The sequence below is a fragment of the Syntrophales bacterium genome (genome assembly GCA_030018935.1).
Lineage (GTDB): Bacteria > Desulfobacterota > Syntrophia > Syntrophales > CG2-30-49-12 > CG2-30-49-12.
Map to the genome: position 1 here is coordinate 1 of JASEGZ010000005.1, position 57,671 is coordinate 57,671.

At 48.8% G+C, this 57,671-nt stretch carries 58 protein-coding genes and 2 pseudogenes (1 of these 60 running past the window's edge); 43 read left to right on the forward strand and 17 right to left on the reverse strand.

All coding sequences use genetic code 11. The features are described from left to right. Nucleotides 1-344 precede the first annotated feature (344 nt). The 6 genes from QMD03_01885 to QMD03_01910 all read left to right on the forward strand — a co-directional run bounded on the left by QMD03_01885 (nt 345) and on the right by QMD03_01910 (nt 6,746). The gene (locus tag QMD03_01885; GenBank protein ID MDI6775983.1) at nt 345-1,994 is read left to right on the forward strand and encodes a GAF domain-containing protein; all 1,650 of its coding nucleotides are present in this window, start codon (nt 345-347) and stop codon (nt 1,992-1,994) included. Further along, entirely contained in the window at nt 1,963-2,211 is a 249-nt protein-coding gene (locus QMD03_01890) for a hypothetical protein (protein ID MDI6775984.1), read from the forward strand. Before QMD03_01885 ends, QMD03_01890 begins: the two co-directional genes overlap by 32 nt. Continuing rightward, nucleotides 2,156-4,264, forward strand: coding sequence for an FAD-dependent oxidoreductase (locus QMD03_01895; protein ID MDI6775985.1), 2,109 nt, complete (start codon nt 2,156-2,158; stop codon nt 4,262-4,264). Before QMD03_01890 ends, QMD03_01895 begins: the two co-directional genes overlap by 56 nt. Continuing rightward, on the forward strand, nt 4,261-4,944 hold the full coding sequence (locus QMD03_01900) for a methylenetetrahydrofolate reductase C-terminal domain-containing protein (GenBank protein ID MDI6775986.1): 684 nt from the start codon (nt 4,261-4,263) through the stop codon (nt 4,942-4,944). The genes QMD03_01895 and QMD03_01900 overlap by 4 nt, the downstream gene beginning before the upstream one ends. Next, complete coding sequence (locus QMD03_01905) at nt 4,937-5,839, forward strand: methylenetetrahydrofolate reductase (protein MDI6775987.1); 903 nt, start codon at nt 4,937-4,939, stop codon at nt 5,837-5,839. Before QMD03_01900 ends, QMD03_01905 begins: the two co-directional genes overlap by 8 nt. 109 nt (nt 5,840-5,948) lie before the next feature. Then, complete coding sequence (locus tag QMD03_01910; GenBank protein MDI6775988.1) at nt 5,949-6,746, forward strand: response regulator; 798 nt, start codon at nt 5,949-5,951, stop codon at nt 6,744-6,746. A gap of 118 nt (nt 6,747-6,864) precedes the next feature. Here the strand turns inward: QMD03_01910 and QMD03_01915 are convergent, their stop codons facing one another. Together QMD03_01915 and QMD03_01920 are read right to left on the reverse strand one after the other, a co-directional pair. Further along, entirely contained in the window at nt 6,865-7,083 is a 219-nt protein-coding gene (locus tag QMD03_01915) for a hypothetical protein (GenBank protein ID MDI6775989.1), read from the reverse strand. Then, the gene (locus QMD03_01920; protein MDI6775990.1) at nt 7,071-7,658 is read right to left on the reverse strand and encodes a molybdenum cofactor guanylyltransferase; all 588 of its coding nucleotides are present in this window, start codon (nt 7,656-7,658) and stop codon (nt 7,071-7,073) included. The genes QMD03_01915 and QMD03_01920 overlap by 13 nt, the downstream gene beginning before the upstream one ends. A gap of 187 nt (nt 7,659-7,845) precedes the next feature. On the opposite strand from QMD03_01920, the gene lon reads away from it, so the two are divergent. The 20 genes and pseudogenes from lon to QMD03_02020 all read left to right on the forward strand — a co-directional run bounded on the left by lon (nt 7,846) and on the right by QMD03_02020 (nt 28,899). Beyond that, nucleotides 7,846-10,152 (forward strand): endopeptidase La, encoded by a 2,307-nt coding sequence (gene lon / locus QMD03_01925; protein MDI6775991.1) that lies wholly within the window; start codon nt 7,846-7,848, stop codon nt 10,150-10,152. 19 nt (nt 10,153-10,171) lie between these two features. After that, nucleotides 10,172-10,603 carry a hypothetical protein gene (locus QMD03_01930; protein MDI6775992.1) on the forward strand — a complete coding sequence of 144 codons (432 nt, stop codon included), beginning with the start codon at nt 10,172-10,174 and terminating at the stop codon, nt 10,601-10,603. 555 nt (nt 10,604-11,158) lie between these two features. After that, complete coding sequence (locus QMD03_01935) at nt 11,159-11,689, forward strand: O-acetyl-ADP-ribose deacetylase (protein ID MDI6775993.1); 531 nt, start codon at nt 11,159-11,161, stop codon at nt 11,687-11,689. Nucleotides 11,690-11,704: 15 nt separating this feature from the next. Then, nucleotides 11,705-12,523 carry a diaminopimelate epimerase gene (gene dapF / locus QMD03_01940; GenBank protein MDI6775994.1) on the forward strand — a complete coding sequence of 273 codons (819 nt, stop codon included), beginning with the start codon at nt 11,705-11,707 and terminating at the stop codon, nt 12,521-12,523. Nucleotides 12,524-12,665: 142 nt separating this feature from the next. Further along, the gene (locus QMD03_01945) at nt 12,666-13,832 is read left to right on the forward strand and encodes an LL-diaminopimelate aminotransferase (protein ID MDI6775995.1); all 1,167 of its coding nucleotides are present in this window, start codon (nt 12,666-12,668) and stop codon (nt 13,830-13,832) included. A 286-nt stretch (nt 13,833-14,118) separates the two neighbouring features. Next, the gene (locus QMD03_01950; protein ID MDI6775996.1) at nt 14,119-15,147 is read left to right on the forward strand and encodes a DUF933 domain-containing protein; all 1,029 of its coding nucleotides are present in this window, start codon (nt 14,119-14,121) and stop codon (nt 15,145-15,147) included. A 497-nt stretch (nt 15,148-15,644) separates the two neighbouring features. Further along, nucleotides 15,645-16,409 (forward strand): SDR family oxidoreductase, encoded by a 765-nt coding sequence (locus QMD03_01955; protein MDI6775997.1) that lies wholly within the window; start codon nt 15,645-15,647, stop codon nt 16,407-16,409. A 218-nt stretch (nt 16,410-16,627) separates the two neighbouring features. Next, complete coding sequence (locus QMD03_01960; GenBank protein MDI6775998.1) at nt 16,628-17,398, forward strand: MlaE family lipid ABC transporter permease subunit; 771 nt, start codon at nt 16,628-16,630, stop codon at nt 17,396-17,398. A 1-nt stretch (nt 17,399) separates the two neighbouring features. Beyond that, nucleotides 17,400-18,137 carry an ATP-binding cassette domain-containing protein gene (locus QMD03_01965; GenBank protein MDI6775999.1) on the forward strand — a complete coding sequence of 246 codons (738 nt, stop codon included), beginning with the start codon at nt 17,400-17,402 and terminating at the stop codon, nt 18,135-18,137. 99 nt (nt 18,138-18,236) lie between these two features. After that, nucleotides 18,237-18,701: an outer membrane lipid asymmetry maintenance protein MlaD gene (gene mlaD / locus QMD03_01970; protein MDI6776000.1), complete on the forward strand. Its 465-nt coding sequence runs from the start codon at nt 18,237-18,239 to the stop codon at nt 18,699-18,701. After that, on the forward strand, nt 18,698-19,684 hold the full coding sequence (locus QMD03_01975) for a VacJ family lipoprotein (protein MDI6776001.1): 987 nt from the start codon (nt 18,698-18,700) through the stop codon (nt 19,682-19,684). Before mlaD ends, QMD03_01975 begins: the two co-directional genes overlap by 4 nt. Before the next feature lie 38 nt (nt 19,685-19,722). Beyond that, nucleotides 19,723-20,310 carry an ABC transporter substrate-binding protein gene (locus tag QMD03_01980; GenBank protein ID MDI6776002.1) on the forward strand — a complete coding sequence of 196 codons (588 nt, stop codon included), beginning with the start codon at nt 19,723-19,725 and terminating at the stop codon, nt 20,308-20,310. A gap of 27 nt (nt 20,311-20,337) precedes the next feature. Further along, nucleotides 20,338-21,993 (forward strand): methylmalonyl-CoA mutase family protein, encoded by a 1,656-nt coding sequence (locus tag QMD03_01985; GenBank protein MDI6776003.1) that lies wholly within the window; start codon nt 20,338-20,340, stop codon nt 21,991-21,993. A gap of 37 nt (nt 21,994-22,030) precedes the next feature. Next, nucleotides 22,031-22,429, forward strand: coding sequence for a cobalamin B12-binding domain-containing protein (locus QMD03_01990; GenBank protein MDI6776004.1), 399 nt, complete (start codon nt 22,031-22,033; stop codon nt 22,427-22,429). A gap of 50 nt (nt 22,430-22,479) precedes the next feature. After that, complete coding sequence (locus tag QMD03_01995) at nt 22,480-23,319, forward strand: fumarate hydratase (GenBank protein MDI6776005.1); 840 nt, start codon at nt 22,480-22,482, stop codon at nt 23,317-23,319. Between the two features lie 63 nt (nt 23,320-23,382). Then, nucleotides 23,383-23,937 carry a Fe-S-containing hydro-lyase gene (locus QMD03_02000; GenBank protein ID MDI6776006.1) on the forward strand — a complete coding sequence of 185 codons (555 nt, stop codon included), beginning with the start codon at nt 23,383-23,385 and terminating at the stop codon, nt 23,935-23,937. A 22-nt stretch (nt 23,938-23,959) separates the two neighbouring features. Then, a pseudogene (locus QMD03_02005) lies at nt 23,960-24,160 on the forward strand (IS701 family transposase). Between the two features lie 263 nt (nt 24,161-24,423). Continuing rightward, nucleotides 24,424-26,508: a ribonucleoside triphosphate reductase gene (locus QMD03_02010; GenBank protein MDI6776007.1), complete on the forward strand. Its 2,085-nt coding sequence runs from the start codon at nt 24,424-24,426 to the stop codon at nt 26,506-26,508. A 7-nt stretch (nt 26,509-26,515) separates the two neighbouring features. Beyond that, nucleotides 26,516-27,205 carry an anaerobic ribonucleoside-triphosphate reductase activating protein gene (locus QMD03_02015; GenBank protein ID MDI6776008.1) on the forward strand — a complete coding sequence of 230 codons (690 nt, stop codon included), beginning with the start codon at nt 26,516-26,518 and terminating at the stop codon, nt 27,203-27,205. Between the two features lie 20 nt (nt 27,206-27,225). Then, the gene (locus tag QMD03_02020; GenBank protein MDI6776009.1) at nt 27,226-28,899 is read left to right on the forward strand and encodes an HD domain-containing phosphohydrolase; all 1,674 of its coding nucleotides are present in this window, start codon (nt 27,226-27,228) and stop codon (nt 28,897-28,899) included. A 35-nt stretch (nt 28,900-28,934) separates the two neighbouring features. On the opposite strand, the gene QMD03_02025 is transcribed toward QMD03_02020, so the two are convergent. Together QMD03_02025 and QMD03_02030 are read right to left on the reverse strand one after the other, a co-directional pair. Next, nucleotides 28,935-30,302, reverse strand: coding sequence for a M48 family metalloprotease (locus QMD03_02025; GenBank protein ID MDI6776010.1), 1,368 nt, complete (start codon nt 30,300-30,302; stop codon nt 28,935-28,937). A 66-nt stretch (nt 30,303-30,368) separates the two neighbouring features. Then, entirely contained in the window at nt 30,369-31,334 is a 966-nt protein-coding gene (locus QMD03_02030) for an NAD(P)H-dependent oxidoreductase (protein MDI6776011.1), read from the reverse strand. A 76-nt stretch (nt 31,335-31,410) separates the two neighbouring features. Here QMD03_02030 and QMD03_02035 point away from each other — a divergent pair, with 76 nt between their 5' ends. Then, the gene (locus tag QMD03_02035) at nt 31,411-31,602 is read left to right on the forward strand and encodes a hypothetical protein (protein ID MDI6776012.1); all 192 of its coding nucleotides are present in this window, start codon (nt 31,411-31,413) and stop codon (nt 31,600-31,602) included. Here the strand turns inward: QMD03_02035 and QMD03_02040 are convergent. The 6 genes from QMD03_02040 to QMD03_02065 all read right to left on the reverse strand — a co-directional run bounded on the left by QMD03_02040 (nt 31,599) and on the right by QMD03_02065 (nt 34,156). Continuing rightward, the gene (locus QMD03_02040; protein MDI6776013.1) at nt 31,599-31,859 is read right to left on the reverse strand and encodes a type II toxin-antitoxin system RelE/ParE family toxin; all 261 of its coding nucleotides are present in this window, start codon (nt 31,857-31,859) and stop codon (nt 31,599-31,601) included. The genes QMD03_02035 and QMD03_02040 overlap by 4 nt on opposite strands. Then, complete coding sequence (locus QMD03_02045) at nt 31,849-32,067, reverse strand: ribbon-helix-helix domain-containing protein (protein MDI6776014.1); 219 nt, start codon at nt 32,065-32,067, stop codon at nt 31,849-31,851. The genes QMD03_02040 and QMD03_02045 overlap by 11 nt, the downstream gene beginning before the upstream one ends. Before the next feature lie 146 nt (nt 32,068-32,213). Further along, nucleotides 32,214-32,663: a hypothetical protein gene (locus QMD03_02050; GenBank protein ID MDI6776015.1), complete on the reverse strand. Its 450-nt coding sequence runs from the start codon at nt 32,661-32,663 to the stop codon at nt 32,214-32,216. A 165-nt stretch (nt 32,664-32,828) separates the two neighbouring features. Next, nucleotides 32,829-33,104: a helix-turn-helix transcriptional regulator gene (locus tag QMD03_02055; GenBank protein MDI6776016.1), complete on the reverse strand. Its 276-nt coding sequence runs from the start codon at nt 33,102-33,104 to the stop codon at nt 32,829-32,831. A gap of 7 nt (nt 33,105-33,111) precedes the next feature. Continuing rightward, on the reverse strand, nt 33,112-33,399 hold the full coding sequence (locus QMD03_02060) for a type II toxin-antitoxin system RelE/ParE family toxin (GenBank protein MDI6776017.1): 288 nt from the start codon (nt 33,397-33,399) through the stop codon (nt 33,112-33,114). Nucleotides 33,400-33,592: 193 nt separating this feature from the next. Continuing rightward, entirely contained in the window at nt 33,593-34,156 is a 564-nt protein-coding gene (locus tag QMD03_02065) for a phosphatase PAP2 family protein (protein MDI6776018.1), read from the reverse strand. Between the two features lie 106 nt (nt 34,157-34,262). Between QMD03_02065 and QMD03_02070 the strand changes: the two are divergent. After that, a pseudogene (locus QMD03_02070) lies at nt 34,263-34,433 on the forward strand (tyrosine-type recombinase/integrase). Between the two features lie 210 nt (nt 34,434-34,643). On the opposite strand, the gene QMD03_02075 reads toward QMD03_02070, so the two are convergent. The 7 genes from QMD03_02075 to ilvB form a co-directional block, all read right to left on the reverse strand. Then, nucleotides 34,644-35,093 carry a cobalamin-dependent protein gene (locus tag QMD03_02075; GenBank protein ID MDI6776019.1) on the reverse strand — a complete coding sequence of 150 codons (450 nt, stop codon included), beginning with the start codon at nt 35,091-35,093 and terminating at the stop codon, nt 34,644-34,646. Continuing rightward, nucleotides 35,086-36,783 (reverse strand): acyl-CoA mutase large subunit family protein, encoded by a 1,698-nt coding sequence (locus QMD03_02080; protein MDI6776020.1) that lies wholly within the window; start codon nt 36,781-36,783, stop codon nt 35,086-35,088. The genes QMD03_02075 and QMD03_02080 overlap by 8 nt, the downstream gene beginning before the upstream one ends. Nucleotides 36,784-37,090: 307 nt before the next feature. Further along, on the reverse strand, nt 37,091-37,837 hold the full coding sequence (locus tag QMD03_02085; protein MDI6776021.1) for an ArsA-related P-loop ATPase: 747 nt from the start codon (nt 37,835-37,837) through the stop codon (nt 37,091-37,093). A gap of 93 nt (nt 37,838-37,930) precedes the next feature. Next, nucleotides 37,931-38,878 (reverse strand): hypothetical protein, encoded by a 948-nt coding sequence (locus QMD03_02090; protein MDI6776022.1) that lies wholly within the window; start codon nt 38,876-38,878, stop codon nt 37,931-37,933. Nucleotides 38,879-39,011: 133 nt separating this feature from the next. After that, nucleotides 39,012-40,676, reverse strand: a complete 1,665-nt coding sequence (gene ilvD / locus QMD03_02095; GenBank protein ID MDI6776023.1) for a dihydroxy-acid dehydratase — start codon at nt 40,674-40,676, stop codon at nt 39,012-39,014. Nucleotides 40,677-40,681: 5 nt separating this feature from the next. Then, on the reverse strand, nt 40,682-41,734 hold the full coding sequence (ilvC, locus tag QMD03_02100) for a ketol-acid reductoisomerase (GenBank protein ID MDI6776024.1): 1,053 nt from the start codon (nt 41,732-41,734) through the stop codon (nt 40,682-40,684). Nucleotides 41,735-41,835: 101 nt separating this feature from the next. Further along, nucleotides 41,836-43,521, reverse strand: a complete 1,686-nt coding sequence (ilvB, locus tag QMD03_02105; GenBank protein MDI6776025.1) for a biosynthetic-type acetolactate synthase large subunit — start codon at nt 43,519-43,521, stop codon at nt 41,836-41,838. Nucleotides 43,522-44,027: 506 nt separating this feature from the next. On the opposite strand from ilvB, the gene QMD03_02110 reads away from it, so the two are divergent. The 15 genes from QMD03_02110 to QMD03_02180 all read left to right on the forward strand — a co-directional run. Continuing rightward, nucleotides 44,028-44,966: an SDR family oxidoreductase gene (locus QMD03_02110; protein MDI6776026.1), complete on the forward strand. Its 939-nt coding sequence runs from the start codon at nt 44,028-44,030 to the stop codon at nt 44,964-44,966. 99 nt (nt 44,967-45,065) lie between these two features. Beyond that, on the forward strand, nt 45,066-45,554 hold the full coding sequence (locus tag QMD03_02115; protein MDI6776027.1) for a hypothetical protein: 489 nt from the start codon (nt 45,066-45,068) through the stop codon (nt 45,552-45,554). A 98-nt stretch (nt 45,555-45,652) separates the two neighbouring features. Then, on the forward strand, nt 45,653-46,213 hold the full coding sequence (gene pyrR / locus QMD03_02120; GenBank protein ID MDI6776028.1) for a bifunctional pyr operon transcriptional regulator/uracil phosphoribosyltransferase PyrR: 561 nt from the start codon (nt 45,653-45,655) through the stop codon (nt 46,211-46,213). 40 nt (nt 46,214-46,253) lie between these two features. After that, nucleotides 46,254-47,174, forward strand: a complete 921-nt coding sequence (locus tag QMD03_02125; GenBank protein MDI6776029.1) for an aspartate carbamoyltransferase catalytic subunit — start codon at nt 46,254-46,256, stop codon at nt 47,172-47,174. After that, nucleotides 47,174-48,481, forward strand: coding sequence for a dihydroorotase (locus tag QMD03_02130; GenBank protein MDI6776030.1), 1,308 nt, complete (start codon nt 47,174-47,176; stop codon nt 48,479-48,481). The genes QMD03_02125 and QMD03_02130 overlap by 1 nt, the downstream gene beginning before the upstream one ends. Before the next feature lie 14 nt (nt 48,482-48,495). Next, nucleotides 48,496-49,278: a DNA repair protein RecO gene (recO, locus tag QMD03_02135; GenBank protein MDI6776031.1), complete on the forward strand. Its 783-nt coding sequence runs from the start codon at nt 48,496-48,498 to the stop codon at nt 49,276-49,278. Nucleotides 49,279-49,361: 83 nt separating this feature from the next. After that, a complete protein-coding gene (xseA, locus tag QMD03_02140) occupies nt 49,362-50,747 on the forward strand; it encodes an exodeoxyribonuclease VII large subunit (GenBank protein ID MDI6776032.1) in 1,386 nt (461 codons plus the stop codon). Beyond that, nucleotides 50,728-50,961: an exodeoxyribonuclease VII small subunit gene (locus tag QMD03_02145; protein MDI6776033.1), complete on the forward strand. Its 234-nt coding sequence runs from the start codon at nt 50,728-50,730 to the stop codon at nt 50,959-50,961. The genes xseA and QMD03_02145 overlap by 20 nt, the downstream gene beginning before the upstream one ends. Beyond that, nucleotides 50,958-51,881, forward strand: a complete 924-nt coding sequence (locus tag QMD03_02150; protein MDI6776034.1) for a polyprenyl synthetase family protein — start codon at nt 50,958-50,960, stop codon at nt 51,879-51,881. The genes QMD03_02145 and QMD03_02150 overlap by 4 nt, the downstream gene beginning before the upstream one ends. Nucleotides 51,882-52,059: 178 nt before the next feature. Then, the gene (dxs, locus tag QMD03_02155; protein ID MDI6776035.1) at nt 52,060-54,012 is read left to right on the forward strand and encodes a 1-deoxy-D-xylulose-5-phosphate synthase; all 1,953 of its coding nucleotides are present in this window, start codon (nt 52,060-52,062) and stop codon (nt 54,010-54,012) included. Then, the gene (locus QMD03_02160; protein ID MDI6776036.1) at nt 53,966-54,709 is read left to right on the forward strand and encodes a TlyA family RNA methyltransferase; all 744 of its coding nucleotides are present in this window, start codon (nt 53,966-53,968) and stop codon (nt 54,707-54,709) included. Before dxs ends, QMD03_02160 begins: the two co-directional genes overlap by 47 nt. A gap of 90 nt (nt 54,710-54,799) precedes the next feature. Then, nucleotides 54,800-56,542 (forward strand): 4-hydroxy-3-methylbut-2-enyl diphosphate reductase, encoded by a 1,743-nt coding sequence (gene ispH, locus QMD03_02165; GenBank protein MDI6776037.1) that lies wholly within the window; start codon nt 54,800-54,802, stop codon nt 56,540-56,542. A gap of 30 nt (nt 56,543-56,572) precedes the next feature. Continuing rightward, nucleotides 56,573-57,154, forward strand: coding sequence for a hypothetical protein (locus tag QMD03_02170; GenBank protein MDI6776038.1), 582 nt, complete (start codon nt 56,573-56,575; stop codon nt 57,152-57,154). 122 nt (nt 57,155-57,276) lie between these two features. Continuing rightward, nucleotides 57,277-57,501, forward strand: coding sequence for a NifU family protein (locus QMD03_02175; GenBank protein ID MDI6776039.1), 225 nt, complete (start codon nt 57,277-57,279; stop codon nt 57,499-57,501). 31 nt (nt 57,502-57,532) lie between these two features. Next, on the forward strand, nt 57,533-57,671 hold the 5' portion of the coding sequence (locus tag QMD03_02180) for a 4Fe-4S binding protein (protein MDI6776040.1). The gene runs 41 nt beyond the window's last position; the window shows 139 of its 180 coding nt (coding positions 1-139); its start codon is at nt 57,533-57,535; its stop codon lies beyond the right edge, outside the window.

Sequence of the window (57,671 nt, forward strand, 5' to 3'; positions counted from 1 at the left end):
AAAAGCGGACAATTCATTTGCTACAAAAGCGGACAATTCTATTTACTCTTGACACAAAAATGTAAAGCGTTTTTATAACGCAAAAAGATTGTCTCAACATATTCCCTTTTCGATCGCGGACTCATAATCAGCCCTTCTCCCAGGGCTATTTATTCGGTAACACCACTTATGAGTCAACGATCCCTTTTCAATCACCCTTTGGGTAACATTTAATTCGAGGCAATTCGATAGTCATTAACACGATAGTCATTTACTCTTGACACATAACTCCCCTTTCTCCTATACTTCCACCAGCCAGAGGGGAGTTCTTATCAAAAATTTTTACATACAGGGTGGTGATGCGTATGAATGAAATGGCGACTCAACGAACCGCTGAAAATACAAGTCTGGATATGACCCTGCAAGACGTAGTAGATAGCGTAGAAGATGAGCTTCTGGTCATTGACAGTGAGTACCGGGTCAGGTTCGCTAATTCAACGGTGCGAGACAGATTGAAAAAAGGAGAGGAGTCGCCCATCGGCAGGCTTTGCTATGAGGCTTTTCATGACCGGGACAAGCCATGCAGTGCACCTTTATGGGGCTGTCAACTTAGAAAGGTCTTGGAAAGCGGCAGCATGACGACAGTTATTCATCCTGCCCAAACACACGGAGCTGACGTGTATCTCAAGATTACCGCCTATCCTCTGTGTGATAGTCAGGGCAACCTTAATGCAATAGTCGAGCTGAGGAGGAACGTTACTGCAGAAAGGGAACTAGAGACCCAGATCTTGAGGCGACATCACCAGCTCTTGGCATTGAGTCGTATTTCAAGTGCTGTGAGCGGGCTACAGGATTTGGATACTATCCTGAGGATTGCGCTGGATAATGTGCTGGAGATCATTAACGGCGCCATTGGAAGAATTCTACTCTTGGATGAAAAGACTCAAACTCTGCATCATCGTGTACAACGCGGCTTGTCAGATAGGTATATCGAAGGCGTACGGATATCCTTGGGCGAGGGGATAGCCGGAAGAGTCGCCCAAACTGGCGAACCCACTTTTCTGGAGGACATCTCCAAAAACCGGCGCACTGCTAATCCCGATCTGATAAGTGCGGAGGGCCTTAAGGGATTCGTTAGCATTCCGTTAAAGGCAAAGGATAAGGTAGTGGGTGTAATGAATATTGCCAGCCATACAGCTGGGCGGTTTGGCACGGATGATGTTTCCCTCCTTAATTCCATTGGCGACTATCTCGGCACTACAATTGAGCAAGCCAGATTATACGAACGACTGGCAAGAGTAGGAGAAAGATATAAAGTCCTTCTTAAACATGCGCTGACTGCTCAGGAGCAAGAGCGAAAAAGGGTAGCTCGGGAACTACATGATGAGACTGCCCAATCGCTCACTAGCTTGACCTTAAGCCTACAGGCGATTATAGGAATGGCTGAGATGAAAGGCATCAGAGACGCTGAGTTTATGGAGAAGCTTAGGACGGTACACTCCTATGCGGTCCATGCTGGCAATGAGATAGTAAAGCTCATGAAAGAACTCCGTCCCACCTTGTTGGACGAACTGGGGATGGCAGCGGCAATTCACCGTTATGCTAAGGACACCCTTCAACCTCAAGGTATTGATGTATCTGTAGAATTCAAAGGCACCGATCGGCGCTTCCAGCCTGAAGTTGAAGTAACGCTCTTCCGTATCGCTCAGGGAGCAATAGGCAATATTCTGGAGCACTCGGGGGCAAAGAATGTCCTAATCAAACTAGAGTGTAACGACAAAGAATGTGTATTAAATATTAGGGATGACGGTAAGGGTTTTGATGTCAGTAAGCTCACGCGGGTGGACCCCAGCGGGCGAGGGGCGGGTTTATTCACCATGAGAGAGAGAACAAGCTTGGTGGGTGGCACTGGTTATGTTGAGTCCAAGCCGGGACAAGGGACGACGGTTATAGCCAAGGTTCCATTGGTGAGGGATATCGCAGATGAAGAAGATGAGGGTACTGATAGTCGCTGACCATACCCTGGTGCGAGAGGAGATTTACGCTCTGCTTGCGCTTGTTGCCGACATAGAAGTAGTCGGCGAGGCAGCAAACGGATTTTTGACAGGTGTGCCAATTAGTGCTATAATAATTGTCTTAAAGGTAAATTCTTATCTGAAGTTTATTGGGGGGTCTGATGTATTCACCGGCAAACGGCGCCGCTCGGGATTATCGAGCGAAGAAATCTCTTGACCACAGCCTCATGCCTCCCTGCCAGGCTGCTTGCCCCTTACATATGGATGTAAGGGAGTACGTTGACCTAGTTGCCCAGGGGAGGATAATGGAGGCGTTACAGATTATAAGAATGGGCAATCCCTTCCCCTCCATCTGTGCCTACGTTTGCACCCATCCCTGTGAGGATGCCTGCCGACGCAGTCAGGTAGACAAATCGGTTGCTATCCGGGCATTGAAGAGATTCGCGGTGGAATTTGGGGGTGACCGGATGGTCCAGGCTGAAGCCAGGACTACACACCAGGAAAAGGTTGCCATCATAGGGTCTGGTCCGGCCGGATTGACGTGTGCCTATTATTTAAGGAAACTCGGTTATCCGGTGACTATCTTCGAAGCTCACTCTGAGTTGGGCGGCATGCTCCGGGTAGGTATTCCTCAGTACCGCCTTCCCCGGCAAGTGCTCGACATTGAAGTGCAAAGGCTGACTCAGATGGGGGTAGAAATCAGGACAAATACGCGAGTGGTTTCCCTAGACCTGCTATTTGACCGGGGCTACAAGGCTAATTTTATAACCATTGGCGCCCATCAGAGCCTTGGAATGGGAATAGAAGGGGAAGAAAGCACGGGGGTGATAGATGGAGCAACCTTTCTCCGTGAAGTAAATCTTGGGCTTAAGCCCTCTCTGGGGGAAAGGATTGCTGTGGTGGGAGGAGGCAATGTAGCTATTGATGTTGCCCGCACAGCGGCTCGGCTCGGCGCAAAAAAGGTGGTTATTCTCTATCGTCGTACCCGGGTGGAAATGCCGGCAAATCCCGAAGAGGTGGAGCAAGCCCTGGAGGAAGGGATAGAGATTATGTATCTGGTCGCACCGATCAGGATAAAAAGGGAAGGCGGGTACTTAAGCCTAACCTGCGTAAGAATGGAGCTTGGCGAAGCGGACGCCAGCGGCAGGCGTCGCCCCGTGCCGATTGCGGGTAGTGAGTTCAAGAGTGAATTTGATGCTCTAATTACGGCAATTGGACAAGCACCTCATACCCCAAGTGATTTTCGTGTTCGTCTAGGTAAAGGTAGCACTATTCAGGTTGACCCAGCCACGCTAACTACCAACAGAGCCGGAGTCTTCGCCGGGGGAGATGCTGTAACTGGACCAGCGACGGTAACTGAGGCATTAGCTGCCGGTAGGTTGGCTGCCTCTCGTATTGACGATTATCTCCAGCACAGGTATCCACTACCTGGCAAAGAGGTGAAAACCCTGACAGGTGACCTCCTGCCCGAAACGGTGGAAATGATTAGAAAAACAAGCCGACTTGAGCCGCAAATTCTTCCTCCTGAAGCGAGGGCGAAGGACTTCGCGCCGGTGGAGCTCGTCTACGACTGGCAAACTGCAGTCAATCAAGCGAGAAGATGTCTGCGGTGTGGCATAGGCGCCGAAATCCTGTTTCAAGATAAGTGCGCCACTTGTCTGACCTGCCTGCGGGTTTGTCCGTATCACGTGCCTCATTTGGATGCTATTGGCGCAATCCAGATACCGGTCGACCAGTGTCAAGCCTGCGGTATCTGTGTGGCTGAGTGTCCAGCCAAGGCGATAGTTCTGAGAAAACCATATGACCGGCGACAAATCACTGAGGAGCTAAATCATGCCCTTAAGTCTGCGGCGGAATCAAAGTCGAAGCCTCTCATTGTTGGTTTCTGCTGTCAGTATGGGCTGTTTGGTACCGGCGCTCTAGCCAACCTATGGAGGGGATCCAGAGCTGGCGTCTGGATTGTGCCTGTTCTTTGTGTAGCTAAGGTAGAAGCCGAGCACATATTGCGCGCCTTTGAGGTGGGTACGGAGGGAGTTTTCATCGCCGGGTGCGGGGAACAGTGTGCCCGGGAAGACACTGCCGATTGGGTTTGCCAGCGTGTTGAAAAGGTTAAGAAAACACTAAGGGAGATCGGTCTTGAACCGGAGCGCGTGCAGGCTTTTATCCCTGATAGTGCCAATGCCGAAATCGCCAATGAACTGGATAAATTCTCTGGGCGAATAGGCGAACTATATTTAACCTCAGTAATAACGCAGGAGGTGAAAAAGTGATCATTGCACAGCCAAAACCTTTAGAAGAAACAAGGCGAATGATTACACCTTATCAAAGGGTGCTGATAGTCGGTTGTGGAACCTGCATGACAGTTTGTGATGCTGGTGGCGAACATGAGGTTTCCTATCTCCGGAACGCATTGCAGGTGGCACAGGCGAGGAGTGGAAACGGAACTCATACATTTTCCGAATATACTTTGAAAAGACAATGTGACTCTGAATTCCTGAATCTGCTTGCCGACAAAGTTGGCGACGTGGATGCAATTCTCTCACTGGGTTGTGGCATCGGGGTACAAGCTATAGCCGAACATTTTCCGGATATTCCTGTTTTGCCTGGCGTTAACACATCTTTCATGGGCATGGCTAAAGAGTGGGGGGTCTGGGATGAGCGGTGCGCCGCCTGTGGCGATTGCAGATTGGAAGAGACCGCTGGCATTTGCCCCATTACTAGATGTACCAAGGGGATACTCAACGGTCCCTGCGCCGGCACTAAGAACGGCAAGTGCGAAGCCAACAAAGATGCTGACTGTGCCTGGGTGCTAATTTATAAGCGCCTGGAGAGGTTGGGGCAGTTGGACAAAATGCGCCGATATTACCCTCCGAGAAACTTTCGGACGATTCCTAGACCGAAAAGACTCGTGAGCAAAGTAAATATCAATACAGGAGGGGACAATGGTTAATTCATTGTTTGAGGAAAAACTCGGCTCTAATGAATTCTTGGTGACGACTGAAATCGGCCCTCCCAAAGGCGTAGACATCTCCGAAATGGTTCACCACATAGATTTGCTCAAGGAAAAGGTTGACGCTATTAACGTCACTGACCACCAGAGCTCAATGATGCGCTTTCCCTCCGTGGGTGGTTGTTTCCTGATAAAGGAACGTGGCGGTGAGCCTATCCTTCAGATGACTTGCCGGGACCGTAACCGGCTGGCGCTTCAAGCTGACCTTCTGCTGGCATACTCTAGAGGCATCACTAATGTGCTATGCCTTACTGGAGATTGTGTTGATGTAGGGGATCACAAGGAAGCAAAGCCTGTTTTTGATTTGGATTCCGTGCAGTTGCTGAAAATGATCAGGACTATGGAATCAGGAACGGATGTGGCGGGGAACGCTCTCAAAGGCGTTCCAAAATTCTGCCTCGGAGCCTCAGTTCATCCCGAAGCCGACTTTATTGATCCACAACTCGTCAAGTTTGAAAAAAAGGTTACAGCCGGGGCGCAATTTTTCCAGACCCAGGGCATTTTTGACTTAGTGAGCCTTCGGAGGTTCATGCAATTTGCCTCCCCGTTTAACGTTAAAATCCTGGCGGGTATTATAGTCCTCGCTTCAGCAAGGATGGCTCGATATATGAACGATAATGTCCCCGGAATAATTGTCTCTCAAGCCATTATCGATGAGCTAACTAATGCGGAGAAGGGCAAGGGACTTCAGAAGGGAATCGAGATTGCGGCGAGATTTGTAAAAACCATTAAGGAAGAAAAACTGTGCCATGGTGTGCATATTATGGCCGTGGGCAGTGAAAGGATAGTGCCTGATATCTTAGAGGCAGCTCAAGTGAGCGGAGCACATCGTTAAGGAGTACTTTAGTGAAGTAGATTAAATAAACATCGTATTGGAGGGACAGTCGGAGGGAAACAGTGGCTCAAACAGAGTGGTTAAGTCTAATGGAAGGAGGTAAGGTAAAATGGGAAAGGGTGAAAAAATCTTGATCGTAGATGATGAGCCCAATTTCGTAGAAGCTTTCCGTCGAACTTTGGAAGCCAAGTCCTATCAAGTAATGACTGCTTCTAACACAGAACTTGCTCAGGAGATGATGAAAGCAGACCCAGCCCTCGTTGTCCTGGGTACACTAGCTCCTGCTGGCCAAGCATTCTCGATGTATCAGTGGCTAATCCAGCACCCTAGGTATAAAGACATACCACTACTAGTTATCGATGCCCGCTACGAGGAGCGGTCGATTAGGGGATTGAGAAGGTTTGAGGGCATACAGATGGACCCTGACGAGTATCTATCAAAGCCAATTGAGCCAGCTTTACTGGTGCCCCAAATCCAAAGCTTGCTGGAGGCAGTGACAAGGGTGATAAGAGTACTGGTAGTAGACGACCATACCATGGTAAGAGCCGGAATATGTGCGGTTCTTGCATTGCAAAAAGACATGGAAGTGGTAGGCGAGGCTGTTAACGGGCAAGACGCGATTGATAAGGCGCTGCGGCTTGTGCCAGATGTAGCGTTGATGGATATAGTCATGCCAGTGATGAGCGGAATAGAAGCGACAAAACGAATAAGCCAGGAATGCCCGCAGACAAAGATTTTGATCTTAACACAATACGATGAGGAAGAGAATATGATTGTCGCCAAGCAGTCAGGAGCATATGGCTTCATTCCCAAGAAGGCTGCCAGCTCGGATCTCATAACTGGCATAAGGTTAGTAAGCCAAGGAAAGTATTTCCCTCCGCCTTTTGCCGAGATAGTTATTCGCTAGAAGCAAAGGGAAGTACTTCCCTACGTCTTCTGTCTCACTATCTGCCAACTAACAGCAAGGGCGACGTGGTGAGAGGTCTGACCCGAACCAGCTAATTCGTTCCAGATTCAGACGGTACTTAGTAGTGGGCGCTCTCAGGCAGAGGTGTTGGCTTTGGGTCTGGTAGGAAATGTTGGTTATCTCCACTTTCCTGTTGAGAGAGGGAAAGACCATTTTTTTCTTTTCCTGAGGAATCCCATCTGACACCAGTGTTCCGGCAGATTTCCGCGGGGTTCTTTCCTGGCAGCGCCTCTTGGGCAATGTTCAGGACGGTCAGATAATCATCTATGCGAGGCAAGATAAACTCCTGGAAATCAGTTTAAGGTCCTCTTTTGCATTAACGTTGAAGAACATCCTCCCCTCTGGATCGAAAGATTTTATGATATCTTTGGAAATCCTGAAGATTTTTAATCCTCTGTAGAAACCTGTAATCTTCAATTTGTCCATGGTGATGAGTTTTTTGATGGAGGAAAGGCAACTTTTCGCGTAGATTGCATGCAGGGGCTGGAGTCCGTCGGCTGGATCAGGCGCCACAATATCGTAGGATCCGATGTGTTCCATCATGTATTCAATGAAATTTCTCTTTAAGAAGGGCATGTCGCAAGCCGATACAAAGGCATGTCCGTAAGAAGCGTAAAAAAGACCGGTATAGATACCCCCCAGGGCGCCCTTGTCTTTGAAGATATCGGTGACAATCTCGACATCCTGATCAAGGTAGGCAAGGGGAGAGTTGGTAACCAGAATGACTTCCTGGAAAATTTCTCTGAAAATCCTGACGATCCTGTCAATTAGCCGCTCATTGTCAATTTCAAGGAAGGCCTTGTCTGTTCCCATCCTTGTGTTTTTCCCGCCGGCTAAGATAATTCCTGTCATTTTCATTTACTGTAATGTTGGCTAAAGCCAGTTCTTGACTGATTAAAAACATTCTAATATAATATTAACAAATTCACAAGGGAAACTCTAAGCAGACCCCCTTCTGTGAAGGGGGGCAAAGGGGCGTGAGGCCCTGTATTTCTGGGGTGGCTTTCGCAAAAAATTTGATAAAAGGGGTTTGATGATGATGAATAAGCATTTGATGATTTTGCCGTTAAGAAATATGGTCCTATTTCCTGGGATACAGGTGCCTTTATTGATAGGAAGGGGGGAGTCCATCAGGTTGGTCAAGGATGCCTGGGAAAAGAAAGAGTGGATTGGTGTGGTTGCTCAAAAAGATGCGGAGAAGGATGAACCGACACCGCCGAAGGACCTCTATTCAGTGGGCACCGTGGCGAAACTTTTAGATTTAGTGAAAGAGGACGAAGGGTTTCGTATTGTGGTGGAAGGCATGCAGAGATTTAGGATAGCCAGGTACCTTGAGTCCATCTATTACTTTGTCGCCGAGGTAGAGGTAATCAAGGAGGAAGAGGCGACCTTAGAAGCAAAAAGGATGATGCATGAGGTAAAGAAGGCAGCATTGGAGTTAGTTCAACGTGTCAAGATGCCGGCATCAGTGGCAAAGGCGGGAAAAGAACAGATAAATCAGATTTCTCATCCTGGTCAATTGGCAGACTGGATAACCGTTTTTGGTCCCTTTGAGGTGGAAAAAAAGCAGGAGATTCTGGAGGCAATAAATATTGAAGAAAGATTGAAAAAACTTTTGCACCTCCTTAAGGAAGCGGAAGTAGGGATAGATGTTAAAGAAGAGGCCGGGAAGGAGGTTTTTAAAACCCAGAGGGCTTATTGGCTTCGTGAACAGATTAAGGCAGCGCAAAAAGAATTGAAAGAAATGGGAGAAGCAGAGGTATCGGGAGAGGTATCTGCCTTGAAGGAAAAGATAGAGGAAGCCCAGATGACAGAGGAAGCCCAGAAAGCGGCCGAAAAGGAGTTAGACCGGCTGAGTTATATTCACCCGGCCTCGGCCGAATACGGGACTATCCGAACCTACTTAGATTGGCTGATAGAAATCCCCTGGTCGAAGAGCACGGAAGACAATCTGGATATCGATCAGGCCGAAAAGATTTTAGATGAAGACCATTATGATCTGGAAAAGATAAAAAAGAGAATGTTGGAATATTTGGCCGTTCATCAACTCAAGCCGGATGTGAAAGGACAGATCCTCTGCTTTGTGGGGCCGCCCGGCACCGGCAAAACTTCCTTAGGCCGGTCTATTGCGCGAGCACTGGGCAGAAAGTTTGTCAGGATCTCCCTGGGGGGAGTCAGGGATGAAGCAGAAGTTAGAGGTCATCGCCGCACATACGTTGGCGCTTTGCCTGGCAGGATCATCCAGCAGATTAGAAAGGCCGGCTCCAGTAACCCGGTTTTTATGCTCGATGAAATGGACAAGATCGGAACTGATTGGCGAGGCGACCCTTCTTCCGCTCTCCTGGAGGTCTTAGACCCGGAACAGAATTTTTCTTTTTCCGACCACTATCTGGAAGTTCCCTTCGATCTGTCCAGGGTAATGTTTATCGGTACGGCTAATTTGGAAGACCCGATTTTACCCGCTCTGAAAGACAGGATGGAGATTTTGCGCCTGCCCGGTTATACCCGGGAAGAAAAACTCAGAATTGCCAAACAATTCCTGATTCCCAGACAACTCGAAGGACACGGCCTTTCCCCAGAACAGCTTGAATTTGAGGATGAGGCGGTAGAAGTGATTATCAGGGATTATACGAGGGAGGCCGGGGTCAGGAATTTGGAACGGGAGATCGCCAGTTGCTGTCGAGGGGTAGCTAAGGATATTGCCGCCAAAAAGATTGAGAAAACCAGGATTAAAGTTGCCAATCTCCACGAACTTTTAGGACCGATAAAATTCTTCTCAGAGCTGGCAGAGAGAACCTCAAAGCCGGGAATAGCTATCGGTCTGGCCTGGACCCAATACGGTGGGGAAATCCTCTTTGTGGAAGCTGCCAGGATGGAGGGAAAGGAGAAACTTACCTTAACCGGGCAGTTAGGTGATGTGATGAAAGAATCAGCCCAGGCCGCCTTAAGCTATATAAGGTCCAATATTGCTAAATTTAATCTGGAGGCTAATTTTTTTGAAAAGAAAGAAATTCATCTCCATGTCCCTTCCGGGGCAACTCCCAAGGATGGGCCATCAGCGGGGATAGCCATGTTTATCGCCTTAATTTCTCTCCTGACAAAGAGACCGACACGTGCAGAAGTAGCCATGACAGGCGAGATCACTTTGCGGGGTAGAGTTCTACCCGTTGGTGGAATCAAGGAGAAGGTTCTGGCGGCCAAAGAGGCTGGACTCAAGACTGTCATTCTGCCGAAGAGGAATGAGAAAGATTTAGAAGAGGTGCCAAAGGAAGTAAGAGATGTGGTGGAATTTAAATTTATTGAAGAGATGGAAGAGGCCATAAGGATAGCTCTGGAGGAAAATTAGCTCCGGGAGTGGAGTTTCCATGGTTCATAAAGATGAAAGGAGTTTTATAAAAGGGCAATCCGACACGCAGGTAAATGGGAAGATAGCAAAGGCGGTAAGGCTAAAGACTGTTGATGGGGAGATTACCTGTGCCGATGCCGGCAGCATTGCCGGTGAACTCAATGTAGCGATGAGTGAGATAGGTGTTACCCTTGATCTTCTGGGGATACGCATTACCAAATGTCAGTTGGGCCTCTTCGGCTATGCCCCTCGTAAGATGATTATCCCTCCGGCGGAAACCGTCACTCCTGAACTGGAAAAAGCTATCCGTGATGCCCTAATGGATCATCGTCTTTCCTGTGCCGCTTCCTGGGAGATTGCGGCACGATTGGGTATGCCCAGAATAAAGGTTTCGTCTGCCTGCGAAGCCTTGAAGATCAAGATCAAGCCCTGCCAGTTGGGGGCTTTTTAGCTTACTGTGCCGCAGCTTCGTCCTATCAAAAGTAAAAACATAGAAAGGTCGTTGCTTATGTCAAAAGGGAGGGGAGTCACAAGGAGACAGAAAGATATACCCCGCTTATTGAGGGAAAGAAAACAACTTGTGAAGGACAAAAAAAGGGTCAAAAAGAAATAATAAGCCGTGGAAAACTATTTTACAGATAACGGGGCGGCTCAGTGGTGCGCGGTAGCGCGTCCGACGGCAGCCGCTGGTTAGGCCAACTCTGGCCTGGCACTGGCAATTTATAATTTTATGGACGTCCCCACTCACCTCAACCTCAGTATTTCTTCCTCCAGAGCGTCTCAGGAGTCCTTTATCGCATCAATTTTAACATGACAAACGTTGCCAACACCTAATTTTGCATACATTTCTTATCACATAACAACCCAATTTTCAATAGAAAAGACCCGCACCAGAAGTAACTCATAAAGTTGTACTTTACAGTTTTATTGTATTTCGTTAAACTAAGTAAAATCATCAGGCGGGTCTACGGAAATAGCATCCCCGCGACAGAAAGGAGCTTAAGTCATGGAAGTAAAGATCGGTAAAGGGACATTGGCCCTTGTGGAAGGGGATATTACCCATGAGGAAACAGATGCTATCGTAAACGCTGCCAATTCGAGACTCATGGGAGGTGCCGGTGTTGATGGCGCTATACATCGCGCCGGGGGGCCTTCCATTATGGCGGAATGTCGAAAAATCGGGGGTTGTCCCACAGGTCAGGCTGTCATTACAACAGGTGAGAATCTCAAGGCAAGATACGTCATCCACACCGTTGGTCCCATTTATCAGAACGGGACAAAAGGTGAGGCAGACCTCTTGAGAAGTGCCTATCTTTCAAGCCTTAAACTCGCTTCGGCGAAGGGACTGAAAAGTATTGCCTTCCCGGCGATAAGCACGGGAGCTTACGCCTATCCATTGAGTGAGGCGGCACACATTGCCCTCAAGGCAGCCATAGATTACCTCAGAGAACACAGCGATATTGAGCTTATTCGCTTCGTCCTCTTTGGCCGCAAGACCTATGACACTTTTAGGGAAGAACTGAGAAAACTTATATAAATATGAGAGAATTGGATGGCGATTGAATTCTTTAAAATGAGTGGTAGCGGAAATGATTTCATCCTGATTGACAACAGAGACTGCTCCTTAGCCGTAGAGAACTTGGAAAGATTTGCTAGAACCATCTGCGAGAGAAAAGTCTCTGTGGGAGCAGATGGTTTGATTATCATCGAGAATTCTGACAGGACCGATTTTCGCTGGAGGTTTTTCAACGCTGATGGCAGCGAGGTGGAAATGTGCGGTAATGGAGGGCGATGTGCCGCCCGTTTCGCCAGCATCAAAGGTATCGCTAAAGAAAAGATGTCCTTTGAAACCGTGGCTGGCCTCATTGATGCCGAGGTAAAGGGCGATACGGTCAAGCTGAGATTAACCGACCCGTATCATTTACGGATAGATTATCCGATCATCATCGAGGATCGGTCATTCGAAGTGAACAGTATCAATACTGGCGTTCCCCATGTGGCGCATTTTGTCCATGACCTTGATCACTACGACGTGTTTCATATTGGCCGGATGATTCGCTACCACCCCCAGTATCAGCCCGAGGGGACGAATGCAAATTTTGTAGAGGTAGTTGACGGGCATACCATCAAGATTAGAACATATGAAAGGGGTGTGGAGGATGAGACCCTGGCCTGCGGCACCGGTGCCGTCGCCTCGGCCCTGATATCTTCCTCAAAGGGGTTGATCGAATCACCCGTAGAAGTCAGTGTAAGGAGTGGGGAGATACTTAAAGTTTACTTTGAAAGGACAGAAGGGGGATTCGAAAATATCTATCTCGAAGGTAAAACAAAAATAGTCTATCAGGGTCTCCTCTGGGAAGAAAAGTCATAAGTCGTAAGTCGTAAGTCGTAAGTCGTAAGTCGTAAGTCGTAAGTCGTAAGTCATAAGTCGTAAGTCATAAGTCGTAAGACATAAGACATAAGACGTAAGACGTATGACGTATGACGTATGACATAGAAGGAGGAACACAGATTTGCAGATAGCCGACCGCTTGAAGAAAATCCCCCCCTACCTTTTTGTGGAGCTGAGAAAAAAAATAGCCCGGGCAAAGGACGATGGTGTAGACGTGATCAGTCTTGCCATCGGTGATCCCGTGGAGTCAACACCCGACCCCATTATTGATGAACTCTGCCTCAGGGCAAGAGATCCGGAAAATCACCGTTATCCCACGGATGAAGAAAAGGGGATGTTTGCCTTCCGGCAGGAGGTTGCCCGCTGGTACAGCAGTCGCTATGGTGTATCCCTGAATCCCGGGGACGAAATTTTAGGACTCATCGGCTCCAAGGAGGGTTGTCACCACTTTATTCTGGCCTGTATCAATCCGGGGGATGTGGTCCTGATGACAGACCCCGGATACCCCGCCTACCGGGCAAGTATCCTGATGGGAGGGGGAGAGTCTTACTCCATGCCGATCCTGGTGGAAAACGGTTATCTCCCCGTTTTTGAGGACATCCAGCCTCATATCCTGAAAAAGGCGCGGGCGATGTTTCTCAACTACCCCAATAATCCAACCGGCGCCTGCGCTACCATGGCGTTTTTTGACCGTGTGGTAAAGTTTGCCAGAGCGCATGATATTGCCGTCTGTTACGACAATCCATACAGTGAAATCGTCTTTGATGATCAGGAAAGATTAAGTTTCTTAATGGCCGAGGGGGCAAAAGAAGTGGGGGTGGAGTTAAATTCCCTGTCCAAGCCCTACAATATGACAGGCTGGCGGATCGGTATGGCGCTCGGGAACCCCGAAATCATTGCAGCAATGAGTAAGGTGAAGGAGAATACCGATTCTGGCATTTTTAATCCCATCCAGTACGCAGCCATCCATGCCCTGAGATATGAAGGGGCGGCCATAGAACACATGTTGAGTATCTATGCACGCAGGCGGGAAATGGTCCTGGCAACCCTCAGCCGTATCGAGATTACCTTTGATCCCCCCAAAGGGACCTTCTACCTCTGGGTACCGACACCGCCTGGTATGAGTTCCCTCGAATTTACCAATCATCTGTTTGAAAAAACAGCCGTTGTCGTCGCTGCAGGTACAGCCTACGGCCAGTACGGAGAGGGTTACATCCGGATATCCCTTACCGTCCCCGATGACAGGCTCAGGGAAGCGATGGCCCGGATTGAGAGAGAATTCGGTTAGAAAAACATCGTTATAAGAGCTTTGAAATTTGGGTTTATCCGCGCTCAAAAATCTTTTCCGACCATGCACGTTTAGTTTCGCTGCAAAGGCAAAACTCGCGCTTGAGCGCTCAAATATTGCCTTTGCGGACGCTTCGCTGTGACGGCAGGGTGTCCGAAAAACATTTGATTAGCTACGCTGAATCTTCGATCCAGCTACGCTGATTCTGCGAATTCGCTCTCCTGAATCCAAATTTCATTATTTTTCAAAGGTCTCGTTATATAAAATTCTTTGTGGAGACAAGAAATTGGAAATAGGAATTCTGGGACTTCCCCGGAGCGGAAAGAGCACCTTGTTCGAAATCATGACTGGCGTAAAAAGCCATGACAGGCATGATGAATCATGTGTCCGCGGCCTGGCAACAGTCCCCGATGAGCGTTTCAACCATCTCGTTGATGTCTTCTGTCCGGCAAAGGCGTCTCCTGCCAAAGTGCTATTTATTGACGTCAATGCGGTGGGTGAGGGCGCCTGGAATTCGCTACGTCAGAACTTAAGCGGCACCGACGGCTTACTCCACGTGGTGGATGGATTTTCTACCCCCGATGTCCAGGAAGTTGTGAAGCGATACCGAAAGCTTGAGGATGAACTGATATTATCCGATCTTTTAATCGTGGAAAACCGCTTGGAGAGGCTGGACAGGATGTCGAAAAAGGCCATCCATCCACAGGATGCCTCCCAGTATCAGCTCCTCCAGAGGTTGAAAGAGCAACTCGAAGGGGGGAAAGCGATCCGGGAATACGGTCTCACCACTGACGAGATCCGTTCCCTGCGGAGCTTTTCCTTCTGGACGATCTCTCCTGAGCTGGTGGTCATCAACACGCGAGAGGACAACCCATTTGCCGATAGCTTTCAGGCGCAGGCGAACCTTTCTGTACCTGTTATCGGCATCTGCTGCCCGATCGAAAAGGAGATTGCCTCTCTGCCACCGGCGGAGCAGAGAGAGTACCTCTCCGTCATGGGTATCGAGGAGCCGGCGTTCAAGCACATTATCCGCATGGCATTTTCGCTACTTGGGTGTATTTCCTTCTTTACCGTTGCCGGGGATGAGGTGAAATCATGGATGATACTGGCCGGCTCAAAGGCTCTGAAAGCTGCGGGGACCATCCATAAGGATTTTGAACGGGGATTCATCAAGGCCGAAGTGGTGAGCTATGATGACTTCGTGACCCGCGGTAGTTCGCTTTCCGGCGCCAGGGCCACCGGCAAGCTCCGGCTGGAAGGAAAAGATTACATCGTCAAAGACGGTGACATTATCACCTTCAGATTCAATGTGTAACAGAGAAACGGGTACCCCTCTCTGGTCATGTCATCAACACTCACCAAACAATGCCGTGATCTGTGAGAGGAAGGATTCACGGTCATCCATTTAACGTTGAATGATAAAATATTACATTGTGTCACGAGATCGTCTTACCCTCCCTGAAAAAAATCTTTCCCCTCCTGATCGGACCTGTCTGAATTTCTTCTGTACACCCAACCCCTTGTCCTGGACCTTTATTCTTTTACTATAAGTGTACATCAACGGGCAATTAAGTATTTTCTGTGATCACCCTTTCAATGAAAGTAAGCGTTCAGCTATCAGCTTTCAGCGAAAACAAAAAGATACAAAGAGAAGTCCACTGCTCCCAAGACAAGTTTTCATACGTAAGTTTCTGTCTTGACTTGTCTTACTGACCGCTGATCGCTGACGGCTGAACGCTTGCCAATTGCGGCATTATCTGTTATGGAAGAGAACAATTTTGGGTCATAAAATCACGCTTGGGGAGGAAAGGGATGAGCAACATTACGTACGGTCTTGAAGACATGGTTACCGTTGTGACGGGGGGAAGCCGGGGGATTGGCCTGGAAATAACGAGGCATCTCCTCCGGGAAAAGGCGAAGGTTGTTATCTGTGGCAGAAAACAGGAAGGTCTTGATGCCGCCGTTTCTCACTTAGGTGGCGGGGATAATCTTCTCGCTGTTCAGGCCCACATCGTCAAAGAGAGTGATGTCGAAAATCTCTTTGATACCACTGTCGAACGCTATGACAAACTGGATATCCTGATTAATAACGTAGGGATGAACCTGCCGACCAAATCCGTTGTGGATACAGAGCTTCCCGTGTGGAACAAAATTCTTGAGGGGAATCTCACCGGGACATTCCTCTGTTCCCGAAAGGCAGCAGGAATTATGAAAAAAAACAAGCATGGAAAGATAGTCAACATTTCATCCCTCGCCGGGACTAAGGCCTCACCTGGTATGGGGATTTATGGAATTGCGAAAGCGGGTGTCGAGATGCTGACCAAGGTCCTGGCCGTTGAGCTTGCACCTTTCAATATCCAGGTCAACGCAGTGGCGCCGGGTCTGGTAAGAACAGCGTTCAGCAAGCCCTTCTGGTCTAACCAGACTATCTACGAGCAGATTATCAAATCCATTCCCGCGGGGCGTATTGCCGAGCCAGCAGATGTGGTTTACCCTGTTCTGTTTTTGTGTTCCCATCATTCAGACTATATTACGGGGCACACGATTGTGGTAAGTGGAGGTTCTGCAGCTATGTAACCCATAATGATTCAGGTTCTGTAGTAGCCGTCCTGATCGTGGCAGAAAACAAGGTGTCCACTTTTTCATTGACACACAAGGGCCTTTCCCTTATATTCGCCTCGGTAGTAGGAAGTTACCTGTCGGTCTTGGGAAAACCATCATAGCATCATAGTAATTGAGAGAAAAGAGACTTGACCAGCGCCACATTATTCGGTGATACCCCAAAGTTGGTTTTTATGGTTAATCTGATTCAAAGATTGGGAAATTTTGTCATTACGTTTGTGGAAAAGCTGGGGAAAACGGGTGTTTTTCTGGGAACAGCAATTTTCTGGACCTTCATCCCTCCCCTGAAGATTGGAAGGATCATCAAGCAGATCAGCTTTATCGGTGTAAAATCTTCTTTCATCGTAATCCTTACGGGGAGTTTCACAGGGATGGTTCTGACACTGCAAACGTATTACGGGATGGAGAAATTCGGTGCGGAAGCCCTCCTTGGTCCGACCGTCGCTCTTGCGCTGATTAGGGAACTGGGGCCGGTCCTCTCAGCTTTAATGGTAACGGGGAGGGCGGGATCAGCCATAGCAGCAGAAATAGGAATTATGAGAATCACCGAGCAGATTGACGCCCTGGAAGTCATGGCCCTGAATCCTTACCGGTACCTGATTGTTCCCAACATCCTGGCCGGGATCATCACTTTTCCTCTACTGGCCTCCATCTTCAATGTGGTGGGAATTCTGGGAGGTTATCTGGTAGGCGTTAAACTTCTCGGTGTCAGTCAAGGTGCTTATTTTGGAGAAATGGTCAACTTTCTCGACATGAAAGATATTACCATTGGACTATACAAATCGTTGAGTTTCGGATTAATCGTAACCTGGATATGCTGCTATCAGGGATTTACGACAAGTTACGGCGCGGAGGGAGTCAGCAAGGCCACTACCGGCGCAGTGGTTACCTCCTCCGTACTGATCCTCGTATGGGATTATTTCCTGACATCGGTGTTACTCTAAAATGATCGAAGTAATTGATCTCCATAAGTCATTAAATGGCACTGAGGTGTTAAAAGGGATCACTTTCAAGGTGGGAAAAGGAGAAATCCTGGCCTTGATCGGTAAAAGTGGTCATGGAAAATCTGTTTTATTAAAGCACGTTGTCGGCCTCATGAGGGCTGAATGTGGTAAGGTCCTCATTAACGGAGAGGATATTGGTCAAAGCCGCGGGCCAGCGAGAGAGCAACTGCGAAAAAAAATCGGTTTTCTTTTCCAGGGAGGGGCGCTCTTTGATTCTGTAAATGTGTTTGACAATGTAGCCTTTCCCCTGCGAGAAAAAACCCGCCTGAGAAAAGATAAAATAGGAGAAAGGGTTCTCTTTGAATTAGCCCAGGTCGGTTTATTGGAGGTGGAGAGTAAATTTCCCGCCGAGTTAAGCGGGGGAATGAAAAAAAGGGTGGCCCTTGCCCGTTGCCTCATCATGGACCCGGAGATTATGCTCTTCGATGAACCGACAACCGGCCTTGATCCTGCAACAGCCAGGTCTATAAACAAGCTTATCAGGGAAACCCATGAGCGGCTGAAATTCACCGGTATTATCATTACCCACGACATTTACCAGATCCTTGCCATCGTCCAGAAAATCGCCATACTTAATGAGGGAAAGATAGAGGTCATCGGAACCCCGGCGGAGATTAAAACATCGGCAGATCCTTTGGTAAGACAATTTTTCCAGGAAATTCCTTTGGAGCCTTTATGAATGAAAGGTCTTATTTTGGAAACAAAGATATCTTCATCCCTAAGTGGCGCTCTGAAGGGGGGGATGAGGGTTTATTCAGAATAAGGGGAGGGGGACATCATGAAAAGATTTAACCTGGAGTTTCAGGTGGGGATATTTTTCCTTGTAGGTATCGCCTGCCTGGCTTATCTCTCTGTTAAATTGGGAAAACTTGATATCACGGGCGGTAAAGGAACGGTTCTCTACGCAGTGTTTACCAATGTGGGAGGTCTCAAGGACGGGGCGGAAGTCCAGATCGCCGGGGTAAACATCGGCAGGGTCAAGGGAATTGTCCTTGATGATTATCAGGCCAGGGTAAAGCTCCAGATCACGTCCAACGTCCAGATACAAGACGACGCCATTGCCGCGATAAAAACCAAGGGACTGGTCGGTGAAAAGTATATAGAAATAACACCCGGCAGTTCGGATACCATAATTTCCGCTGGAGGTAAAATCCAGGAAACGCTTGCTCCCTTTGACCTTGAAAAAACCATCTCCAAATTTATTTTTGGAAAGGTGTCCGACGGGGAGAAAGAGAAAGAGTGAAGCAATTGGACTTTCTCAAGCTGCTAACCGGGGCGGCAATATTGGTTCTTTTTGCCTCTATTTTCCCCCAGTATGCCCAATCATCGCCTCCCCAGGAAGATGTTTTGGTCGAGGCAACAGAGGGGGGCAGGGAAGATGTCCAGAGGACGGAAGCTGTTGCCGATCCACCTCAAACTGAGGCACAGCAGGATGTTGAAAGTGTTGAAACCCCCGATAAAAACACCGCGCCAGAGGTAAAAACTTCCGATACTGCGAAAGCTGAAACCCCGTCGGCTGTAAAATCTGGGGAAACCGCTGATGAAGGCGCAGAAGAGGTAGGGGAAGAGGAGGAAATAGAAAGGGAGATAGAAATTATCCCCGATCCTTTAAAATCATTTAATCATCTTATGTTCCGGTTCAATGACAAGCTATATTTCTATTTTTTAAAGCCCATTGCCAGGGGTTATAAGGCCGTTTTACCGGAAAAGGTAAGATTGTCCGTGCGGAATGCGCTTTCAAACATTGCCACACCTGTGCGTTTCATAAATTGTACACTCCAGGGAAAGTTGAAAAGCGCGGGGACTGAACTGGCCAGGTTTCTCGTCAATACAACGTGGGGGGTATTAGGTCTCTTTGATCCGGCCAAAAACTATTTCCATCTGGAAAAAGCCCAGGAGGACTTTGGCCAAACTTTAGGTAAGTATGGCATAAAAGAGGGATTTTATATTATTTGGCCATTCTTTGGACCTTCTAATGTTCGGGATACGATCGGTATGGCGGGTGATTTTTTTGCCGATCCCTTATTTTATATAAATCCTCGTACGGATCTGGGATTTGTTGAGGTGAACACAACTTACCCCACCATCGGAACCGCGACAGACAAACTCAATGAAACTTCCTTAACGCTCGGTACGTATGAGGAATTTAAGGAGTCTGCCATTGATCCTTATGTTTCCACGCGTAATGCCTACTTCGAATATCGAAGAAACCAGATAAAGAAGTAACCTTGCTTGACTGATTTGCAAAAAGGAGAAAAATGATAATGAAAATTACAAAATATCTTTTTGTTGGCCTGATCACGCTTTTAATATCTCTGGCGCTGGTGGTTTCTTCCTGGGCAACAGGTCCAACAGAACAGATCAAGGCAAAAGCCGATCTGGTCGTGAAGATTTTAAATGATCCCGCCTTGCAGAACAGAAAAGAAAAACGCAAAGAATTGGTAATGGATATCGTTGAGGACATGATTGACTGGCAGGAAGTCTCCAAGAGGGCGCTGGCATTGCACTGGAAAAAACGGACCCCCCAGGAAAAAGAGGAATTCATTAATTTATTCCGTGATCTCTTGAAACGATCCTACAGCGAGAAACTGGATATCTATTCAGGTGAGCAAATTGTCTATGAAAATGAAACCATTGATGGGAATCGGGCTGTCGTCAAGACCAAGGTCATCAACAAGAAAAAGGGAACGGAAGCCACAGTAGAGTACCGTATGCTCAAAAAAGGAGAGCAGTGGCTTGCCTATGATATGGTTATTGAAGGAATAAGTGCGGTAAACAATTACCGAGTCCAATTCAATGAGATCATCGCTTCTTCATCTTATGACGCATTGGTCAAGAAGATGAAAAACTAAGGAACTTGAGAAAAGAGGAGGAAAAACATGGGAAAAAACATTCGAGAAGACCAGGAACGCTGGGAAAAGACAACGCTGAATAAAGTCCTCACAAAGGCAAAGGAGAGAGAGGCTGTATTTAAAACTACTTCTCAGATCGAGATGGAGCGATTATATACGTCCCTTGATACGGATGATACTGACTACTGCCGTGATCTGGGATTCCCCGGGGAATACCCATTCACCCGAGGGGTACAGCCTACGATGTACCGGGGCCGCTTCTGGACGATGCGGCAGTATGCGGGGTTTGCCACAGCGGAGGAGACAAACAAACGTTACAAGTATCTTCTTGACCACGGACAGACAGGCTTAAGCGTGGCCTTCGACCTCCCCACGCAGATCGGATACGATTCCGATCATCCTCTCGCTAGAGGGGAAGTGGGAAAGGTCGGTGTTGCCATTGATACCTTGAAAGATATGGAGATCCTCTTCGACGGCATCCCCCTCGATAAGGTTTCGACTTCAATGACGATCAACTCCACCGCGGCCATCCTCCTGGCGATGTACATCGGCGTGGCGGAAAAACAGGGGGTCAAGGCGGAAGTTTTACAGGGAACGATCCAGAACGATATCCTCAAAGAATATGCCGCCCGAGGGACACACATCTTCCCGCCCCTTCCCTCGATGCGTATTATCACAGACATCTTCGCTTATTGTAAGGACCACATCCCCCGGTGGAATACCATCAGCATCAGCGGTTATCACATACGCGAGGCGGGTTCCTCCGCTGTTCAGGAAGTGGCCTTCACCCTAACAGATGGCATCGCCTACGTGGAGGCGGCTATAAAGGCGGGTCTTGATGTAGATTCCTTTGCCTCCAGGCTCTCTTTCTTTTTCAACTCTCACAACAATTTCCTCGAAGAAATTGCCAAATTCAGGGCAGCCCGAAGACTCTGGGCAAAAATCATGAGAGAGCGCTTTGGGGCAAAAAGGGACGAATCATGTATGTTAAGATTTCATACCCAGACGGCGGGCTGTACACTCACGGCACAGCAACCCGATAACAATGTAGTGCGGGTTGCCTTTCAGGCCCTGGCTGCCGTGTTAGGCGGAACACAGTCGCTTCACACCAATTCAAGAGATGAAGCTTTCGCTTTGCCCTCTGAAGACGCTGTGACGATTGCTCTGAGAACACAGCAAGTCATTGCCTATGAGAGTGGCGTTGCCGATATGGTGGATCCCCTGGGAGGCTCCTATGCCCTGGAAGTCCTCACAAATGAAATAGAGAAAAAAGCTATGGAATATATCGAAAAGATAGACAGCATGGGCGGCGCCATAAAAGCCATCGAAGCAGGTTACATCCAACAAGAGATTGGAGATAGCGCTTATCAATATCAGAAAGAGATCGAAGCAAAGAAACGGATTATCGTTGGGGTCAACCAATTCCAGGTGAAGGAAGAACCCCTCCAGAATATCCTCCGTGTCAGTCCTGAAGTGGAGAAATACCAGCGGGAAAAGCTCTCCAGAATAAAGAAGGAAAGGGACCAGGGCAAGGTAAAGGATGCCTTGGCTGTTCTCAAGAAAACAGCCGAAGGAACGGAAAATCTGCTTCCTCCTATCTTAGAGGCGGTCAATGCCTACGCCTCCCTGGGAGAGATTTCAGATACTTTGAGAGAGGTCTTTGGGGAGTACAGGGAAAGCTAAAAATTCTAAATTTAAAATTTAGTATCAAGGAGGTTTTATGTCTCGAAAGATTCGTGTGCTTCTTGCAAAACCGGGATTGGATGGTCACGACAGGGGGGTGAAGGTTATTGCCCGTGCTCTAAGAGACGCAGGGATGGAGGTGATCTACACGGGAATCCGTCAGACCCCTGAACAGATTGCAAATGCTGCTATTCAGGAGGGAGTTGATATTGTAGGCCTTTCCTGTCTCTCTGGCGCCCACAATCACCTCTTCCCAAAGGTGACCCAGGTTCTAAAAGAAAAAGGGGCCGAGGATATTCCCGTCATGGGGGGAGGCATCATCCCGGGTGAGGATATTTCAGAATTAAAAAAAGCTGGAATCAGGGTGATATTTCAACCAGGTACATCTACGGAAGATATCATTAAATACATCGCCGAAACTGTGAGGCTATCCTGAATTGCAGGTCCTGAATCGCCAGTAATTGACAAGGAAGAAGTAGAAAGACGATGAGAAAGATCAATGTAAGGTTAATTACCGAAAAGATTAGAAGACTTTGTATAGAGGCCAGTATCGTTCTCAGTGATGAGATGCTTGAAGCCTTCGACCAGGCGATAGAAAAGGAAGAATCCCCTCTTGGATTAGTTATACTGAAAGCATTAAAGGAGAATGCCCGCATCGCGCGAGAAGAGAGAATACCCATCTGCCAGGATACAGGGTTTGCCGTTGTATTCATCGAGTTAGGACAGGATGTTCATCTGATGGGAGGTGATCTGAAAGAGGCCATCCAGGAAGGTGTGCGACAGGGATACCAAGATGGATACTTAAGGAAGTCAATTTGTCATCCCTTAACGCGGGTAAATACTGGAGATAATACGCCTGCCGTTATACATATGGACATTGTTCCCGGAGATAGAATCAAGATCACAGTGGCGCCCAAAGGGGGTGGCAGCGAGAACATGAGCCGGGTGGCGATGCTTACCCCGGCAGAGGGGATAGAGGGTATCAAAAACTATGTTATCCAAAGGGTAAAAGAGTCGGGGCCTAATCCCTGTCCCCCTGTCATTGCCGGAGTCGGAATTGGGGGGACCTTTGAGCGGGCAGCTCTCCTTGCCAAGAAGAGTTTGCTGAGGCCCCTGGGGAGTAAAAATCCCAATCCAGAATTAGAAAAATTAGAAGAAGAAATATTAACTGGAATTAATAAACTTGGCATCGGTCCACAGGGAGCTGGTGGCAGGGTCACGGCGCTTGCGGTTCATATATTAATGATGCCGTGCCATTACGCCAGCCTACCTGTGGCAGTGAATATTCAGTGCCACGCACACAGATACAGAGAAACCGTAATTTAACATGGTTCGTAAAACATAAGTCGTAAGACATAAGACATAAGACAAAGGGGTATAGGGGTATAGATGAGCGAATTAATTCGTTTACAAGCGCCACTTTCCAACGAGGATGTAGAGAAATTAAAAATCGGAGATCGGGTACTGATCAGCGGTATCGTTTACACGGCCAGGGATTCCGCCCATAAAAGACTCTTTGATTTATTGAAGAACGGTCAGGAACTTCCTTTCGATATCAGATATCAGATTATCTATTATGTCACCCCCACACCTACAAAACCGGGGAGAATCTTCGGCTCGGCAGGTCCCACAAGCAGTTATCGTATGGATTACTATACCCCTGCCCTGCTTGAGAAAGGCCTGAAAGGGATGATTGGAAAGGGTATGCGATCCGATGCAGTCAAAGAGGCAATAAAAAGATATAAAGCGGTCTACTTTGTCGCCATCGGGGGCGCTGGCGCCCTTTTGAGCAAGCGGGTCAAGAAAGAGGAGATCATAGCATATGAGGAGGGACCAGGGACGATACGAAGATTGGAGGTGGAGGACTTTCCTGTGATTGTGGTCAATGATGTTAATGGAAACGATCTTTATGTCGAGGGTCAAAAAAAATACCACTTAGAATAATACTACTCCGACAGATATAAGGGAACTGGGGCTGGATCATTTTGAGGGACGCTCCTGGCAGGGCTGGCATCATCATGTCACCCTTGTTGCCATGGCCTATGCCTTTCTCATGCTTGAACGCATCGGCAATAAAAAAAATTTCTGGATTGACCTTGCCGGCTGTCCGCCGCTGGCTCCAGAAACTATTGCTCATGTACACCGGCATATGCCCAACCTGCGGTAAGAAAATTCGAGGGAAAAAAGAAAACATTGTTACCTATGATGACTCTTACTACTTAACGTAGTAGTACTAAAGTTAAGGTAAGATTCCTCAACTTTAGTTTACTTTAGTCATTTTAGCTCGCTTCAAACTTCACACTCATCTTTTTTTTTCTTGCTTATATCTATATACGGTAGTATATTTAAAAGCAGTTCAATATATTGAGTTTTGCATATTGTAAAAGAGATAAAAATTTTCTCGTTATGAGGAGAGGAGGGAAAGTTTTCATGCATACGAAGATAAGAAAAAGGGACGGCCGTTTGGTAAAGTTTAATGCTGAAAAGATCACTAATGCTATTGCCAGGGCAGGTATGGCAACGGGTGAATTCGATCTTGCCACGGCGCGAAAACTTACCATCAAGGTGCTTAATTTAGCAGAGGAACTATTTGACGATAAAATCACCACTGTGGAAGAGATTCAGGATATCGTGGAAGAAGTCCTCTTATCTTCTCCTTATCGCCGCACGGCAAAGGCCTATATCATCTACCGTGATCAGCATGCCAGATTAAGGGAAATTGCCAATAAGATGGAGGTTGATTTAGTTGACCAATATCTGAAAAAGATTGACTGGAAGATTAATGAAAATAGTAACATGGATTATTCTTTACAGGGATTGAATAACTATATTTCTTCTGAAGTTAGCAAGGTATACTGGTTAAACAATATCTATTCTCCGGAAATTAAAAAAGCTCATGTGGAAGGTGACTTCCACATCCACGATTTAAGTCTTCTTTCTGTTTACTGTGTGGGCTGGGATGTCTTTGACCTCCTTACGGAAGGATTCAAAGGTGTATCGGGTAAGGTGGAGAGTAAACCGGCCAAACACCTCCGGAGCGCATTAGGGCAGATTGTCAATTTCTTCTATACTCTTCAGGGGGAGGCGGCTGGCGCCCAGGCTTTCTCAAATTTTGATACACTTCTGGCCCCTTTCGTACGATACGACCGTCTGAATTTTAAGGAAATAAGACAGGCCATGCAGGAGTTTATCTTCAACATCAATGTGCCTACGAGGGTCGGCTTTCAGACTCCCTTCACCAATGTAACTCTCGATGTCACTGTACCAGCGTATTATGCAAATCAGAATGTAATTATTGGCGGCCTGCCACAGAAGGAAACATACGGGGAATTTCAGGAAGAGATGAACCTGTTCAACAGGGCGTTTCTCGAGGTAATGGCGGATGGGGATGCCAAAGGCAGGGTATTTACCTTTCCGATTCCTACTTATAACATTACGAAGGAATTTCAGTGGGACGATCGGAATCTCGATGGAATCTGGGAGATGACGGCCAAGTATGGGGTGCCCTATTTTTCTAATTTTATCAATGCAGACATGAACCCGGAGGATGCCAGAAGTATGTGCTGTAGACTCCGCATTGACAACAGGACATTGGAGAAAAGAGGTGGGGGACTTTTTGGTTCCCATCCCCTCACGGGCTCCATCGGGGTGATCACCATAAATATGCCGAGGATCGGTTATCTGTCTGACGGCGAAGATGAATTTTTCGGGCAACTGGAGAAACTGATGATTATTGCCAAGGAAAGTATGGAGACCAAGAGAAAAGTCCTGGAAACGTTTACAGAGGGAAACCTTTATCCCTATACAAAATATTATCTGAGAGATGTAAAGAAGCGGTTTAATGAGTACTGGAAGAATCATTTTTCCACAATTGGTCTTGTGGGTATGAATGAGGCCTGTCTGAACTTCCTGGGCAGGAGTATTGCAACCCCTCCCGGGCAGGAATTTACCCGGAAGGTCCTGGGTTTTATGAGAGACAAGTTAATCGAGTTTCAGAGAGAAACGGGCAATAATTACAACCTTGAGGCAACACCGGCGGAAGGAACATCCTACCACCTGGCAAAAATTGATAAAGAAAAATATCCTGACATCATCTGTGCCAATGAGGATAAATCGGGGAACCCAGAGCCATTCTATACTAATTCAACGCAACTGCCGGTCAATTTCACAGATGATATCTTTGAAGCCCTTGATCTCCAGGACAGCATCCAGGCAAAATATACGGGGGGAACGGTTTTTCATATCTATGCTGGTGAACGGCTTCCCGATCCTGCTGCGGTAAAGACCCTTATCCGTAAGATCTGCACTCGCTACCATTTGCCGTATCTAACTTTCACTCCCACATTCAGTGTCTGTCCCTCTCATGGGTATCTAAGCGGTGAGAGAGCAACATGTCCGAGATGTGAGGAACCATGTGAAATCTATTCCCGAGTTGTTGGTTATTTACGTCCTGTCAAGCAGTGGAACAGGGGAAAACAGGAAGAATTCAATTTGAGAAGGGTATTTACTTTTTAACAAAAAGATGAAGATTGGGGGGCTTCAGAAAGTTTCTCTTCTTGAGTATCCTGGACAGATATGCGCCATTGTCTTTTCCCAGGGCTGTAATTTCAGATGTCCTTACTGCCATAATCCGGAACTGGTAGATCCCGATCTTTACGGTCAATGTCTGGCAGAGGAGGAATTTTTTTCCTTCTTAAACAAACGGAAGGGGAAACTGGATGCGGTAACCATTACCGGTGGTGAACCGACCATTCAGGCCGATTTGCTATCATTCATAAGACATATTAAAAAAATGGGGCACCTGATCAAAATTGATACAAACGGTTCACATCCTGAGGTTCTCACTAAACTCATTGAGGGTAAACTGGTAAACTATATTGCCATGGATATAAAGGGACCTCTGGAAAAATATGGGATAATTACGGGAACTCAGATTCACCAGTGCCTGATTAAAGAGAGCATTGAGATGATTATGCATTCAGGTATTGAATACGAGTTTCGTACAACAGTGGTAAGATCGCAGTTGACAAAAAACGACCTTTTCCATTGCGGAAAGTTAATAAAAAATGCCCGCCTTTACGTGTTGCAGCCGTTTATTCCTTCAAAGACCTTAGACAGAGAATTTCTTGCAGAAACAACTTATTCATACGAGGAATTCAAAGACATAAAGAAGAAACTTGAGAAACACATCTCCCGTGTTGCAATTCGGTAAATTTAGAGGAAAGAAGTCTTATGAAGAAAAGGGATAAGGGGTTTGTTTGTTTTACCGACAATGACCAGATCAACCGTTTGCTGAATAAGCTGGTATCCGATGTCAGAGAATTTACCGAGGAACAAATAGGCCACATCAGGCAGATGACCAGGATAGGTGCTGCCCTCTCTGCCGAGCGGAACCTGGACCGGCTCCTTGAAATGATCGTAGAAGAGGCCAGAAGATATACCTGTGCCGATGGGGGTACTCTGTATATTATGTCCGATGACGAGACGGCCCTCCACTTTGCCATCGTGCAGAACGACACATTAAAGGTCCGTATGGGAGGAACCAGCGGAAAGATTACCTGGCCCCCGGTCATGCTGAAGAACCCCGATGGTAGTCCTAATTATGCCAATGTCTCTGCCTATGCAGCCATCTCGGGTGAGGTGGTCAATATTCCTGATGTCTACAATGCCAGTGGGTTCAACTTTGAAGGCACGAGGAAGTTTGATGCTGAAACCGGCTACCGCTCTCGATCCATGCTCGTGGCGCCCATGCGGAATCATGAAAACAATATTATCGGGGTCCTCCAGTTATTGAATGCCCTCGACACTGCTACAGGTGAGGTTATTACCTTTTCCCTGGAAAGCCAGCGGATGACGGAGTCTCTCGCCTCCCAGGCAGCGGTGACCCTTTCTAACAACCGTCTCATTTATGATCTCGAGAACCTGTTAGAATCCTTTATCAAAACAATCGCTACGGCCATTGATGAGAAATCACCTTACACTGGTGGCCATGTTCGCAGGGTGGCAGATTTGACGATGGCAATTGCGAGGAAGATCAATGAAGCCACGGAAGGCCCTTACGCAGATGTCTGCCTTAGCGAAGACCAGATGAGAGAACTGCGGATCGCGGCATGGCTTCATGATATGGGTAAGATAACCACCCCGGAATACATTATTGACAAGGCCACAAAACTGGAGACGATCTGTGACCGAATTGAGTTCCTGAAAACCCGCTTTGAGGTAATCAAAAGAGATCATGAGATTGAGTTGCTGAAGAGGGGAGTTGGGAGGGATTGGGATTCTGGCAGGGAGGTTGTTTTGGCCGAAGATGATGAATTCATCAAGGCATTGAGGGAAGATTTTAATTTTCTATGTGCTGCCAATGTTGGTGGCGAATACATGGCTGACGGGATGATTGAAAGATTGAAAAGCGTTGCGCAAAGACAATGGGCTTTAGATGGGAAACTACAACCCCTGCTCAACGATAACGAAATTTATAACCTCAGCATTCGCCGGGGCACCTTGACAGACGAAGAGAGGGGTATTATCAACAACCATGCCGCAGTCACACATAAGATGCTTTCTCAACTGCCTTTTCCGAAGAAATTAAGACATGTCCAGGATTATGCCGCTGCCCATCATGAAAAGCTCGATGGTACAGGCTATCCCTCTGGCTTGAAAGGCGATCAACTTCCCCTCCAGTCCCGTATCCTGGCACTGGCCGATGTGTTCGAAGCTTTAACGGCCAAGGATCGGCCCTATAAGAAGGGAAAGACCCTTTCCGAGGCAATGAAAATTATGGAGCTTATGGTAGCCGACCATCATCTAGACTCCGACCTCTTTGATCTATTTATCAAGGAACGGCTCTATGACGATTATGCCCAGAAAGAACTGGCACCGCAACAGGTGGATAGGGTCGAATTTTAGCCCTTTGGGCAGGCACGGGGGAGGGGGACTTGCCCCTACGATGGTTTCAGGGCTTCCATTTCTTTTTTTATCTCCTTTGCCCTCTGAGAGTCTTGGGGAAAGTATTTCAGTGCTTCCTTAAAATGAAATAGGGCGCTTTCCCTTTTATTTTTTTTCTTGAAGTAGATCCCAAAGTTGTAATGTGAATCGCCTGGGTTGTTTGTTTTGCCGTAGGCCATGGCGATATTGTAATATATATCTGCATCGTCAATATTTTTCTTCTCAAGTTTTCTGTAGAGGGTAAGAGCTGTTGCATAATCTTCCTGCGCCTCATAAGATCTTCCGAGATAGAGAAGAGTGTTTACATCGTCCTCATTAATGCTTAGAGCCTTCTTGAGAAAGTTAATAGCTTCGGCTGCCCGACCGATCTTAAAGTAAGTAATGCCTGAGTCTCTGAGGATATCCTCATCGTCAGGAGAGAGTTTTAAGGCCTGGTGAAAATTTTTTAGGGATTCGGGAATGAGACCGAGCTTTTCCTGGGTCACAGCAAGGCCATAAAGGTCATCAACGCTGTTCGGATTCTTCTCTAATTCGTTTTGAAAGTGTTTTAGTGTTGCATTAAGATTTCTGTCATTGAGGAGCAGGATTGTCTGAATCCTTTTAAACCCACCGATGATGCTTTCTGCCCCGTGGTGGGTGTAGATGGTCTGAATGAGTCCATCGAGGTATCCGATCCTCTCGTCGGTGCCCGGATGGGTCAGAAAGTAAGACGGAACAGAGTTTGAGTAGAACTCATACCTCCTCATAATTTTTAAGAAATCTAACATGGCCTTTCCATCATATCCTGTACTAACCAGGTAGGAGATGCCGAGCCTGTCCGCTTCTTCTTCATGCTCTCGCGTGTACTTCAGACTTAAATGGGTAGCACCTGCTATGGCAAAAGTCGTTATTGCCGCAGAAGCTTCACCCCCTCCGCCAAGGAAGGCTCCGGCAAGAATTGCGGCAAGGGTACCGATACTGACCTTCTTCGACTTATCAATAATGTCAGCGATATGTCTTGCATTTACATGGGCTATTTCATGTGCCAGTACACCGGCAAGCTGGCTTTCGTTTTCTACAAGGTTGATGAGTCCTCTATTGACATAGATGTAACCTCCCGGGGTGGCAAAGGCATTGATGGCGGAACTCTTGATGATAGAGAATCGGAAGTCGAAAGGGGCTTTCTGACTGTGTGAGAGGATTCGATTACCGAGCTGGGCGATGTAACTGTTAACCTTTGGATTCTGGATAAGGGCGCCGCTCTGTTCTAATTTTTCAAAAAATTCTTTCCCGAGCTTTTTCTCATCGTCAATAGTAAAGGCGCTATGGGCAAGTCCTGCAGTTTGAAACAGGTAAAGGAGAATGATGGCGGGAAAAAGCCCCATTTTTTTTCTTCTAAATTGGTTAAATGTATTCACTGTTTGACCTTGTTGTAAAGCTAAAGCTCTCATCTAAGTTGAACTGATCAGTTTTTCCACCCCTTTTTCAATCTCGTCCCTCACCTCACGCATAAAGCTTATGGGTTTGTCGGAGGGGTCCGGTAAATCCCAGTCCTGGATGGGTACGCCGGGAATTGAAGGGCATTCATCTTTGCAACCCATGGTGACGATCAGGTCCGGCTTCATATAGCTTAAGACCTCATCAATGGAGGTTGTCCGGCGAAAAGCCATGTCTATTCCCTTTTCCTTCATCGTCTCCACCATGGAAACGTTTATTTCTTTGGCTGGTTGACTGCCGGCGCCTTCCACTTCCATCCTGTCCCCCGCGTAATACCGGGCAAACGCGCTCGCCATCTGGCTACGGCAGGCATTTTCCCGGCAGAGAAAGAGGATTTTTTTCCTCTTGAGAAATGGTTGTATGAGCCCTCCGGCCATTTCCTTTACCTCTGACAGGGCGGTCGGGTGCTTTGCGATGTCTCCCGGTTCCTCTATCTGCCTGTAAGTGAGGCTCCCGACAAAGCTGGCCCCCACGGCATCGAAAAAATATTTAGCGGTGAGGGTAACCCCGTCGAAGAGTTTCCCGCCTCTTGTCGCACCGAGGGATAATAAAAACCCTTGCCTCCACCTCCGGCCTGGATCGGTGAGATTATATACGTACCTTCTGGACCAGAGGGCCTGAGAGCGGTCAATGAGGGCCTTCATTTGGGCCGGTGGACCGTAGAAGAAGACAGGAGTAGCCATAACGATGATATCTGCCCGCCAGAGGAGGGGATATATCTCCTCCATGTCGTCCTTCAGAAGACAAAAACCCTCTCTTTCACAGATTCTGCATCCCTGGCAGGGTGTTATCTTCTTTTCGGCCACTGGCAGACTGTGTATGCGGGCGCCAAGCTTTTCCGTCTCCGCTAAAAATGAGGCAAGTAGATGGGCTGTATTTCCATTCTTGCGTGGACTACCATGCAGTCCAAGAACAAACATAAAAAGGGCCCTTTTCTTCTTTCCCTGGTAGAGTTTAGAACATTTTTCCTTTCAGGTCTTCAATGTAGATCTAACGGTGACCTTCCTTTACCTGCACCACTCTAAGCTAAGCCCCAACGAAGGAGTAGTAGTAACGCCCCACAGGCATACCATTTCTCTTGATGACTATTTCTCGTATCTTTCCCATGTTCCTGATCCGAGAGAAGAGATGGACATTTGCCGGGTGGTGTGGGGGCTGGGGGAGAAAATCCCCCGGCTACCCGATTAGATTTCGCCTTTATAGACATTTCTTCGGTGACCAATTCTGAGGATAAGGATATCGTCACCTAATAATGCGTAAATTACCCGATAGTCACCTACTCGAAATTTGCGAAGCCCGGCAAATTGTCCTTTGAGGACGGGATTTGACTCAGGTTTTTTTAAAAGCTCCCGTTCAATTTGGTCGAGGATACGACCAGCCTCTGCTTTTGAAAGCTTTTTTAAGTCGCGATGAACCGACTTTTTGTAGACGATATTATAAGCCAAGAGATTTCCTTAGCTCTTTGCCAGAAACTATAGGATCTGTTTTATCATGGAGCCGATCGAGAGCTACCTGTAGATCTGCATAATCTTCTATGTAGGACTCTAACGCTTTCTGGATTATAAAAGAGCGTGGTCTCTCTGTTTCCTTGGCTATGCTCTCCAATTGCTCGGATAGCTCCTTAGGGAGCCTAACGGATATGGCTGTACTCATGAAGCACCTCCTGATTCAATTGTAATACAATGTATACGATAGTGCGTGAAATGTCAAGAGTATTTTATAGAGAAATCTAACGACCAAACTGAGGGGTGCGAAAAAGCGTCAGCTTTTTTCGCACCCCTCTCCAGTGATTTGTTATGTCAAAATCCCCATATTTCTTCTGGGTCTTCAATATCAGGATCATCATATCTCTCCATTGTAGCAAGCCATTCTGGCATATCTTCCTTGATTGTCTGTTTCAATTCATCTAATGATTCCTTTGATATTTTCCCTTTTTCAAACATAAATTGATAAAATTTTTTTAGACTCGAAGCGTTCTCCTTTATAGCTGTTAGGCTTGCCCACATGGCTTTACGAATAAACCAATAACCCAGAAACCCTCCTATATTTCCAGCTCCATCAGCAGCTTCTATTGCCTCTTCATACAGAAGGAAATCATTGATATAGAAATCAATGTTTGAGCAGTGCTTTCTTGTTGTTTTTGCTGAAAGGTTCTTTTCCGCAAGCCAGCTTTCAAAATCTTTCAAAAGGGCTACATTCAGTTCTCGTATTCTTTTACAATCTTTTTCATATTGTTCATATGAGTCCATTATCATTATTCCTTTTCTTTAGACATAACGGCAGGCATGAGTGGCTGGGAAAAGCTTGCGATAACCTTGGAAACTACATCAAAAGTTTGCTATTTAGACGGCCTGTGCAAAAGAAAAAAATCGCCGGCTTTTACCAGTCCATCTCAATGCCCTTGTTCGCTACTCTTAGGCAACTTCGAGTTGGAGGTGTTTGCCTACCGCTTGAGCATAATTTACTAATGTAGAGAGGCGGATGTCTTCTGCATGGTTTTCAATCCGGGAGATGGCAGATTTCTTAGTACGCAATTTCTTAGCCACTTGTTCCTGGGTGAAGCCAGCTTCAATACGAGCCTGTTTCAGGAGGATACCAATCTTGAATTGTTCATATCCTTTGTCAAAATCTTTTGCAAATTGGGGGCTTTGCTTCTTTCTTGTTTCAATGTATTTATCCAGATCGTCCATCTTCTATTTACCTCCTGCTCAAATATTCTTTCTTCCGCTTTTCTGCCAGTTTAATCTCCTTTAAAGGAATTTTCTGGCTCTTCTTTTGGAAGGAGTTGGTCAGTATGATCAACTCTTGACCATGAAAGAAGCCAAGAAGACGGAAGGTGTTTCTTCCCACATCAACTCTGGCTTCCCAAATATCGTTTGTCTTGACCAGCTTCTTGAGGTATTTAGATGGAACCTGATCAATCTCTCGAATCAATTTCAATACCCATGCTATCTTGGTCGCCTGTGTGTCTGTCAGCCTATCCAAGTGCTCTTTAACAGGACACTTGCCTGACGCAGTCCGATAGAATGAGATTGTTTTCATGATTATAAGGTAAACAAATATGTGAACATTGTCAAGATATGAATTTTAAATCTTCAGACAACGAACGGCAAAAATCAGCCGGCGCTGCAAGCGATTGGCTGGATTGTTTTGTTAGGTGCATTCTATATCTCTTGTTCTACCAAGTGCGACTCAGCCTGATGCTGTAATACTTGCCATCGGCCTCCGCCTGAACATACCAGTCTTTGTATGGTTTGGTAAAGACGTAGCTGCTGAGGATACCGATGCCGGCGCCGACTACAACATCATGTACATGATGCTGTCGGGCCTCAACACGACTGTAAGCCACAAAGGACGCCGCTACATAAGCCGGTATCCCATAGTCCCAGCCATAACGTTTGCGCATGAACTCGGCGGCGGAGAAGGAAATGGAAGTGTGTCTCGAAGGAAAGGAATGTCTTCCGCCGTTGGGACGACTCTCGTTCACAGTATATTTGAGGCCGTAGGTGACACCGAGAGTAAGTGCTGCCGATTCCCCAAACTGTAACGCTCCTGCGCCGTCCTTGTATCCTATTGTCAGCCCGACCGCGGTCGCTGGCAGAACAAACTGCAACACATCGCCTGCGGCCTCCACCCCGCCGCTTGCTTTTGCTTCTACAATAGTGATGAGGCACAGGAAAAGTCCCACGAGGAAAGTGGCAGCATGATAGATGTAAGGTGCCGAAATACGCATTGCTTTCATGGTGAAGTCCCTCCATCATCAGGATCTTGAGGATGGGTTCGGAGAGGTCTACATCCCCGAGTCCCTATCCCGGAAATACCCCAAGGATAGGCGGGAGACCGGCTGTCACACCCTGCGCCATAGTTTTGCCACCCACATGCTGGAAAACGGGGTGAACATCCGCGTGCTCCAGGAACTCCTCGGCCACGCGGACGTGAAGACCACCGAGATTTACACCCATGTCATGGCCCGGGACATCCGGCAACTGCAAAGCCCGCTGGACCGCTTGCCGGGCTGACCGCCGGTGCCAGGTCACACCCCGTGGCTTTCTTCTCGTTTCCGCCCTGTGTGAACCCTCTTCTTTCATCCTTCTTTCTCCTCCCTTGGAACAGGACGTTTTTTTGTGCTATGCTGAAGGGCAGGCAGGAGGTAGGTCTTGTTTTCCGACCAGTTGGCCAATCTCTCAGCATAGTACATTTCTAAATCCTCCCATTTTTAATTACAGTAGTCAGGTGTTTAGCGAATTTTTTGACATCTCAAAGACAAAGTCCACGATCTCGCACGGCGCCGAGCCCGGCTTGAATACTTTCTTTATCCCCATATCCAAAAGTTCAGGTATATCCCTCGTGGGGATGACACCCCCCATGATCACCGGTATTTCTATCTTTTGTTCATTCAGCACTTTCACCAGATTGGAGGCGACGTAGAAATGCTCTCCCATAGAACTGCTGATGCCTATAATGTCCACATCCTCCTGTTCGGCTGCCTTAGCCAGTTCTTTCGGATCACTAAAGTAGGTATAGACAACCTCGATACCTCTATTCCTGAAACTGCTCATGACAGAGAGAAGCCCCCGGTCGTGTCCGTCCAGAGAAAAACGCGCCAACAGGGCCCTCATTTTACCCTTCCCCTTCCCCTTCCCCTTGCCCTGGTCTTTCATGGTTTCCTCTCTAAGCATATATTCTACCTCCACTGACCTCTACTATTGACTCCATCATTTCACCCAGTGTACATTTAGCCCTGGCGGCCTCTAACAAAGCAGGCATAAGGATCCCTGCCTTTTCCACCGCATCAAAATTCACCATGGACTCCTTCACCCTCTCTAAGGAATCTTTCACCTTGCTGTTGTCCCGGTTCTTCTTCCATTTTTCCGTCCTCTTTATGATCTCTGCCTCGATCTCAGGCTGGTATCCGGTAAAAGCCGGCACTTCTTCCTCTTCTTCCACTCTGAACTTATTCAAACCCACGACGACCCTCTCCCCGCTATCAACCTCCTGACGCCATTTTATGCTCTGTTTTTCTAAGAGCTGGCGGAGCCAGCCATTCTTTATGCACCCGAAATAGCCCCCCCGGCTTTCTATCTCACTCCTGACCTTCTCTGTTTCTTCTTCCACCTTGTCCGTGAGCCATTCTAAATAGTAAGAACCACCCAGCGGGTCAGTCACCTGGGGTATCCCCGTTTCATGGAGGACGATCTGGTTTATCCGGATGGCCGTACGCACCGCCTCCTCGGAAGGCAGGCCGATAGCTTCATCGTAAGAATTGGTATGCATGGACTGCACGCCACCAAGAACACAGGCCAGCACCTGGAGGGTGGAGCGGGTAATGTTATTCAAAGGCTGCTGGGATGTGAGCGAAGAACCGGCGGTATGCACATGGATCCTGTACTGGAGGGACCTCGGATCCTTGCAGCCGAACCTCTCCTTCATGATCTTTGCCCACATCCGTCTCCATGCACGGAGTTTTGCTATCTCTTCAAAGAAGTTCATCCCCAAGTGAACTTGAGAACTGAACCGGGGAACAAAATCGTCCGGCTTAAGGCCGGCCTTTATCCCCCCTTCAACCAGGTCAATGGCCTTGGAAAGTACGATTCCCAGTTCCTGGGCCGGCGTAGCATTCATTTCCCCTAAGACATAACCGCAGAGGTTTGTGTGGTTCCACCTCTTGATAGCCTGGGAGGTATATTTTATCAACTCGATCTCCAGCTTGTACTGGGTATCAGGGACAGGAGACGGCAGATTGGTGGTCAGGCACCTGTTACCCAATCCATTCTGGCTTTGACCGTTTAACTCCCCGGGACTGTGTCCCCTGCCTTCGGCGTAGACTACATACATCGCCAGGAAGGGCAGGCAGGTGAATCTGATGTTATCGGCCACGCGGGTATTGGGGAGATCGTAGTCTTTAAGGAGGGTGTCAATATCTTCGAGGGTGGTTATATTGACACCGCCCAGACCAATCATGCCGCGCGCCCTGGGGTTATCGGGATCAAAACCGCAATGGGTAGGAGTATCCACGGCAAAGAGGACGGCCGGTTGTTCTCCGTATCCTTTCATTCCTTCCTTTACCAGGTATTTGGTGCGTTCCCTCGTCTCCTCGCTGGTGCCGTAGCCATGGAGCAACTGGATCATCCAGGGCATATACTGATACCCCAGCGCCCTGTTCCCCCTGGTATAGGGGAAAGCCCCGGGCGCCTCCACTTCTAAATCCTTCACATCATCCGGCGTGTAAACATACTTGAGGGGTATCCCGGATTCTGAAGTATATTGAGGAGATTCAAACTTCAGCTTCTTTTTATAGATATCTTCTACCTCTCTCTCCCATTGCTCCAACATCTTTTTTGTCTTCTCGAGGGCTTCTTTTGTAAACATGGCAAATTTTCCTTTCCTAATCAAATAACATTAAAAGATTGATTCAATCTTAACCTGTCTCGCTTTATCCTGTTAAACATTTTATGTTATCTTTTTTTTACATTATTACTTCAAGATGTTTTGTAACTTTTCCTACAATTATAGAAACCCTTGTGCTCCCCTGTCAATAAAAAGGCATCACAGGCGGCGTTCTGGATGCCTTTTTCGGTCAATGTCAACGGTAATGCAATAGTGGACCCAAGATGGTAATGAAAAGTGTACCATCTGGATGATTAACCTGTGGTAATGTCTCCTCTCAGAGAGGAGCTCAGTTTTTGGTTCTAAGTCCGGCCAGTATCTGACCAACGGCACGGTCAAGTTCATCCCGCTCAATAAGGTTGAGGACCGAAGGGGAGTTTAACTGCCGATTGGCAAGAGAGGGAAGATGGGGGATAGTAGCCACAAGGGGAGGCAGGCCCTCGATTTCCGGGAGCCTGAAATCATTGGTAGCCCGATTTATAAGCAATACCTGTCGGGTTAGTCTCATGTTCCTGGCCAGGGTGCTGATGCGGGAGGCTGTCTGGAGGCTCCTGAGGCTCGGTTCACTGACCACGATCAGACCATCCACAAACTGGATCGTACCCCGGCCCAGATGTTCCACTCCCGCTTCAAGATCAACGATAACCCATTGTCTGCGCTGGATGATCAGGTGGGCCAGAAGGGCCTTCAGCAGGGCATTGGCCGCGCAGGCACAGCCGCCACCGGCGGCGGCAATGCCACCCATAACCAGGAGGTTGAGATTCCCTGCCCGCCTTGCGAGGCGCTCCGGTAGATCTTGCACTTCCGGGTTGAGATGGATTAAACCTTCTCCCACCCGTTCCCGGATGAGTTCTTTTTCCTGGATTAAGGGCGTGGGAATTTCGCCCTCCGGCAGACCCAGGGCCTGCCCGAGGGAAAGGGCCGTGTCCGCATCTACCAGCCAGACCTCTTCCTCACAGCGGGCCAGATAATCACCCACCCAGACGGTAACGGATGTCTTTCCCACTCCGCCTTTTCCTGCCACCGCTAATTTCATGCCTCTTTCCTTTGATTTTGATAGAGAAACGCAGAACAACTCCCGCTATGGATGGGGGAAGGCGGGGCTTCCCGGATACGCCTCCCGTCATCCTTATGAATACTTTTGCGTCCTGTAGGTATATCCGTTTTTGATGTGCTCCTTTGCCTTTAAGTGTCTCATCACGTACTGGCCGCAGTTGCTGCCAATATGGTTTTCTTCAATCTCGCCGATGCTGACGATAACCTCGTAACCGGAGGCACGGAGTTCCCTCACTACCTGATTATCCTTTTCCTCCTGATAGGGGTCAATATACGAGGAAAGCCTGTTTTTCACTGCCTGATGAGTTGGATTTAGCGGGGTTATTTTAATTAAGAATTTACCGGGATCGAAGTGTCTCAGAAGGATTCCCGGATCAACCGGCGTCTCCGCGGCGAGGGCAAAATTCAAGGTTATCTTCCTGTCATCCTTAACATAGAATTCCTCTCCATATTCAGCCAGCCTGGCAAAATTCCACTTCTTTGCCGGAACCAGGTGGTCTCTCAATCTTTCATCTGTCGTATGAATGGAAAACTGAAGCTGAAATCGTCCTCTGGAATAGCTCTTGTTCTTTATCTCTATGAGTCTGTTAAAGAATCTATCAGTACCTGTCGGAGCAATGGTAGAAATTGAGGGGATTAAGCCGGTGGCGTTGTAACGATGGGGAAGTTCCTCGAGGACATCAAGGGTATTTAAATTCAAAGAAGGCTCTCCCATCCTGGCAAACTGAACCTTGAATTTATCTACCGGAATGCTGCCGTCGGGAAACCTCTTTTTCACTAAGAAGTCTATCTGGGCGAAGATATCTTCCCGGGATAGTTTACCCTCGTAATAGCTTCCCGCATCGCACATGAGGCATCTCACGGGACAACCAAACAGAGTGGAGACGATCAGAACCCACTTCTTTTCTCTCGGTAGCGGTGGCTGCACAGATTCCACAAATTCCACCAGCTTTCCCTGTCTGATCTCGGCCATATAGACCATGGCAACATCTTCTCTTCCCGTTGAGGCAAGGACTTTCATGGACACGCCTCCTCCCATCTTTAAGACGATTTCTTTCTACCAGAAAGATTGACAGAATTCAAGCCTGAAATGCCACAGAAAGGCCACAGAAAGGAAGAATAAACACCTATTTTGAAATGGCAGGTGAACTGTGCTATTTGTCCTTGAAGATGGCGCCGGTACCCGCTGAGGTGACCAGTCTGGCATATCTGGCAAGGTACCCGCCTGTTATGAGAGGGGGGCGAGGCTGGAAACTCTTTTTCCTTCTGGCCAATTCTTCTTCGCTTACCAACAAGGTGAGCTTTTTATGGGGGATGTCAATGGCAATCCTGTCACCTTCCCGGATGAGGGCGATGGGCCCGCCCTCCGCCGCCTCCGGCGATATGTGACCTATCGCTGCCCCCCTTGTCCCGCCGCTGAATCTCCCGTCCGTCAGCAGGGCCGTCCTGTCATCGAGCCTCATCCCGGCAAGGGCGGAAGTGGGGGCAAGCATCTCCCGCATCCCTGGTCCCCCTCTGGGGCCTTCGTAGCGGATTACCACGATGTCACCGGGGTGAATCTTTCCGCCAAGGATGGCGGCCATAGCCTCGTCCTCTCCGTCGAAGACGCGGGCGGGGCCCTCGTTTACCAGCATATTCTGCGCAACTGCCGACTGCTTGACCACCGCGCCATCGGGGGCGAGATTTCCCCTCAAGATAGCAATGCCTCCCTCATGACGGTATGGTGCGGCAATGGAGCGGATGACGTCATGGTTGACGACCCGGAAACCTTTCAGGTTGTCGCCCACGGTTTTGCCCGTTACGGTCAGGGAGGACAGATGGATCACGCCCAGCGGACTGATCTCTTTCATCACGCCCTGAACTCCGCCGGCCAGGTCAAGATCCTCGACATGGTGTGGCCCTGCCGGGCTGAGGCGGCAGATATTAGGGGTCTTTTCACTGATGGTATTGAACAGGTCAATGTTTAGCCTGATTCCCGCTTCATGGGCGATCGCAAGAATATGGAGGACGGTGTTGGTTGAGCAACCGAGGGCCATGTCCACCGCCATGGCGTTTTCGAAGGCCTCGAAGGTGGCGATTGCCCGCGGACGGAGATCTTTCTTAAGGAGAGCGAGGATCCTCATGCCTGTATCTTTGGCGAGACGCCTCCGGGCGGCATGGACGGCGGGGATCGTTCCACTCCCCGGCAGGCTAAGACCGAGGGCCTCGGTGAGGCAGTTCATGGAATTTGCCGTATACATCCCCGAGCATGATCCGTATCCCGGACAGGCACAATCCTCTAATGACTTCAGCGTCTTCTGGGTCATCCGGCCGGATTTTACCGCTCCCACCCCTTCGAAGACACTGATCAGATCAACCGCTTTCCCCTCGTAGGTACCGGCCAGCATGGGACCACCGCTGATGAATATGGAGGGGATGTTCAAGCGGAGGGCCGCCATGAGCATACCGGGGACGATCTTGTCGCAGTTGGGAATAAATACCAGGCCGTCGAAGGGATGGGCCATGGCCATTACCTCAATGGAGTCGGCGATCAACTCCCGGCTGGCGAGGGAGTATTTCATACCCGTGTGACCCATGGCAATCCCATCGCAGACGCCAATGACGGGAAATTCAACCGGTGTTCCCCCGGCCATCCTTATCCCGGCCTTAACATCTTGTGCAATCATGTCGAGGTGGATATGGCCGGGGATGATCTCATTTGCCGCATTCACCACACCGATCAGGGGCCGGGCGAGTTCCTTGTCGGTGTATCCCATGGCCTTGAAGAGAGAGCGATGGGGGGCCCTTTCCAGGCCCTTTTTCATGATGTCACTTCTCATGTTTTTTATTTTTCTCTCTTTTCCGGTCTTAGGGAACGGATGGCGGCGCCTGCCTGCCACATCTCCATATTTCTCATCGCCTCCAACTCCCTTTCGAGCCGCTGCCTGTAGTCGGGGGCGCTGTTGGCCTCGAGCACGATCTGGACCTCCCTACCTGAGACAACCCTTTCATATAAGGCATCGAAAACGGGGGCAACGGCGTCCCGAAACCTGTTTTTCCAGTCGAGAGCGCCCCGCTGGGCAGTGGTGCTGCAATTGGCATACATCCAGTCCATGCCGTTTTCCGCAACAAGGCGGATCAGGCTCTGGGTCAGTTCCTCCACCGTCTCATTGAAGGCCTCACTGGGGGTATGACCATTTTTCCGGAGGAGATTATACTGAGCTTCCATGACACCGGCCAGGCAGCCCATGAGGACCCCCCGTTCTCCCGTCAGGTCACTGTATACCTCGTTCTTAAAGGTCGTAGAGAAAAGATAACCCGAACCGATAGCAATCCCGAGGGCAAGGGTCCTTTCTGTTGCCCGCCCGGTATAATCCTGAAAAACGGCATAGCTCGCATTGATGCCGCTGCCGGCAAGAAAGTTGCTGCGGACGGTGCGCCCCGACCCTTTAGGGGCCACCAGGATCACGTCTATATTTTTCGTGGGGATGACACCGGTCAGGTCTTTGTAAACAATGGAAAACCCGTGGGAAAAATAGAGGGCATTTCCTTCCTCCAGGCAGGGTTTGATCACCGGCCACATGACCTTCTGGCCTGCATCGGAGAGCAGGTACTGGATAATGGTTCCCCGCCGGGCAGCTTCTTCCGGTGAGAAGAGGGTCTCACCGGGGATGAATCCGTCCTCTACCGCCCTCTGCCAGGACGGGCCCCCCTCCCGCTGTCCGACGATAACCCGGATGCCGTTGTCTCTCATGTTCAATGCCTGTCCCGGCCCCTGGACACCGTAGCCAAGGACAGCCACCGTTTCATCCCTCAGGATATCCCGGGCCTTTGCGAGGGGAAATTCTTCGGAGGTTATCACCTCTTCCCACACACCGCCAAAGTTGATCTTTGCCATAATTTACCCCTTCCTGAAAATGCGAGTCACCGCTTCTTATTTTTTTAATCTTTATCCACGCTTACCACTTCTCTTTCGGTGTGTCAAGAATACCATAGAAATCAACTGAGGACCATTTCGGTCAGGGGCGCCCCCGGTTTGACCATGGGATAAACACCTTCCTCTGGTTCAACATGAAAATCCATTACCACCACACCTGGTGTATCGAGACCCTGTCTGAGGAGGGTTTCTACCTCTTCCGGCCTTGTTGCCCGCAAACCACGGGCTCCGTAAGCTTCGGCCAGTTTTACAAAATCAGGGGCATGGGTCATGTCGGTCTGGAAGTAGCGTCTTCCATAAAATAATTCCTGCCACTGGCGGGGCAGGCCCAGGAAATGATTGTTTAAGATAACCACTTTAACCGGCAGATGGTAATGTACTGCTGTTGCCAGTTCCTGAACGTTCATCTGTATGCTGCCGTCTCCGGCAATGTCAATGACGAGCTTATTAGGACAGGCTACCTGCGCCCCTATTGCCGCCGGCAATCCGAAACCCATCGTGCCCAGGCCACCTGAGGAAACAAAGGTCCGGGGATGATCGAAACGGTAAAATTGTGCCGTCCACATTTGATGCTGTCCCACATCGGTGGTGATGATCGCCTCTCCTCCGGTGAGCCGATACAGTTTTTCAATGACCTCCTGGGGTTTGATTTTTTCGCTCTTCTTACAGTACCCTAGAGGCGCCTCCCTTTTCCACTGCATGATCTGACGGAGCCAATCACTTATCTGTTCTTCAGGGATATTAAAATGACCATCAGTTATACGACGGTTGAGAAATTCCAGGATAGACTTACAGTCACTCACAATCGCTAGATCGGCCCTGACGGATTTATTGATAATTGCGGGGTCAATATCAATGTGAATTATTCTGGCATGGGGAGCAAAGGCATCAACCCTGGAGGTGACACGGTCGTCAAACCGAACGCCTATAGCGATCAAAAGGTCGCAATGACTAATAGCCATGTTGGCGTAGTAGGTACCGTGCATTCCGGGCATGCCGAGCCAGAGGGGATCTGCTCCGGGGAATGCCCCGAGTCCCATCAACGTTGAGGTAACAGGTATGTTGAGGGTTTTCGCGAATAGTCTCAACGCATGTGAGGCATTGCCGCGGATTACGCCACCTCCGGTAATAAGGAGAGGCTTCCTGGCCTTAGTGATCAGGTCGAGGATTTCCGGACACTTCTTTTCCCACGAATTGTATGTATTATCGGGGGCGCTCAGGGGATATGATAATTCCCCCCCGTTTGTAACTGACTGGATAACGTCCTTGGGTAGATCAACCAATACCGGTCCGGGACGTCCTGTGCGGGCAATATGAAATGCCTCTTTAATGGTTGCCCCTAATTCCTCAACCCGCCTGACCAGAAAATTACGCTTCGTACATGGCATTGTAATGCCGGTGATATCAACTTCCTGAAAAGCGGTACTGCCGATCATTGTTGTCGGGACCTGTCCGGTAAAGACGACAACCGGGATGGAATCCATGCGGGCATTAGCAATACCGGTTACTGTATTGGTAGCCCCCGGCCCCGAGGTCACTAAACAAACACCAACCTTGCCGGAGACCCTCGCATACCCGTCGGCGGCATGTATAGCGCCCTGTTCGTGCCGTACCAGGATATGCTTGATGTCCTGCCTTGTCATCTCATCATAAATATCCATCACGTTACCACCTGGATAACCGAAGATGGTATCCACGTTCTCCTGTTTTAAGGTCTTAAAAAAGATTTGTGATCCTGTTAATTCCATACTTTCATATCCTCCCCGTTTTTCCCTGAGCGGCGGACAAGCCGGAATGAGATTCTGTCATTGAATTTTTACAACAAAAAAACCGTTACCAGGGGCTGGTAACGGTTTTTAAATCCTTAAAAGGCATGTCAAACGCAAGCCATCAACCAGCTCCCTTGCGGAAGGGAATAAGTACCCCTGTAATTATTACTACGAGATTGCCGGTATAGGTTACATCGTTTAAACAATGCATATCAAATTATCCTCTCTTTAAGGAGAATCTCTCGTAACAGGTTCCGCGAACGTTGTCAAGTAAATTTTAAAGATGGTGTCAAGCCAAATTAAGCATTCGGCTATCAGCGGTCAGCTTTCAGCTTCTTCCTGACCAGTAACAGGTAAATTTGCCTTGCACATGAGACAGTTTTTTGATAGCCTTGTTCCCGCAACAGTAATCGTGTTTTCTTGTCATGAATTGTATTTCTTGAGGGGGAAACGGGGAAAATAAATATTTTAAGGAGGAGTAAGTTATGGATCTTAAAGGTAGAGTTGTTGTAATAACAGGAGCGGGCAGAGGTCTTGGGAGAGAACATGCACTGCTATTTGCTAAAAAAGGGGCAAAGGTAGTGGTAAACGATCTCGGTGGAAGTTTTGACGGAACAGGGGCAAGCAAGACCCCGGCCCAGGAAGTGGTGGATGAGATTAAGGCCCTGGGAGGAGAGGCCGTTGCAAATTACGACAGTGTTGCTGATTTTCAGGGGGCGAAGAGGATCATTCAGTGTGCCGTTGATACTTTTGGAAAATTGAATATCCTGGTCAATAACGCCGGCATCTTGAGAGACAGAATGACCTTCAGTATGAGTGAAGCGGACTGGGATGCAGTCATTGCCGTTCACCTCAAGGGCACCTTTAATTGTTCCCATCATGCATGTGTATACTGGAGAGAGCAGCACAAGGCGGGAAATATCCTCAATGGCAGGATAATAAGCACTACTTCTGACGCCGGTCTGCTTGGGAACGTAGGGCAACTGAACTATGGGGGAGCGAAGGCTGCTATTGCTGCCATGACTATCATTATGGACCAGGAGATGAAGAGATACGGCGTAACCTGTAACGCTATTGCCCCCCTGGCGAGGACAAGATTGACAACGGAGGCCACGCCGTCAACCGCCGCTATTATGGGAAAGCCACAGGAAGGTAAGTTTGATGCCCTTGGACCGCAGAATGTTTCTCCCGTAGTGGTCTATCTGGCCAGTGAAGAGGCAGGTGATATCCACGGGGAGGTCTTCAGAGTTGGAGGAGGAAACGTTTGGGTCATGAGAGGTTGGACTTCGATGAAGAGAATTTCCAAGGCGGGCGAATGGGATTTAGATGAACTGGGGAAAAAGATAAAAAGTGATTTGCTGGCAGGTCTGGCGCCCAAGGAACAGATGGAAACTATCTTCGGGGAAATGTCAAAAATGGCTTAACAATTCCCCAAAGACTGGTGTCTCTGGAAAAGATGGGCAACGAGAAGTTAAATTTGCCCATGAGGAGGCATACTTATATAGGGTTAAAGTTTAAAACAGATGAACAAACGAGAGTTACCCTACAGGTCGGTCCTGTTTGTCTGTGATGTAAACACCTGCAGGAGTCAGATGGCAGAGGCTATATTCAAGAAAATGCTCAAAGACCGGCATGTAGATACAGAAATTGAGGTTAACTCCGGAGGGATAGCTCCTCATGCCCGTAACGGAGCCCTTGTATCTCTTGATGCAAGACTTTCCTTGAAAGAGGAGGGAATCATCCTCGACGATCAGAAATCTTCTCTGGACCTGAAAAGGCGCCCGGAATTTATCGCGGGGGCGGATTTGCTGATTACCATGACTAAGCAGCAAAAGGAATGGATAGGCAGCTACCCCGAAGCTAAAGGCAAGGAATTATGGACCTTGAAAGAATTTGTTGGCAGCAATGGCGATATAGAAGACCCTTCAGGGAAAGGGGATGAGATTTACAGACAGGGCAAAGAGGAGATAAAGAGGTGCCTCACCCTGGCGATTGATAAAATCATCGCATGAAGGATAATCAAAGAGCGGCTCACCCGTCTGGTGTTAATTTGTAGGGGACAGGTTTGAAACCTGCCCCCTACTGCCGGATTCCGTAAGGAAGCGGAGCAATGGAACAGAAGAGAATAGTCATGGATGCAGCGGGCATTGACAGATCCCTTACCAGGATTGCTCACGAGATCCTCGAAAAAAATAAAGGCACAGAGGAACTGATCCTCATCGGGATCAGGACGGGCGGAGTTTTTCTGGCGGAAAGGCTGCAGAAGAAGATTGCAAAGATAGAAGGGGTTGAAATCCCCCTGGGCATCCTGGATATTACCATGTACAGGGACGATTTACTCTCCACCAATAGAAAGCCAAAGATAGGAAAGACAGACATCCCCTTTTCCCTGGAGAAGAGGAAGGTGATTCTTGTGGACGATGTCCTCTTTACCGGCAGGACGATAAGGGCTGCCATGGATGCCCTGATAGATTTCGGTAGACCTAAACTCATCCAGCTTGCGGTGCTTATTGACAGGGGCCATCGTGAACTTCCCATCAGGGCGGATTTTGTGGGTAAGGACCTGCCGTCGTCTTTATGGGAAGCCGTCAGCGTGAACCTCACAGAGAAGAGCGGCAGGGATGAGGTGGTAATTGAAGAAAGTGGTCAGGGGTCAGGGGTCAATAACTAACCGATAATAGATAACTTGGAACTTATTTGAGCTCCTTTCCATGAAGCTATCAAAGAAAGACCTTTTAGGAATCAGAGACCTTACCGTTGAGGAAATTAATCTCATTTTGGAGACGGCGGAATCCTTTATCGAGGTATCTACAAGAGACATCAAAAAGGTTCCTACCTTAAGGGGTAAAACCGTGATCAATCTGTTTCTTGAGGCCAGTACGAGGACAAGAACATCCTTCGAGATCGCCGGAAAGAGGTTGAGCGCCGACACGATCAACATCTCATCAACGACAAGCAGCATCGTCAAGGGGGAAACCCTTATTGATACGGCGAGGAACCTGGAGGCCATGAATCCGGATGTAATCGTCATCCGGCATAGCGCCGCCGGCGCGCCACAAATATTGGCCAGGATTATGAAGCAGCCAATTATCAATGCCGGTGACGGGGCACATGAACACCCGACCCAGGCATTGTTGGATCTGATGACCATCAGGGCAAAAAAGGGAAAGGTCGCCGGTCTCAAGGTAGCCATTGTCGGTGATATTGCCCACAGTCGGGTGGCCCGCTCCAACATTTACGGTCTTACCAAGATGGGCGCCCATGTCACCGTGGCCGGTCCCGCCACAATGATGCCACGCTATATTGACCGGATGGGGGTGACTGTTTGCTACCGTTTGGAAGAGGCCATAAGAGATGCCGATATCATCATGATGCTCCGGATACAGACCGAAAGGCAGCAGGAAAACCTCTTCCCATCCCTGCGGGAGTATGCGAATTATTTCTGTCTTAACGGCGAGAATATCAAGTTGGCGAAGGACGATGTCCTGGTCATGCACCCGGGACCGATCAACAGGGGGGTGGAAATCGCCCCCGAGATCGCCGATGGCCCCTACTCGGTGATCCTTGACCAGGTAACTAACGGTGTTGCTGTGAGGATGGCGCTTCTCTACCTGTTGACAGGAGGTAAATAATGGATAGGCTCTTGCTGCGGGGCGGAAGAATTATTGACCCTTCCCAGAATATTGACGGTGAGATGGACCTCCTTATAGAAGGCGGAAAAATCGCTGCGATAGGGAAAGATATTTACCGGTCCGGCGTGGATTCCCCAAAGACATCCGTGGCAGACTTTAAGATCCTTGACCTTCTGGGAATGGTAGTGGCGCCCGGATTAATTGATATGCACACCCACCTGCGGGAACCCGGATTTGAGTATAGGGAGACGATCCGGACAGGGAGCGAAGCTGCCTCCCATGGGGGATTTACCTCTGTTGCCTGTATGCCCAACACAAGACCGGTCAACGATAACCGTTCGGTAACTGAGTTTATCATCAGAAGGGCGGCGGAGTGTAACCTTGTTAACGTGTACCCCATCGCTGCTATCAGTAGGGGGTCTAAAGGGGTCACCATGACAGAGTTCTGGGATTTAAAGAATGCCGGCGCTGTGGCCTTCTCAGATGACGGGAAACCAGTCACAAACAGCGCCCTGATGAGGAGGGCGCTTGAGTATGCCTCCTCTCTTGACATGCCGATCATCTCCCACTGCGAGGATGTCAGCCTGTCGGCAGGGGGGACGATAAACGAAGGGTTAGTATCCACCGAGTTGGGGCTTGCCGGCATCCCTGACGTGGCGGAAGATGTGATGGTTGCCAGGGATATTATCATTTCCGAATTTACCGGAACGGTCCTCCATATTGCCCATGTCAGTACCGCAGGAGCGGTTCGTCTGATCAGGGATGCCAGAGAAAGGGGAGTGAAGGTAACAGCGGAAACGGCTCCCCACTACTTTTCTCTTACCGATGAGGCGGTGAAAGAATTTGATACCAATGCAAAGGTCTACCCGCCCCTGAGGAGTATGGAAGACATCATAGCAATAAAAGAGGGGCTCAGGGACGGCACTATAGCCGCAATTGCATCTGACCATGCTCCACATGCCATTACCGACAAGGAAGTGGAGTTCGAATATGCTGCAAGCGGCATCGCCGGGTTGGAAACCGCCCTCGCCCTTAGCCTGAAATTAGTGACTGACGGCATCCTCACCCTGAACCAGTTAATTGAAAAGATGAGCGCCAATCCGGCAAGGATACTCCATATACCGAAGGGGACACTGCAGGTAGGCGCCGATGCCGACATCACCGTTATTGACCTGGAAAAGGTATGGACGGTTGATCCCCATGGGTTGCGTTCCAAGGGTAAGAATTCTCCTTTCCTCGGCTGGACGGTGAAGGGAAAGGCGATACTGACCATCGTGGGAGGGGGGATAAAACATCGGGAGACTTAAGGTGCGCTGTTGATATGAATACAAGGAACACCTTTAAGACGCCGGCGATTGTCCTCCGCTGTCTGGACTATGGAGAATCCGACCGGATTGTAACCTTCTATACCAGCGATTTCGGCAAACTCAAGGGAATCGCCAAGGGGGCGAGGCGAAGTCGCAGGAGATTCGCCAACAATGCCCTGGAACCGTTTGCCTGTTCCCATACCCTCTTTTCGAGAAAAGGCCGTGATAACCTGGCCCTCATCGAAGACTGCGATATCATCAACTCCTATCCCGATATCAGGGATGACCTGGAGAAAATGCTTCTCGCTTCCTATCTGGTTGATCTGGTTGACCAGTTCACCAGGGGAGGGAAAGAAAACGGTAATTTATTCAGACTATTGCAGGACTTCCTGACCATTATTGATGCCGGGGACACCTCGGAGTGGTTGGTCCGGTTTTTTGAGATACGTCTCCTCAAGCTCAGCGGGTATGAACCGGTTTTAGATCGGTGTCTGACCTGCAAAAAACCGGTGAGCGATGTGTACACTTACAGATTCAATGTGAAAGAGGGCGGCTTGAGATGCAACACCTGCTGCCCCAGTGGCTTTGGTTCCCTCCCTGTTTCCTTTGGCGCCATCAAAATGCTCCTTATGGGAGAGGAAGCCTGGTCAGAGCCGGGTCAGATTAACAGGTTGCTCCTGTCGGGGCAGTCAGCAGAGGAGAGCAGAGTTCTCCTTGTTAGCTTTATCCAGTATCTTCTTGGAAAGGAGTTAAAGTCTCTACGTGCCCTCGGTGAAATCCGAAGTATGGGAATTTAACAGGGAAAACAGAAAAAATCTTTCCGCAACCTCTCCAAAATTGTTCTTGTCATTCGCTTCAATCTCTGGTAGTCCCATGTCTCATGTTCAGGGAAATACTTACCGTTTCCGCATTAAACGAAAATATCAAACACCTTCTCGAATCAAGCTTTGATCTCCTGCTGGTGGAAGGAGAGATTTCCAACCTGCGCCGGCCGGCTTCCGGTCATCTATACTTCACTCTTAAAGATGAAAAGAGCCAGATCCGGGCCGTTATCTTCCGGTCTCCCTTCGTGCAGAGACCGGGTCTCGACAATGGTGGCAGCCAGGGATTTGATATTGAGGAGGGAATGAGTGTCATCTGCCGGGCCAGGTTAAGTGTTTATCAGCCGAGGGGCGAGTACCAGCTGATTGTCAGCGCCGTGGAATTGAAGGGTCTCGGCGCCCTCCAGAAGGCCTTCGAACAATTGAAATCCCGCCTGGAGGCGGAGGGTCTCTTTGATCCCGCGAGGAAGAAACCTATTCCCTTTCTCCCTCACAGGATCGGAGTGATTACCTCACCGACCGGTGCGGTCATCAGGGATATCCTGAACATTACAGGGCGGCGGTTCTCCTCAGTGGATATCATGATTGCCCCGGTCCGTGTGCAGGGTGCGGAAGCGCCTGACGAAATCGCCGGCGCCATTGCCGATATGCATGCCGTCGGGGATATAGATGTGATTATTCTGGCCAGGGGAGGGGGATCGCTTGAGGACCTTGCCCCTTTCAATGATGAAAGGGTTGCCCGGGCGATTCACCGCTCCCGGATTCCGATCATCTCCGCAGTGGGACATGAAACGGACTTTACCATCGCCGATTTTGTGGCGGACCTCAGGGCCCCTACGCCCTCTGCGGCGGCTGAACTGGTTGTGCCGGTAAAGGTAAAACTCATCACATCCCTCGAATCCCTGCATCTTAGGATGATCGTCCATCAACACCGGATCATGGAGAGACTTCGCGAGAGGGTGTCCGCCCTGAGAGAGCGGTTTAGAGACCCGGGGAGAAGGATTGCCGATCTCTTCATCACTCTTGATGATCGCTGCGAGCGGATCAAATCGGCCCTGGACAACAAATTGACCATACAGAGGCACAAAGAACTCAATCTGAATATCCGTTTAAGACATGCCGCCCCCCTGTCACGGATAAGGGATGGGCGATTTGTCCTTGAAAATTTGCAGAAAAATATGATAGCCGAATTACGTAATGCCATAGAAGGCCTGAAAAAAAGAGTGCGATCAGACATGGCCGTACTGGATACCTTGAGTCCCCTATCCGTCCTGAACAGGGGTTACAGTATCGTCAGAAGCCTTCCCGAGGGTCTCATCATCAGAAGGGCGGATGCCGTCACGGTGGGAAGCGATGTGGACGTCAAGGTTTCACAGGGCGGCTTTCATGCGCGGGTAACCAGGGTTTACGAGGAGAGGAAAAGGGATGGCGAAGGAAAAATTTGAAGGTATGCTGGAGAAATTGGAGGAAATTGTCAGAAGGATGGAGACAGGGGAGATGACCCTCGAAGAATCCCTCAAGGCCTTTGAAGAGGGGATAAAACTCGCCCGGCTGTGTGCCGCCAAGCTTGATGAGGCACAGAGGCGGGTTGATATCCTCCTTAAACAGGGGGAAGAACCGGTCATTAAGCCATTTCAAGAAGGGGAAGAGGAACAGTGAGTGTAGAACATGACCATAATTTCCTGATGGCGTATCTTAAGGAAAAAAAGGGGATCATTGATGAGGCCCTTGACCGTTACCTCCCCGAAGAGGAAAACTACCCGCCGGTGATCTTTAAAGCTGTCCGGTACAGCCTTTTTGCAGGAGGGAAGAGGATCAGGCCGATCTTATGTCTGGCCTCGGCAGAGGCAGTCGGAGGGGGAAGCGGGGAGAGCCTGCATTCAATCCTGCCGGTGGCCTGCGCCTTGGAGCTTATCCATACCTACTCCCTGATTCATGATGACCTTCCCGCCATGGATAACGACGATTACAGGAGAGGGAAACCGACAAATCATAAGGTGTTTGGTGAAGGCATTGCCATTCTGGCCGGTGATGCCCTCCTGACGGAAGCCTTCCACCTGATGTCAAGGCGGGACGTTATGGGAGATGTCCCGCCGGAATTGCTTCTCACCGTAATTCATGATATTGCAGAGGCAGCGGGATACTTCGGAATGGTTGGGGGGCAGGTGGTTGATCTCCAATCGGAGGGGAAGGATGCCGATAACGAAACGCTTCATTACATCCACTCCCATAAGACGGGGGCGATGATCTCTGCTTCTGTCAGGGCGGGTGCATTATTGGCCGGCGCCGGAAAAAACGATCTCCATGCCCTCTCCGCATACGGCAGGCATGTGGGCCTCGTCTTCCAGATAGCAGACGATATCCTCAATATTGAAGGGGACAGGAAGTTGCTGGGAAAGAACACGGGGAGCGATGCCTCGCGTGGTAAGATCACCTTTCCTGCCCTGATGGGCGTGGAAACGTCCCGCAGGAAGGCCCGGGAGCTTGTGGAACAGGCCCTGACCGATATTGCAGACTTTGATCACAGGGCTCGTCCTTTGCGGGAGATAGCAAGGTATGTCATAAGTCGTAAGTCATAAGTCGTAAGTCAAACATAGATGAAAATTGGGAAATCCAAGGATATTAAAAGGATATTAAGGTGTGGCAGATGGCAGGGAAACCGGCAAGAGAGAGTTTAAAGGATAAATTTGCCAAAGATTTGGGCTTGAAGGATCAAATTCGCAGGGCGGCTGTGTTCAATATTTCGGGGGGTTTTGTATGACATATGACATACGACATACGACATACGACATTTTAGAAAGGGTCAATTTCCCCGATAATATCAGGGGACTCGATATTGTGGCATTAAATGCGCTGGCCCAGGAGATAAGAGATAAGATTATTGAGACCACATCCAGACGTGGCGGTCATCTCGCCTCATCTCTGGGTAGCGTGGAATTGACCCTTGCGCTCCACTATGTCTTTGATACTCCAAAAGACAAGCTCATCTGGGACGTGGGGCACCAGGCCTATGCCCACAAGATCATTACCGGACGAAAAGACCTGTTTGATACCCTTCGCCAGAGGGGGGGAATCAGTGGTTTCCCCCGGAGAGAGGAGAGTTCTTATGATGTTTTCAATACGGGGCATAGTGGCACATCCATCTCGGCTGCGTCTGGCATTGCGGAAGCGAGATGTCTGAGAGGTGGAGACTTTAAGGTAGTTGCCGTCATTGGTGACGGCTCCATGGCGGCCGGCATGGCGTTTGAGGCTCTCAACTGGGCGGGAGACCGCAACAAGGACCTGATCATCATCCTGAATGACAATGAGATGAGCATCTCACCCAATGTCGGCGCCATGTCCTCTTATCTGAACCGCATTATGACCGGTCAGAGGGTTACCAAATTAAAGATGGAGATCAAGAACTTCATGAAATCCATCCCCCAGATTGGTGAACAGATGTTGAAATTCACGAAAAAGATAGAAGAATCACTGAAGACCTTCGTTGTGCCGGGTGCCCTGTTTGAAGAATTAGGATTTACCTATGTAGGCCCCCTTCAGGGACACCGCCTGGATCATCTCATTAAAAACCTGGAAAACGTGAGGAAACTTCAAGGGCCGGTTCTTGTCCATGTGATCACCAGGAAGGGAAAGGGTTACAGGTTTGCCGAAGAGGATCCTTTACGGTTTCACGGGATAGGTCCTTTCCGGATTGATACGGGTGAAACTGTTACCAGAGACGCCGCTCCCCCGTCTTATACGAAAATATTCGGCAGGACGGTGGTAAAGCTGGCGCATGACAATCCCCGCATTGTGGCGATAACGGCTGCCATGTGTGGGGGGACGGGACTCGATCAGTTTGTTAGCGAGTTCCCGGAGCGGTTTTATGATGTGGGTATCGCCGAACAGCATGGCGTGACCTTTGCTGCCGGTCTGGCCACGGAAGGGCTGATCCCGGTGGTAGCCATCTATTCGACCTTTATGCAGAGGGCTTACGATCAAATTCTCCACGATGTCTGTCTTCAAAAACTGCCGGTTGTCCTTGCCCTCGATCGCGGAGGGCTTGTGGGGGAAGACGGTCCCAGCCATCATGGACTATTTGACTTTGCCTATCTACGCTCTATTCCGAATATCATTGTGATGGCCCCGAAGGATGAAAACGAACTCCAGCATATGCTAAAAACAGCGGTGGAGTGTGGATGTCCCGTTTCCGTGAGATACCCGAGAGGGAAAGGAGTGGGTGTACCCCTCGATGACATACCGGTTTCTCTTGAAATCGGGAAAGGTGAGGTTGTGTTAGGGGAGAGGGGGGCTGATCTGGCCATATTTGCCATCGGGTCTACCGTTCATCCTGCGATGGCGGCTGCCGGAAAACTCCGCCAGGAAGGTATCAGCGCCATGGTCATCAACGCCCGCTTTGTAAAGCCCATTGATGGCGCTCTCCTCTGTGAGGTGGCGGCATCCCTGAAGAAAATCATTACCGTGGAAGAAAATGTCCTCATGGGGGGGTTCGGGAGCGCCGTCCTCGAATTGTTTGAGGAAAAAGGAGTTCACGGAATCACGGTAAAAAGGCTTGGTATCCGGGACGAATTTGTGGAACATGCTCAGCAGGCAGAGTTGAGAAGGATGTACGGTATTGATGAAGATGGTATCATCGCGGCTGCACGAAGTATGATTGCTGAATATGGATGTAAAAAACACCAGAGAAAGATTAGACAAGTTGCTGGTTGACAGGGGTCTCTCCATGACACGGGAGCGGGCAAGAGCGCTCATCATGTCCGGGGCTGTGATCGTTGGGGATTGCCTGGTGGATAAGCCGGGCGTACTTGTGCCCCGGGATGGAGAAGTCAGGATCAGGGGCGACGATAACCCCTACGTGAGCAGGGGAGGGTTGAAACTTAAAGGAGCCCTCCTGACATTCGGCATCTGTGTAAAAGGTCTCGTTGTCCTCGATGTGGGCGCCTCCACGGGCGGTTTTACCGACTGCCTCCTCCAGGAAGGGGCAGGAAAGGTCTATGCCCTTGATTGCGGTTACGGTCAACTGGCGTGGAAACTGAGGAAAGACAGAAGGGTGACCGTTATAGAACGGACAAACATCCGCTACTTCGAGGGCGCCGGCATTCATGATGAGGTAGATATGGCCGTGATAGATACCTCTTTTATTTCCCTCAAACTGGTCATTTCCCCTGTCCTTAAGTTCATAAAAGATGGCGCTATGATCATTGCCCTCATTAAACCGCAGTTTGAGGTGGGGCAAAAAGATGTGGGAAAACAAGGGGTGGTCAGGGATCCTGAGCTACAGAGGAAGGTGGTTGAGGAGATGACGGCATTCTGCGAGGGATTAAACCTTGAGGTTGTGGGAACATGCGAGTCCCCCTTGTTGGGGCCCGCCGGCAACAGAGAATTCTTTATCTATGCAAAAAAATAAGGCTTGAGAGGCACAAAGAAAAAAGGATGAAGTCTCCGGATTAACTTTGTGCCTTTGCCCCTCTGTGCCTCTCAAGCCTGAGTAGTTACGATGGTTGTTAAACTGGCGAGGGCGGCAGGATTCTGCATGGGTGTCAAGAGGGCTGTTGACATGGTCCTCGATATTGCCCGGCGCAAGGGTAAAGAGAATATCTACACGTACGGGCCACTGATCCATAATCCCCAGACGATAGAACTTCTCAGGATGCGGGGGATCATTCCTGTCTCTCACCTGGATGAAATCCGTGAGGGAGGGGCGACTATTATCATCAGGGCGCACGGTATATCGCCCCAGGAGAGAGAGAGGATCAGGGAAAGAGGGATCAGGATCATTGACGCTACCTGTCCTAAGGTTGCACATGTCCAGGCTATTATTAAAAAACATGCCCTTCTCAATTATACCGTCCTGATCGTTGGTGATGGTGAGCACCCGGAGGTGAATGGCCTCCTCGGATATACCTATGGTAAGGGCATTGTCATTGGCAGCAGGGATGAAGTGGATTGTCTTCCCGAGCTGGATAGGGTTTGCGTAGTTGCACAGACGACACAAAGTATCGTCGAATATAACGAAATCGTAAAGAGGATCAAGGAAAAATTCCCCGATAATGTCGTTTTTGATACCATCTGTAATTCTACGGAGCAGAGACAGTCCGAGGTTAAAGAACTGGCTGGACAGATGGATGCCATGGTTATCGTGGGAGGGAAGAACAGCGCAAACACGAAGCGATTGGCCAGGTTATCTGAACTTACGGGAACGCCTACATTTCACATTGAAACTGTGGAAGAGCTTAAAAAAATGACAATGAACAGTTACGAAAGAATCGGTGTTTCTGCAGGGGCATCGACACCCAACTGGATCATTGACCGGGTGGTGGATAGCATTACAAGCTATCAAGGCCAAAAGAGGAAAAAGATCGGGGGGCTTTTTAATCTCTGGGTATTTACCATCAGGTGCGATATATATTCCGCCATCGGCGCCGGATGCCTGTCCTTTACAGGCATGCTTTTACAGAAGCTCAACGTTAGTATCTTGAATATCCTGACCACATCACTTTATGTTTACGCCATGCATACCCTTAATCGTTTCATCAACAGGAAAACCAGCAGCAGCATCATCGGCTCGTTCAGGGAAGAACTATATCGGAAGCATGAAAAGCTCTATCTGTTCATGGCGTTGCTCGCCCTCTTCCTTGCCATGGTATCTTCCTTCTTCACAGGTCTGGCCCCTTTTTTTCTGCTTTTACTGATTTCTGTCCTGGGGGTACTCTACAATACCAGGTTGTTACCGGAGAACTGGCGTTTAAAAAGACTGAGAGACCTGCCGGGATCAAAAAATGTCTCCATGGCCATGGCCTGGGGTACTGTGGCAGCGGTGCTACCACAGATGGAGATTGATCTGGCGATTACTCCCGGTATGACTGTAGCTTTTCTGTTTATCTTTTTCCTGGTTTTTATCCGCTCGGCAATGTCCGATACACTCGACATCCAGAGCGATCGTCTGATTGGCAGAGAAACGATCCCCGTCCTGATTGGAGAGGAATATACCCGGATTCTTCTGCAGGGGATACTGGTTTTCCTGGTCATTTTACTCGTTATCGCCTATCCCGCGGGGTGGGCTCCCTCGTTGAGTCTTGCCCTTTTATCCTGCCCATTTTATGTATGGATTTGTTTTAAGCTCTGTGATAGAAGGTCGCAACTGTCCGGTGTAGTTCTGGAAGGTCTACTTGAGACCTGCTACATCGTAGCCGGTATGAGTGCATTTTTGTGGTTCATTTTCACCAGGCATGTTCCGTAAGAACGATACAGGGGGGGGGGTATTTAAATAATGAAAAAAAAGTGTTTTGTAGTAATCCTTCTGGTGTTGATGCTCTCCGGTTGTGGCGGACTCCGTTATTCCCAGGTTGCCCCGGAGGCAAAGGATTTTCATCCCCGGAGGATAGGTGTGCTTCCCGTTGATGTGGGAACCTACGAAGAGGCGAGGGGTGTTATTGACCAGGTTATTGCCGGTGTCCTTGTTGATAAAAAATGGTTTGCCGATGTGGTTGCTGCCGACACGATCAATAACCAGTTACAGTCCAATGAGGAACTGAGAAAGGTCGTAATGGATTATCTCGCCAAACTCAAAACCGTCAACTTTTCCGACCCTGAACTGAGTAAAAAGATTGGCGAACTTTCGCAGATTGATGCCTTTCTTGTGGTGAATGTGGACTACTGGAATTACACGGTGGAAAATGAAAAAAAGCTGGCCAAGGTCGGCATAGGGATTAAGATGGTGGAGGCCGGCACCGGGAAGATCATCTGGAAGGCAGGCCATCATCTATCAGAAGATTATCTGCTCTTCAAACCAGCCCTTCCTGACGTGGCCAGGGACCTTTGCAAGAAAATGATAGGCTACATGCCGCATTGATTTTTTGTAAGCATTCAGCCGTCAACGATCAGCGATCAGTAACCCCTGGTATCTTTTTGTTTTTGCTGAAAACTGAAGGCTGACAGCCGAACGCTTACTAATTTTTATCTGGAGGTTGTCTCATGAAGGAAAAGGTACAAAAAGCGATAGAGCGTATAAGGCCATCTCTTCAGGCTGACGGGGGAGATGTTGAGCTGGTTGATGTGAGCGATGACGGCATCGTGAAGGTTAGATTAGTAGGTGCCTGTTGTGGCTGTCCCATGTCACAGATGACATTAAAGATGGGAATTCAGAAACATCTGCAGAAGGAAATTCCTGAAATTAAAGAAGTTGTTTCTGTATCGTAGGTTTACCAGTCTCATGCAAGGAGAAGAAAGTATGGCGTACGTAATTACGGATGAGTGCATTTGCTGTGGTTCCTGTCAGGAGGAATGTCCTGAAGAGGCGATCAGTGAGGGAGAGGACAAATACGTTATTAATCCCAATCTTTGTATAGATTGCGGGACCTGTGCCGATC

Coding starts and splice junctions, on each gene's coding strand:
- QMD03_01885 (MDI6775983.1), top strand. CDS start 345: ATGAATGAAATGGCGACTCAACGAACCGCTGAAAATACAAGTCTGGAT.
- QMD03_01890 (MDI6775984.1), top strand. CDS start 1,963: ATGAAGAAGATGAGGGTACTGATAGTCGCTGACCATACCCTGGTGCGA.
- QMD03_01895 (MDI6775985.1), top strand. CDS start 2,156: ATGTATTCACCGGCAAACGGCGCCGCTCGGGATTATCGAGCGAAGAAA.
- QMD03_01905 (MDI6775987.1), top strand. CDS start 4,937: ATGGTTAATTCATTGTTTGAGGAAAAACTCGGCTCTAATGAATTCTTG.
- QMD03_01910 (MDI6775988.1), top strand. CDS start 5,949: ATGGGAAAGGGTGAAAAAATCTTGATCGTAGATGATGAGCCCAATTTC.
- QMD03_01920 (MDI6775990.1), bottom strand. CDS start 7,658: ATGACAGGAATTATCTTAGCCGGCGGGAAAAACACAAGGATGGGAACA.
- lon (MDI6775991.1), top strand. CDS start 7,846: ATGAATAAGCATTTGATGATTTTGCCGTTAAGAAATATGGTCCTATTT.
- QMD03_01930 (MDI6775992.1), top strand. CDS start 10,172: ATGGTTCATAAAGATGAAAGGAGTTTTATAAAAGGGCAATCCGACACG.
- QMD03_01935 (MDI6775993.1), top strand. CDS start 11,159: ATGGAAGTAAAGATCGGTAAAGGGACATTGGCCCTTGTGGAAGGGGAT.
- dapF (MDI6775994.1), top strand. CDS start 11,705: ATGGCGATTGAATTCTTTAAAATGAGTGGTAGCGGAAATGATTTCATC.
- QMD03_01955 (MDI6775997.1), top strand. CDS start 15,645: ATGAGCAACATTACGTACGGTCTTGAAGACATGGTTACCGTTGTGACG.
- QMD03_01960 (MDI6775998.1), top strand. CDS start 16,628: ATGGTTAATCTGATTCAAAGATTGGGAAATTTTGTCATTACGTTTGTG.
- QMD03_01965 (MDI6775999.1), top strand. CDS start 17,400: ATGATCGAAGTAATTGATCTCCATAAGTCATTAAATGGCACTGAGGTG.
- mlaD (MDI6776000.1), top strand. CDS start 18,237: ATGAAAAGATTTAACCTGGAGTTTCAGGTGGGGATATTTTTCCTTGTA.
- QMD03_01980 (MDI6776002.1), top strand. CDS start 19,723: ATGAAAATTACAAAATATCTTTTTGTTGGCCTGATCACGCTTTTAATA.
- QMD03_01985 (MDI6776003.1), top strand. CDS start 20,338: ATGGGAAAAAACATTCGAGAAGACCAGGAACGCTGGGAAAAGACAACG.
- QMD03_01990 (MDI6776004.1), top strand. CDS start 22,031: ATGTCTCGAAAGATTCGTGTGCTTCTTGCAAAACCGGGATTGGATGGT.
- QMD03_01995 (MDI6776005.1), top strand. CDS start 22,480: ATGAGAAAGATCAATGTAAGGTTAATTACCGAAAAGATTAGAAGACTT.
- QMD03_02000 (MDI6776006.1), top strand. CDS start 23,383: ATGAGCGAATTAATTCGTTTACAAGCGCCACTTTCCAACGAGGATGTA.
- QMD03_02010 (MDI6776007.1), top strand. CDS start 24,424: ATGCATACGAAGATAAGAAAAAGGGACGGCCGTTTGGTAAAGTTTAAT.
- QMD03_02015 (MDI6776008.1), top strand. CDS start 26,516: ATGAAGATTGGGGGGCTTCAGAAAGTTTCTCTTCTTGAGTATCCTGGA.
- QMD03_02020 (MDI6776009.1), top strand. CDS start 27,226: ATGAAGAAAAGGGATAAGGGGTTTGTTTGTTTTACCGACAATGACCAG.
- QMD03_02025 (MDI6776010.1), bottom strand. CDS start 30,302: ATGGGGCTTTTTCCCGCCATCATTCTCCTTTACCTGTTTCAAACTGCA.
- QMD03_02030 (MDI6776011.1), bottom strand. CDS start 31,334: ATGTTTGTTCTTGGACTGCATGGTAGTCCACGCAAGAATGGAAATACA.
- QMD03_02045 (MDI6776014.1), bottom strand. CDS start 32,067: ATGAGTACAGCCATATCCGTTAGGCTCCCTAAGGAGCTATCCGAGCAA.
- QMD03_02050 (MDI6776015.1), bottom strand. CDS start 32,663: ATGGACTCATATGAACAATATGAAAAAGATTGTAAAAGAATACGAGAA.
- QMD03_02055 (MDI6776016.1), bottom strand. CDS start 33,104: ATGGACGATCTGGATAAATACATTGAAACAAGAAAGAAGCAAAGCCCC.
- QMD03_02065 (MDI6776018.1), bottom strand. CDS start 34,156: ATGAAAGCAATGCGTATTTCGGCACCTTACATCTATCATGCTGCCACT.
- QMD03_02075 (MDI6776019.1), bottom strand. CDS start 35,093: ATGCTTAGAGAGGAAACCATGAAAGACCAGGGCAAGGGGAAGGGGAAG.
- QMD03_02080 (MDI6776020.1), bottom strand. CDS start 36,783: ATGTTTACAAAAGAAGCCCTCGAGAAGACAAAAAAGATGTTGGAGCAA.
- QMD03_02085 (MDI6776021.1), bottom strand. CDS start 37,837: ATGAAATTAGCGGTGGCAGGAAAAGGCGGAGTGGGAAAGACATCCGTT.
- QMD03_02090 (MDI6776022.1), bottom strand. CDS start 38,878: ATGAAAGTCCTTGCCTCAACGGGAAGAGAAGATGTTGCCATGGTCTAT.
- ilvD (MDI6776023.1), bottom strand. CDS start 40,676: ATGAGAAGTGACATCATGAAAAAGGGCCTGGAAAGGGCCCCCCATCGC.
- ilvC (MDI6776024.1), bottom strand. CDS start 41,734: ATGGCAAAGATCAACTTTGGCGGTGTGTGGGAAGAGGTGATAACCTCC.
- ilvB (MDI6776025.1), bottom strand. CDS start 43,521: ATGGAATTAACAGGATCACAAATCTTTTTTAAGACCTTAAAACAGGAG.
- QMD03_02110 (MDI6776026.1), top strand. CDS start 44,028: ATGGATCTTAAAGGTAGAGTTGTTGTAATAACAGGAGCGGGCAGAGGT.
- QMD03_02115 (MDI6776027.1), top strand. CDS start 45,066: ATGAACAAACGAGAGTTACCCTACAGGTCGGTCCTGTTTGTCTGTGAT.
- pyrR (MDI6776028.1), top strand. CDS start 45,653: ATGGAACAGAAGAGAATAGTCATGGATGCAGCGGGCATTGACAGATCC.
- QMD03_02125 (MDI6776029.1), top strand. CDS start 46,254: ATGAAGCTATCAAAGAAAGACCTTTTAGGAATCAGAGACCTTACCGTT.
- QMD03_02130 (MDI6776030.1), top strand. CDS start 47,174: ATGGATAGGCTCTTGCTGCGGGGCGGAAGAATTATTGACCCTTCCCAG.
- recO (MDI6776031.1), top strand. CDS start 48,496: ATGAATACAAGGAACACCTTTAAGACGCCGGCGATTGTCCTCCGCTGT.
- xseA (MDI6776032.1), top strand. CDS start 49,362: ATGTTCAGGGAAATACTTACCGTTTCCGCATTAAACGAAAATATCAAA.
- QMD03_02145 (MDI6776033.1), top strand. CDS start 50,728: ATGGCGAAGGAAAAATTTGAAGGTATGCTGGAGAAATTGGAGGAAATT.
- dxs (MDI6776035.1), top strand. CDS start 52,060: ATGACATATGACATACGACATACGACATACGACATTTTAGAAAGGGTC.
- QMD03_02160 (MDI6776036.1), top strand. CDS start 53,966: ATGGATGTAAAAAACACCAGAGAAAGATTAGACAAGTTGCTGGTTGAC.
- ispH (MDI6776037.1), top strand. CDS start 54,800: ATGGTTGTTAAACTGGCGAGGGCGGCAGGATTCTGCATGGGTGTCAAG.
- QMD03_02170 (MDI6776038.1), top strand. CDS start 56,573: ATGAAAAAAAAGTGTTTTGTAGTAATCCTTCTGGTGTTGATGCTCTCC.
- QMD03_02175 (MDI6776039.1), top strand. CDS start 57,277: ATGAAGGAAAAGGTACAAAAAGCGATAGAGCGTATAAGGCCATCTCTT.